Source organism: Micromonospora ferruginea, from assembly GCF_013694245.2.
In the GTDB taxonomy this organism is placed as follows: domain Bacteria; phylum Actinomycetota; class Actinomycetes; order Mycobacteriales; family Micromonosporaceae; genus Micromonospora; species Micromonospora robiginosa.
Genome location: NZ_CP059322.2, coordinates 2,574,764 through 2,632,434, shown reverse-complemented (window position 1 = coordinate 2,632,434; position 57,671 = coordinate 2,574,764). Strand labels below are relative to the sequence as shown.

The window sequence follows — 57,671 nt, the reverse complement described above, 5'->3', positions numbered from 1 at the left end:
CCGCGTCACCTTCTGAATCCGGTGCATCCACCGGGGACGGTCCGGGCGAAGCATGGGTCGTGACGACAGTCACGGACCCGTTCGCTCGACGAAAGGCTCCCCGATGAACATCGCTCGTCTCGCCGCCCGGCTGGCCGTGGGCGCCACCGCCGCCGCGGTCGCCACCACCGCGGTCGCCGTTCCGGCCCAGGCCGGCGCGAAGCAGCCCGGCACCCGGTCGCTGGCCGCCGTGCTCACCGCCGACAAGAGTGGCTTCGACCGCAACGCGCGGGACTTCGACGTGCTCACCAAGGCGGTCCTGACGGTGCTCCAGGCCAAGCCGGACTCGCCGGTGAAGGTGCTCACCGACGGCACGGTCGCGCTGACCGCGTTCGTGCCGAACGACTACGCGTTCCGCGAGCTGGTCCGCGACATCACCCACGCGCGGCAGCTTCCGGGCGAGAAAGCGGCGTTCGACGCGGTCGCCGGTCTCGGCGTGGACACCGTCGAGGACGTGCTGCTCTACCACGTGGTGCCCGGCGCGACGATCGACCGCAAGGCGGCCCTGAAGGCCGACGGCGCGGAGCTGTCCACCGCGCTCGGCGCCACCGTCGAGGTGGACGTGAAGCACTGCTGGTACGGCCGGCAGGTGCGCCTGGTCGACGCGGACACCAACGACCGCGACGCGCGGGTGGTCCGCTTCGACATCAACAAGGGCAACAAGCAGATCGCGCACGCGGTGGACCGGGTGCTGCGCCCGATCGACCTGCCCTGACCCGCTTCCTCCGACGGCGCCCGGCTCCCCGGCCGGGCGCCGTCGGCGTGTGGGCGTCTCCCCTGGTGGGCCGCGCCGCCCGTGCCGTACGGTGCTCGCCGTGACCGCGCACGATCATGCCCCGCCCGGCCCCGTCGCCGTGCTCGCGAACCCGACCGCCGGCCGGGGATGCCACCGCGGCCTGCTGCCGGAGATCCTGAGCCGTCTCGGTCGCGCCGGCCGTCCGGTCGAGCTGCTGCGCGCGCGTACCCCGCTGGAGGCGGAGGCGGCGTGCCACGCCGCGGTGGCCGGCGGCGCCGGGGCGCTGGTCGCGGTCGGCGGCGACGGCACCGTGCACCGCGCGATGCAGGCGGTGGCCGGCACCGCCGTGCCGTTCGGTCCGGTGCCGGCGGGCACCGGCAACGACTTCGCGGTGGAGACCGGCTTCCCGGCCGACCCCCGCGCGGCCGTCGACGTGATCGCCGAGGCGCTGGCCGCCGGGCGCAGCCGCCCGGTCGACCTGGCCCGGATGTCCGGCCCGGACGGCACCGACCGCTGGTACGGCGCGGTGCTCGCCGCCGGGTTCGACGCGATCGTCAACGAGCGGGCCAACCGGATGCGCTGGCCGCGCGGCCCGCGCCGGTACGACCTGGCGATCCTGGTGGAGCTGGCCCGGCTGCGGCCGCGCCGCTACCGGCTCACCCTCGACGGGGTGCCGCAGGAGGTGGACGCGGTGCTGGTCGCGGTCGGCAACGCGGCCAGCTACGGCGGCGGCATGCGGATCTGCCCGGACGCCGACCCGACCGACGGGCTCCTGGACGTGGTGGTGGGCGGTCGCTTCGACCGGCGCACGCTGATGCGGGTCAAGCCGCGCATCTACCGGGGCACCCACGTGACGCACCCGCTGGTGCGCGCCTACCGGGCCCGGACCGTCGAGCTGGCCGCCGAGGGCATCACCACCTACGCCGACGGCGAGCGCGCGTACGACCTGCCGGTGACCGTCACCGCCGTGCCGGCGGCGCTGCGGCTGCTTCGCTGACCGGCGACGGGGCCGGCGGCGGCGCGGCGGCGCGGACCGCGCCCGCGCTCGCGGCCACCACCAGCGCGACGGCGAGCACCTCGACCGGGTGCAGCGCCTGGCCGAGCACCAGCCAGCCGGCCAGCGCGGCGATCGCCGGCCCGAGGCTCATCAGCACCGCGAACGTCGCGGTGGGCAGCCGTCGCAGGGCGGCCAGCTCCAGGCTGTAGGGCAGCACCGAGGCGAGCAGCGCCAGCGCGGCCCCGAGCCCCAGCACCGCCGGGTCGGCCAGCCGGCCGCCGGCGTCGGCCAGCCCGATCGGCAGGGTGACCAGCGCGGCCACCGCGAGGGCCAGGGCCAGCCCGTCGGCCCGGGGGAACCGCGCGCCGACCCGCGCCGAGCAGACGATGTACGCCGCCCACATGGCGCCCGCGACCAGCGCCAGCACGGCGCCGAGCGGATCGAGCCGGTCGAACCCGCCCTGCCCGAGCAGGGCCACCCCGGCCAGCGCCAGCCCGGCCCAGCACCAGGCCGCCACCCGGCGCGCGCCGACCACCGACAGCGCCAGCGGGCCGAGCACCTCCAGCGTGACGGCCGGGCCGAGCGGGATCCGCTCGATCGCCTGGTAGAAGATCGAGTTCATGCCGGCCAGGGCCAGCCCGAAGGCGACCACGGCCGTCCAGTCGGCCCGCCCGTGCCCGCGCAGCCGGGGTCGGCACACCACGAGCATCAGCAGCGCGCCGAGGGTCAGCCGCAGCGTGACCGCCCCGGCCACCCCGGTCCGCGGGAACAGCAGCGCGGCCAGCGCGGAACCGAACTGCACCGACAGCGCCCCGCCGAGCACCAGCGCGACCCCGCCGAGCCGGCCCGGCGCGCGCGGCGGAAAGGGGCGGTCGACGGTCACGCCCCTGACCCTAGCCGGGGCGCCCGCTCAGCCGACGCCGGCCAGGTCGAGCACCGCGCCCAGCCCGTTCGGCCGGCCGGCGTCGGCGGCGGGCAGCACCAGCACCCCGCAGCCGGCCGCCACCGCGCCGGCGTCGGCCGGGGTGTCGCCCACCATCAGCGTGTGCTCCGGGTCGACGCCGAGCATCCCGCAGGCCCGCAGGAAGATGCCCGGGTCCGGCTTGCACCGCCCCACCTCGTACGACAGCGCGTACGCGTCGACCAGCGCGTCGAGACCCCAGGCGGCGAAGAGCGGGCGCAGGTCGAAGCCGATGTTGCTGACCACCGCCACCTTCACCCCGCCGGCGCGCAGCGCGCCGAGCACCGGGGCGGTGTCCGGGTAGGGCAACCAGCCCTCGGGCACCAGCACCCGCTCGTAGAGCGCGTCGGCGAACCCGTCGATGCCGGTGTCGACGGTCTCGGCCAGCCCGGTGTAGGCGCCCCGGTGGGCGTGCGGGTAGAGGTCGCGGTCGGCCCACAGCTCGGCCAGCCGGGGCGGGACCCGCGCCGGCAGCGGCCCACCCGCCCGGCCGGCGGTGAGCAGGCGGTCGGCGAGCGAGGTGGCCCGGATCCGGTCCAGCTCCACCCCGCAGGCGGACGCGGCGGCGAGCACCCAGGCCAGCGGCTCCTCCACCTGAGCGAGGGTGCCGTGGAAGTCGAAGAGCACCGCCTCCACGGGCCGGCGGGACGGGCTCGGGCGGACGGCGTCGTCGGCGCCGCTCGAGGCGTGGGGCAGTTCGGTACGGTCCGGCACGTCGTGCACCCTACCGACCGCTCCGACCGCCCTGCCGGATGGCCTTGACCGGTGGTCGTCGGCGGTACCGATTAATCTTGGATGCATGTCGAGCCCCGCCGAGCGGTACGCCGCGGCGCGCCGCCGGGCCGCGCAGGCCTCCGCCTTCCCGGCCCTGGACGAATTCTCCCGCGATCTCGGGTTCGACCTCGACGACTTCCAGCGCGAGGCGTGCGAGGCCCTGGAACGGGGCAGCGGGGTGCTGGTCTGCGCGCCCACCGGCGCCGGCAAGACCGTGGTGGGCGAGTTCGCGGTGCACCTGGCGCTGCGCGAGGCGCCCGGCGGCGACGGGCCGGCCGTGCGGCGCAAGTGCTTCTACACCACGCCGATCAAGGCGCTGTCCAACCAGAAGTACCACGACCTGGTCGACCGCCACGGCGCGGAGCAGGTCGGCCTGCTCACCGGCGACAACGCCATCAACGGCGACGCGCCCGTGGTGGTGATGACCACCGAGGTGCTGCGCAACATGCTCTACGCCGGCTCGGCCACCCTGGAGGGCCTGGCCTACGTGGTGATGGACGAGGTCCACTACCTGGCCGACCGGTTCCGCGGCGGGGTCTGGGAAGAGGTGATCATCCACCTGCCGGAGTCGGTCACCCTGGTCTCGCTGTCGGCCACCGTCTCCAACGCCGAGGAGTTCGCCGACTGGCTGGTCACCGTGCGCGGCGAGACCACGGTGGTGGTCTCCGAGCACCGGCCGGTGCCGCTCTGGCAGCACATGCTGGTCGGCAAGCGGATGTTCGACCTGTTCCACGACGCCGACGCGGCCCGCAAGCACGACGTGCACCCCGAGCTGCTGCGCTACACCCGGGACACGGTGCGCCGGCTGGAGTTGGGCGAGGGGCGCAGCGCCGGCCCCGGCGGCGGGCGTCGCGGCCCCCGCTGGCGGGGCCCGATGCGCCCGGACATCGTCGACCGGCTCGACCGGGAGGGGCTGCTCCCGGCGATCCTGTTCATCTTCAGCCGGGCCGGCTGCCAGGCCGCCGTCCAGCAGTGCCTCGCCGCCGGGCTGCGCCTGACCTCACCCGAGGAGCGCGCCGAGATCCGGGCGGTGGTCGAGTCGAGGATCACCGCGATCCCCGGCGAGGACCTGACCGTGCTGGGCTACTGGGAGTGGCTCGACGGGCTGGAGCGCGGGCTGGCCGCGCACCACGCCGGCATGCTCCCGGCGTTCAAGGAGGTCGTCGAGGAGCTGTTCGTCCGGGGCCTGGTCAAGGCGGTGTTCGCCACCGAGACGCTGGCCCTGGGCATCAACATGCCGGCCCGCTGCGTGGTGCTGGAGCGGCTGGTCAAATTCAACGGCGAGGCCCACGTCGACCTCACCCCGGGCGAATACACCCAGCTCACCGGCCGAGCCGGCCGGCGGGGCATCGACGTCGAGGGCCACGCGGTGGTGGTCTGGTCACCGGAGACCGACCCCCGGCACGTCGCCGGCCTCGCCTCCACCCGCACCTATCCGCTGCGCTCCAGCTTCCGGCCGTCCTACAACATGGCGGTCAACCTCGTCGGCAGCGTCGGCGCGGAGCCGGCCCGGGCGCTGCTGGAGTCCTCCTTCGCGCAGTTCCAGGCCGACCGGTCGGTGGTCGGCCTGGCCCGGCAGGTGCAGCGCAACACCGAGACGATCGAGGCGTACGGCGCGGAGGCCGCCTGCCACCAGGGCGACTTCGACGAGTACTTCGCGCTGCGGGTGGCGATCGCCGACCGGGAGCGGGCCATCGCCCGGCAGGGGCAGACCCAGCGCAAGGCGGCGGCGGTGGAGTCGCTGGAGCGGCTGCGGGTCGGTGACGTGATCCGGGTGCCGTCGGGGCGGCGGGCCGGCCTGGCCGTGGTGCTCGACCCGGCCACCGGCGGCTTCGGCGAGCCCCGCCCGCTGGTGCTCACCCAGGACCGGTGGGCCGGCCGGGTCACCCCGGGCGACTTCACCAGCCCGGCCGAGGTGCTCACCCGCATCCGGGTGCCGAAGCACTTCAACCACCGGTCGCCGGCGGCCCGGCGCGACCTGGCCGCCGCGGTCAGCGGCACCGGGCTGGACCGGCACGGCGGCCGGCGGGGCGGGCGTTCCCGCCAGGCGGTGGGGGAGGACCACCGGCTCAGCCAGCTCCGGGTCGAGTTGCGCGCGCACCCCTGCCACGCCTGCCCGGATCGGGAGGAGCACGCCCGCTGGGCGGAGCGGAGCCGCCGGCTGGAACGCGACACCGAGGAGCTGCGCCAGCGGGTCAGTGGGCGGACCGGTTCGCTGGCGCGTACCTTCGACCGGATCGTCGCGCTGCTGACCGCGCGCGGCTACCTCGCGCCCGACGGTGAGGTCACCGACGCGGGCCGGATGCTGGCCCGGATCTGGACCGAGGCGGACCTGCTGGTCGCCGAGTGCCTGCGCCGCCGGGTGTGGGACGGGCTCTCCCCGGCCGAACTGGCCGCCGCCGTGTCGGTGGTGGTCTTCGAGGCGCGGCGCGACCTCGACGAGCGGGCGTCGCTGCCGCGCGGCGCGGTCGGCGACGCGGTCGACGAGACACTCAAGCTGTGGGGCGACATCGAGGCGGACGAGGCGGCGCGCGGCCTGACGGTGACCCGCGAGCCGGATCTCGGCTTCGCCTGGCCGATCTACCGCTGGGCGCGCGGCGAGGCGCTGGCCAAGGTGCTCGCCAGTGGGCACCAGATCGACGGCGAGATGCCGGCCGGCGACTTCGTCCGGTGGGCGCGGCAGGTGGTCGACCTGCTCGGCCAGATCGCCGACTCCGGGGGCGCCTCGACCGAGCTGCGGGCCACCGCGCGGCAGGCGATCTCGGCCGTGAACCGGGGCGTGCTGGCCTACCACGCCTCGGCCTGACGATCACTTTCGGTCACCTCGGCCGGAAATCGACGCATCGCTGCGTCATCACGACACCACCCCCCGAAACCCCCGGGGGGCGGTGTCGTGCCTGGTCAGGCCCTGCCGGATCATTGCCCAGGCGCGGCGTTCACGCGCCGGTAGCGGATCGGGGGAAGGTCACCGTGGGCGAGATCAATCACTTTGAGTACGGGTGGATCACACCCGCGCTCAGCTACGCGCTGTCCGTGCTGGGCTCGGCGCTCGGCCTGGTCTGCGCCGGCCGGATCCGGACCGCCACCGGGGCCGGCCAGCGCGCCTGGTGGGGTCTGCTCGCGGCCTGGGCGCTGGGCGGCACCGCCATCTGGGCGATGCACTTCATGGCCATGCTCGGCTTCGCCGTCAGCGGCACCCGCATCCGCTACGACGTGCCGCTGACCGCGGCCAGCACCGCGATCGCGGTCGGTGCCGTCGGCATCGGCCTGGCCATCGTGGGCACCGGCCGGCTCGGCGCGACCCGGCTGCTCGCCGGCGGCTTCTTCACCGGCGCCGGGGTGGCCGCCATGCACTACACCGGCATGGCGGCGATGCGGCTGGACGGCTCGCTCGGCTACGACCCGCTGCGGGTCGCGCTCTCCGTCGTCATCGCGCTGGTGGCCGCCACGGTGGCGCTCTGGCTGGCGATGACCGTCCGGCGCGGGCTGGCCATCATCGCCTCCGCGCTGGTCATGGGCGTCGCCGTGAACGGCATGCACTTCACCGGCATGAGCGCGCTGTCGGTGCACCTGCACGAGACCCGCGGCGGAACCAGCGGCACCGAGGTCAGCGGACTGCTGGTGCCGATCGTGCTGGCCGTGGTCTTCGGCGTGGTCGGGCTGGTCTACGCGCTGCTCGCCGCGCCCTCCGACGACGACCGGGCCGGGGCCGCGTACGTGTCCGCCCGGCTCGACGGCGCGACCCCGCCGGCCGAGGCCGGGCCGGCGCCGGACCCGGTGGGCCTGCGGGCCCGCTCCGCGCCGGAGCAGTCCGCGCCGGACCCGGTGGGCCTGCGCGCCCGTTCGACGCTGGCGCAGCCCGGCGCCCAGTTCCCGTCCCGCCGCAGCACCGACCCCCGGCGCTGACCCGCCCCGCTCCAGCGCCTCCGCCCCCGCTTCCACTCGCCGATCTTGGACTTGTGGCGCCTCGGATGTCCGTCATGCGCGTTTTGTCGACGACCACAAGTCCAAGATCGGCGAACCGGGACGTGAGGAGCCGCGTCGGGGCGGGAGGGGCGGGACGGGTGCGGCGGCGGATCTTGCCGTGGTCGTTCATTCCGGTTGGTGGGCAGGTCGGCGGCTGAGCGTGATCCAGTAGCGGCGGACCCGGACCTGCCCGGTGTCGAGGATTCCCTGGAACACGCCGCCCTGGCTCTCGATGGTGCGCGCCGAGGCGAGGTTGTCCTCCAGGCAGGGAATGAGCACCCGGTGCAGACCCAGCACGGTGCGGGCCTCGCGGAGCATCTCGCCCAGGGCCCAGCTCGCCAGGCCGCGGCGGCGCGCGGAGGGGCGTACGCCGTAGCCGATCTGGCCCAGGTCGTCGTCCTGCCAGTGCCGCATCGCGATACCCCCGAGCACCTGCCCGTCCTCGACGATCCAGCGGCAGGAGGCGTGCCGCTCGTCGGGGCATGGCGCCCCGGCCCCGTGGTCGAGCCGGACACGTCGCCGCACCCAGTCCGCGAAGCCGTCGGGCGAGTCCAGGTCGTCTTCGGGGTCGATGCCGAAGCCGTCCTCGTGCAGACCGGGTCCCCAGTCTTCGCGGCAGTCCTGGAAGGCGACATACAGCCTGGTGGTGGGCGATATCAGAGTTGGCATGCGAGCCACCGTAGCCACGGCCCAGGCCTCCGGCGATCCCCTCGGATCCACCGTGGATCATGGCCACAGGCCGCCGCTGCCTCCGGCGAGGCCGTGTGCTTGGGGAGAGTACGTGTGTGCTCGCCCGGGCGGCCCCCGGGAGTCTCAGGGTGGGTGAGTGGCCACTGGGGAGGCAGGGCACCCCGGCTCGCGAAGGCTGAGCATGGGCGAGGCGAGTGATCTGCGTCACAAAATGGTCGTGGCACCGACCGCGACGCCAAGATCGTGGACTTTTCTCCGTGCCTGGCAGACGCCCCGGTCGACGCCGCACGTGACGCCTACCGCCGGTCGCGCTGAGAGGTCAGGGGTGCGGCGTGGCCAGGGCGTCCACCAGGCGGCGGCAGGAGCCGGCCAGGTTCCAGCGCTGGGCCAGCTCCAGCAGGCGGTCCGGGTCGGCGGGGGCCGTCGGCAGCGTCGCGTCCAGGTCGGGCAGCGGCACGTCGGTGGCGACCCGGACCACCTTCGGCGCCACCGCCAGGTAGTCGCGCGCGCCGTCGAGCTTGCCACGCAGCCCCGGCGCGAAGCCCGAGCCGGGGTCGTCCAGCGCGGCCAGGATGCCGTCGAGCCCGCCGTAGCGGTCGATCAGCCGGGCGGCGGTCTTCTCGCCCACCCCGGGCACCCCGGGCAGGCCGTCGCTCGGGTCGCCGCGCAGCGCGGCGAAGTCGGCGTACCGGTCGGCGGGCACGCCGTAGCGGGCGCGGACCGCGGCGTCGTCGCAGTCGTCCAGCTTGGCCACGCCCCGGCCGACGTAGAGCAGGCGGGTCGGGTGGGCGTCGTCGACGAGCTGGAACAGGTCGCGGTCGCCGGAGACCACCTCGACCGGGCCGGGCTGGGTGACCGAGAGCGTGCCCAGCACGTCATCGGCCTCGTAGCCGGTGGCGCCGACCGCCGGGATGCCGAGCGCGTCGAGGACCTCCAGGATTATCGGCACCTGCGGGGACAGCGTGTCCGGCACGACCTCGCCGCCCTCCGGCGCGACCCGGTGCGCCTTGTACGACGGCAGCAGCTCCACCCGCCAGGCCGGCCGCCAGTCGTGGTCCATCGCGCAGATCATCCGGTCCGGCCGCCGGGTGCGCACCAACTGGGCGAGCATGTCGAGGAAGCCGCGCACCGCGTTGACCGGCTGACCGTCGTCGGTCTTGGCGGCCGACTCCGGGATGCCGAAGTAGGCGCGGAAGTAGAGGCTGGGGGAGTCGATCAGCAGGATCGGGGGTCGGTGTGCCACGCGGACCAGCCTGGCACACCCCTGGGACGAGATGGGGGACGGCGGGTGGGCACACTGGCGGGGTGACGTTCGTACCCGGCCTGGTGCTGGCCCGCCGGTTCCACGACGAGGTGGTGGCCCCGCTGTTGGCCCGCCGGCTGCCCGGCGTGGCGTACTCCGCCGGGCTGCTCGACGGTGGCTCCGAGCTGTTCGGTCTGGACACGCCGCGTTCCACCGACCACGACTGGGGGCCGCGTACCCAGGTCTTCGTGGCGGACGCGGCGGGGGCCCCGGTGGTGCGGGCCGTGCTCGACGCGGAGCTGCCGGCGGAGTTCCTCGGCTGGCCGGCCCGGTTCGCCGGTGGCCCGGCGGTCCGCTTCGGCGTGGTCGCGGCGGACGGTGACCGGCACGGGGTACGCGTCGACGAGCTGGGGTCGTGGCTGCGGGACCGGCTGGGCGTCGACCCGCGCGCCGGCCTGTCGACGGCGGACTGGCTGGCCACCCCGACGCAGCGGCTGGCGGAGTTGACCGGCGGGGCGGTGTTCCACGACGGGCTGGACGGCGCGCTCGCCGACGTGCGGGCCCGGCTGGCGTGGTACCCGGACGACGTGTGGCGGCACGTGCTGGCGGCGTGCTGGCAGCGGGTGTCGCAGGCCGAGCACCTGGCCGGTCGCTGCGCCGAGGTCGGCGACGAGGTGGGCAGCCGGGTGGTCACCGCCGGGCTGGCCGGTGACCTGATGCGCCTCGGCCTGCTGCTGCACCGCCGCTGGCCGCCGTACCCGAAGTGGTTGGGTTCGGTCTTCGCCGGCCTGCCGGCGGCCGGGCCGGTGGTGGACGCGCTGGCCGTGGCGCTCGGCGGCGGTGACTGGGCGGCCCGGCAGGCCGGCCTGGTGCGGGCGTTGGAGACGGTCGCCGGCTGGACGAACGACGCCGGGCTGGCCGCGCCGGTGGATCCGACGGCGCGACCGTTCCACCACCGGCCGTTCCTGGTGCTCGACGCCGGGCGGTTCGTGGCGGCGCTGCGCGCGGCGATCAGCGACCCGGAGCTGCGTGACCGGGCGGCGGTCGGCGCGGTGGACCAGTACGTGGACAACGTCGACGTGCTCACCCACCCGGACCGGATACGCCGGGTGGCGGCGGCGGTGCTGCCGGACTGACCGCGGAGGGCGCAGCGCCCGGGGGTTGCTTAGTTCCGGACTTTTCACAAGGCGCGAAAAAAGCCCCTCCACGGGCTTCCGGGAATTGACATGCGCCACTGCGTACGGGGATGGTCCAGACGCTTCACACCCCCGACCCGCACTCCACCCGTCCCGGAGATGCCCATGTCACCTCTCCCGTCCCGACGACGCCGACCGCTGCTCGCCGCGCTGACCGCCCTGCTCGCCGCCGTGGCGTTGGTCGCGCCGCCCGGACCCGCCCGGGCCGCCGACCCGCTGCTGTCCCAGGGCCGCCCCACCACCGCCTCCTCCACCGAGAACGCCGGCACCCCGGCGTCCAACGCCACCGACGGCAACGCCGGCACCCGTTGGTCGAGCGCGTTCGCCGATCCCCAGTGGATCCAGGTCGACCTCGGCGCCACCGCCACCGTCTCCCGGGTCAGCCTCGCCTGGGAGGGCGCGTACGCGCGGGCGTACCAGGTGCAGACCTCGACCGACGGCGCCACCTGGACCACCGTGTTCAGCACCACCAGCGGCGACGGCGGCACCGACGACCTGACGGTCAGCGGCACCGGCCGCTACGTCCGGGTGAACGGCACCGCCCGGGCCACCGCCTACGGCTACTCGCTCTGGGAGTTCCAGGTCTACGGCACGACCGGCGGCGGCAGCGGCTGCGACACCGCGACCAACGCGGCGCAGGGCCGGCCGGCCACCGCCTCGTCCACCGAGAACGCCGGCACCCCCGCCTCCGCCGCGGTCGACGGCGACCCGGGCACCCGATGGGCCAGCGCCGCCGCCGACCCGCAGTGGCTCCGGATCGACCTGGGCAGCGTCCGCACCGTCTGCCGGGTGGTGCTGAGCTGGGAGGCCGCCTACGCGCGGGCGTACCAGATCCAGACCTCCACCGACGGCGCCACCTGGACCACCGGGTACGCCACCACCACCGGCGACGGCGGCACCGACACGGTGACCGTCAGCGGGTCCGGTCGCTACCTGCGGGTGTACGGCACCGCGCGGGCCACCGGCTACGGCTACTCGCTCTGGGAGGTCGCGGTGAACACCACCGGCGGCGGCACGATCCCGGGCGGTGGATCGCTCGGGCCCAACGTGCTCACCTTCGACCCGTCGATGTCCGCCGCCACCATCCAGGGCCAGCTCGACACCGTCTTCCGCACCCAGGAGTCCAACCAGTTCGGCACCCAGCGGTACGCGCTGATGTTCAAGCCGGGCGACTACTCCGGCATCAACGCGCAGATCGGCTTCTACACCTCGATCATGGGGCTCGGCCGGAACCCCGGCGACGTGCGGATCCACGGCGACGTCACGGTGGACGCCGGCTGGTTCAACGGCAACGCCACCCAGAACTTCTGGCGCTCCGCGTCGAACATGCGGGTCTACCCGTCCGCCGGGTTCACCCGCTGGGCGGTCTCGCAGGCCGCGCCGTTCCGCCGGATGGACATCCAGGGCGACCTCAACCTGGCGCCGAACGGCTACGGCTGGGCCAGCGGCGGCTACATCGCCGACAGCCGGGTGACCGGCGTCGTCCAGCCGTACTCGCAGCAGCAGTGGTACACCCGGGACAGCAACGTCGGCGGCTACCTCAACGCGGTCTGGAACATGACCAACTCCGGTGTGGTCGGCGCGCCCGCCACCAGCTTCCCGAACCCGCCGTACACCACGCTGGCGCAGACCCCGGTCAGCCGGGACGTGCCCTACCTGTACCTCGACGGAGCCGGCGCCTACCAGGTGTTCGTCCCGTCCACCCGGACCAACGCCAGCGGGGCGTCCTGGCTGGGCGGCGCCACCGCGGGCACCTCGATCCCGCTGAGCCAGTTCTACGTCGCCAAGCCCGGCGACTCGGCCGCCACCATCAACGCCGCCCTGGCCCAGGGGCTGAACCTGCTGTTCACCCCCGGCGTCTACACCGTCGACCAGACCATCGCGGTCAACCGGGCCGGCACGGTGGTGCTCGGCATCGGCTACCCGACGCTGGTGCCGCAGAACGGCGTGGTGCCGATGACGGTCGCCGACGTCGACGGCGTACGCCTGGCCGGCCTGCTGTTCGACGCCGGCGCGGTGAACTCGCCGGTGCTGCTCCAGGTCGGTCCGGCCGGCTCGGCGGCGCGCCACACCGCCGACCCCACCTCGATCCAGGACGTGTTCTTCCGCATCGGCGGCGCGCACGCCGGCAAGGCCACCACCAGCCTGGTGGTCAACTCCGACGACGCGCTGATCGACCACATCTGGGCCTGGCGCGGCGACCACGGCACCGGCATCGGCTGGACCGTGAACACCGCCGAAACCGGCCTGATCGTCAACGGCGACAACGTCACCGCGCTCGGGCTCTTCGTCGAGCACTACCAGAAACACGAGGTGATCTGGAACGGCGAGAACGGGCGGACCATCTTCTTCCAGAACGAACTGCCGTACGACCCGCCCAACGCGGCCGCCTGGACGAACGGCTCACGGGTCGGGTACGCGGCGTTCAAGGTCGCCGACAGCGTCACCTCGTTCGAGGGCTGGGGGATGGGCAGCTACTGCTACTTCAACGTGGACCCGACCATCGCCGCCTACCACGCCTTCGAGGCGCCGACGCGGTCCGGCGTGCGGTTCCACGACCTGCTCACCGTCTCACTGGGCGGCAACGGGTCGATCACCCACGTCATCAACGACACCGGCGCCACCGCGCAGGGCACCGCCACCGTTCCGGTCAACGTGGTCAGCTATCCCTGACCCGGCCCGCCGCCGCCCGGGGGTGAGCACCCGGGCGGCGGCGTAGCCGACCAGCGGCCGGTAGATCCGCACCGAGTCGGCCAGCGCCGAAAAGTGCGACCCCGCGTTACCGGCGTGGTAGCGGGTGGCGATGTCGACCTGCTCGATCGGCAACCCGGCCCGGGCCGACTCCAGCAGCACGTTCATCTCGTACTCGAACCGGTCGCCGGGGATGGTGGCGAGCCAGCGCAGCAGCCCGGCCGGGTAGGCGCGCAGGCCGGTCTGGGTGTCGCGCACGTCGCGGCCGGTGGCCAGCCGGAACGCCGCCCGGGTCGCCGCGTTGCCGAACCGGCTGCGCGCCGGCACCTCCCCGTCGAAGCGGCGCACGCCCAGCGCCTGCGCGCCGCTGTCGCGCATCCGCTCGGCCACCCGGACCACGTCGGACACCTCGTGCTGGCCGTCGGCGTCCACACACACCACGCCGTCGCCGGGGCGATGCGTCGTCGCGTACCGGAAACCGGTGCGCAGCACCACGCCCTTGCCCCGGTTGATCCGCCGGCGCAGCACGGTGGCGCCCCGGGCGCGGGCCGCGTCCAGCACCGCGGCGGCGGACGGGCCGCTGCCGTCGTCCACGACCAGCACGGACGCGCCGGGCAGCGCGGCGACGAGGTCGGTGACGAGCGGCGGCAGCTTGTCACCCGGCCGGTACACCGGCACCAGCACGATCACGGAACCTCCCGGAGTTCGCTCGCCCGCCGGCACGGTCCGCCGGGTCGATCGCGCACCGTCGTACCCCCGGCGCCGGTCCGCGAATCCACCGTGGTCAACGACCGCCGAGGAGCCGTTCCACCCGGTGCGCGGCGCGGGTCAGCCCGCGCTCGCGCCGCAACAGCGCCTCCGGGGTACGCAGACCGAGATAGCCGAGCCGGCAGGCGACCCGCGCCGCCCGCTCCCGCCGGGCCGGCACCGGGTCCGGGCCGGTCACCGGCACGTCCAGCAGGGCCGCGCCGCGTAGCCCGAGGACGCGGCCGGCGAGCAGCCGGATCCGGGGCAGGTGCCACGGATGGGAGACCAGGCCGAGCGGGTGTGCGGGGGTGAACCGGGCCGCGCCGAGCAGTCCGTCCTGGACGGTGAGCGCGAGGTTCTGCAACGTGGTGCGGGAGCGGGTCTCGGCGTCCAGCCGGGCGTACGCGTCGAGGCCGGCCTCGCGGGCGAGGGCGCGCATCAGTTCGCCCTCGCGGTATTCCGCGGGCGGGTCCGGCGCGCCGGCCGGCCCGTGCGGCCAGCCGCCGGTGAACACCACGCGCGCGTCGGTCGCGGCCCGGAACCCGGCCTCGTGCGCGTGGACGTACGCGACGGCGGCGTGGGTGCGGGCGACGCTCTCGGCGGTGAGCCGGTAGCCCCCGTCGTCACCCACCACCCCCCGCCCGAACACGAGCAGCACAGTGGCGGTCATGATCCAAGAGTAAGGCGGGGGCCTTTTAACAGACGTCTGTTAAAAAGGGCCCCCGCCTTACACCCAGGGCGGGGGGCCGACGCCGGTGATCCGTACGCCGCCCCACGGGTCGACCTCGGTGAGCCGGGCGCGGGCGACCCGCTCGCCGACCCGGATCTCGACGTCGCGCCGGCCGGCACGCAGCAGCCGCGCCACCCGGGGCTCCGGCTCGATCCGCCCGGCCCAGTGGTAGCGGCCGTCGACCGGCTCCCACCGGCCGGCGGCGTGCAGCCGCACCGGCGTGCCGGCCACCTCGGCCGGGCCCTGCCAGCTCACGGCTCGATCCGTTCGTGCGCCCGGGTCAGCTCCGGCGGCAGGTCGGCGCCGCGCCGGACCCCCTCGATGCCGCTCCACAGCAGCGTGGTCAGGTAGTCGGTGAGCGCCTCCCGGCGGATCGGCTGCCCGTGCGTGGTCCACCAGTCGCCGACCGCCTGCACGAAACCCACCAGCCCGTACGCCCACGGCTCGGCCGGGCCGGCGTCGAGGCCGAGCGCCCGCAGCCGGTCGCCGATCACCCGGGCCAGCCCGGTGGCGACCTGCCGGCTGGTGCCGGTGACCACCTGCTGGATGCCGGGGTGGCCGGCCTCGTGCACGAGGAAGCGGTAGAGCGACGGCTCGGACTCGATCACGCTCAGGTACGCGTCGATGGTCGCCTCGACCAGTGCCCGTTCCTCGCGGACCTGCGCCACGGCGGGCGCGATGGCGTCCACCACGCGGGCCGCGACCACCTCGCTGACCGCCAGCCAGAGCTGCGCCTTGTCGGCGAAGTAGCGGTAGAGCACCGGCTTGCTCACCCCGGCCGTGGCCGCGACCTGGTCCATGTCGACGGCCGGGCCGTGTCGCAGCAGCGCCTGCACGGCGGCGCCGATCAGCTCCTGCCGGCGCTGCTCGCGGTGGCCGGCCCAGCGGTCGCGCCGGCCGGTGCGCGGTGGGTCCGGCGTGCCGTCGGAGGCATTGACATCGGTGGAGGTGCGTCGCATGCTACCACTCGTAACAGTTACCGGAAGTTACGTCAACTGGAGGGGTCATGGAGCGGACGCCGGCCGGGTTCCCCCGCGAGGCGGTCGCCGACCGCCTCCTCGCCGCCTCGGTGCGGACCAGCTACGAACCGCTTGTGGACCTCGACTGGTCGGCGCCCCCGGTGCCGGGCGCCTACTGGATGCCGGCCCGACGCAGCAGCCTCTACGGCACCTCGCTCTGGGCGGAGATGACCGAGGACCAGCGGATCGAGCTGACCAAGCACGAGGTGGCCGGCGCGGCCAGCGCCGGGCTGTGGTTCGAGACGATCCTCATGCAGATGCTGATCCGGCACTACTACGACGCGGACCCGACCAGCCGGCACGCCCAGTACGCGCTCACCGAGGTCGCCGACGAGTGCCGGCACTCCATCATGTTCGGTCGGCTGATCGAGGCGATGGGCTGCCCGGTCTACCGCGCCGACCCGGTCGACCACCTGCTCGGGCGCTGGCTCAAGGCCACCGCCACCGGCCCGCAGATGTACGCGTCCATCCTCATCGCCGAGGAGATCCTCGACTCGTTCCAGCGCGAGGCGATGGCCGACGAGTCGGTGCAGCCGCTGATCCGCATGGTGTCCCGGATCCACGTGGTGGAGGAGGCCCGACACGTCCGCTTCGCCCGCGACGAGCTGGCCCGCCAGGTCGAGGCCGCCGGGCCGGTCGCGCTCGCCTACGCGCGCCTGGTGATCGGCCGGGCCGCGCACTCGATCAGCCGGCGGCTGGTCAACCCCCGGGCGTACGCGGCGGTCGGCGTCGACCCGGCGGTCGGCCTGGCCGCGGCCCGGAGCAACCCGCACTGGCGGGCCACCCTGCGCTGGTCCGCCCAGCGGATCGCCGAACACCTGGACGGCCTCGGGCTGATCGCCGGCCCGGGCCGCGCGCTGTGGCGACGCTCCGGCCTGATCGCGCCCTGAGCGGGGGCGGGCCGGCGGCGACCCGAAGGGGGGAGGGTCGCCGCCGGCCGCCCGGTCAGGAGGTGGGGAAGGTGTCGGGGGTGCGGATCCGGTCCCGCATGTACGCGCCGGACTCGGTGAGCACCGACGGGCCGGTGAAGGTGCCCGCCGCGCAGGTGCCCGGACGCAGCGCCGCGCTGCCCTCGGCGGCGTCGGAGAACGTCCAGTTGGCGTAGCTGATCTTCAGCCGGTCGAGCAGGTCGAGCCAGGCGTTGCTGCTGGCCACGTCGACCGCGCCGTCACCGGTGTAGGTCACCGTGCCGAACTCGGTGACGAACAGCGGCAGCCGGGAGGCGGCCCGCTGCACCTCGTTGCGGTAGTTGTCCTTGTGCGACGCGGCGTAGAAGTGGAACGTGTACATGATGTTGTCCGCCCGGACCGGGTTGTTGACGATCTCGTCGGAGTTGCCGCCCTCGGAGACGCCCAGCGACGACCAGCCCCGGGTGCCGACGATGACCACCGCGTCCGGGTCGGCCGCCCGGATCACCGGGATGACCTGCTCGGCGTAGGAGCGGATGGTCGACCAGCTCACCCCGTTGGGCTCGTTGGTGATCTCGTAGATGACGTTCTTCTTGGCGGCGTTGCGCGACGCCACGTTGGCGAAGAACGTCTTGGCCCGCTCCAGGTTGTACATCGGGTCGCCGGGGGTCAGCGTGTGGAAGTCGATCAGCGCGTACATGCCCCGGGCCTCGGCCTTGTCGACGAGCGTGTTCACCTGGTTGGTGAAGGCCGTCGGGTTGGTCTCGTAGCCCTTCTCCTGCACGTACATCGAGATGCGCAGCAGGTCGGCCCGCCAGTCGTCGGCCAGCGCGGTGAGCGAGGTGTCGGTGTAGCAGTTGGCGAACCACTGCAACCCGTGGGTGCTCATGCCGCGGAGCTGGATCGGGCGGCCGTACTGGTTGCAGAGGTTGACCCCGCAGACCCGTAGCTGCCCGTTGATCGCCACCGGCGTGGTGCCGGTCGGCGGCGGGGTCGTCGGGGGTGGGGTGGTGGGCGGGGAGTGGTCGGCGGGGGCGTGCTCGGCGGCGGGGTGCCGGTGCCGCCGGTGCAGACCGTGCCGTTGAGCGTGAACGAGGTGGGGTTCGGGTTCGACCCGGTCCACGACCCGTTAAAGCCGACGGTGGTGCTGGCGCCGGTGCCGAGCGACCCGTTGTAGTCCAGGCTGCGGCCGGTCACCGCGGATCCGCTCTGCTGCCAGGTGGCCGACCAGCCCTGCACCACGCGCTGGCCGCCGTCGGGGAAGGTGAAGCCCAGCGTCCAGTTGCTCATCGGATCGCCGAGGTTCTTGATCGTCAGGTTGGCGGTGAAGCCGCCCTGCCAGGAGTTGGTGGTGTAGGTGACGGCGCAGCCGGTCGCCGCCATCGCGTTCGTGGCCGGCAGGACGGCGGTCGCCGCCAGGGCGAGAGCGCCGACCGCGCCGCCGACGAGCAGGTGCCGCCGGGACGGACGGGGGATCGAGAACATGCGGGAAGGTCCCATCTGGTGGGGGGTGTTCGGACGGTGCCCGTCGTGAACCTGCCCGGAAAGCCCGACGTGGCGCCCTGGGGAGCGCTCCCACGCAGAGGGTAGAGGTGGACGCCGATGCGTGCAACCGCCGTCGGCGAGGTCAGCGCCGGGAGCGGCGACCGCCGTAGAGCCGCAGCGCGTTGCACACGTCGAACACGCCCGGCACGTCCCAGGCCAGCTCGGCGGCGACCCGCCGGGTCTCCGGGTCGGCGACCAGCCCGGCCAGGATCACCACCCGGTTCTGCACGGTCACCGTGATCTGCTGCCGCCGGGTGGTCCAGTCGGCGCTCAGCCGCTGGGCGACCAGTGACGAGAGCCGCACGTCCGGGTCGTCGGGCTCCGGCCCGCCGGTGAACGGGAACTCGGGGTACGGCCAGGGCATCATCACTGCGGAGGCTCCTTCTTCTTCGATCATGACCGCCCGCCGGGCGCGGCGCCCGACGTCGGGGCGCGGTCGTCGACGACGCCGAAGACGCCGTCGAGCCGCATGGTGTGCAGCACCGTGAGCACGAACCGCGACGGCGCCACCAGGCAGAGCTGCCGGCCGTCGCGCCGTGCCTCCTGGTGCGCGCGGACCAGCAGGCCGAGGCCGGCGGAGTCGATCACCTCCAGGTCGGCGAGGTCGACCAGCACCCGGTCACCCCGGACAAACCGGTCGGCCAGCGCCCGTCGTACCCCCTCGGCGGAGGCCTCCTCGGGCGCGGCCCGCGGGCCCCCGACCTGCTCCAGGTCGTCCATGCCCAGGCCGTCGTCGGCGACCGCCGCGCGGACGCTGCACCGGGGGCAGTGGTGCGGCCCGGAGGCGAACGGCGAGCCGACCCAGTCGTGCTCGAACACCAGTGTCCACACCACCTCGGCGTCCGGCAGCGTGGTGCCGGGGCCGGTGACGGTATCGCCGCAGCCGTCGCAGATGAGCATCATCAGGTGTTCCGCCGGTACGACCGTCACACCTCCTCCTTCCGCCGGGCGCCCCGGTCGCGGGGCGTCCGAGGTCCCGCCGTCGACCGCCCGGCGGCGAGCACCGCCAGGATGACCGCCACCGCGGCGAAGCCCGACTGCACCAGCAGCGGCAGCAGCGGTGAGCGCGCCGGCCGGTGGTCGACCAGCCCGGTCACGATCGCGCCGAGCAGGGCGGCGGCCACCCCGAGCGCGAGGGTCAGCCAGACCGGCGCGGCCGTGCGCCCCGGGATCACCAGGCGGCCCACCCCGCCGACCGCGAGCCCGACGACGAGCGCCCCGACGAGCGTGCCGATGGTCACCACGCCTCCTCAGCGCCGGTCGGACGTGACCCGGGCCCGGCCGCGCGCGGCCGGGCGGGGCGAGTCGACGATGGGTACGGTCGCGCCGACCCCGGCGGTGGCCAGGATGCGCCGGATCCGGGGATGGGGGTTGCTGAGCACGAGAGCCCCGTCACGCCGGCTCAGCCGACGGTGCACGTCCAGCAGCAGGGCGATGGCGGCGGCGTCCACGTGGCGACACTCGGCGAGGTCGATCGTCACCTCCCGGGGCCCCAGCGCGAGGATCTGGTCGAGAACGTGCGCGACCTCGGGCAACCCGGCGAGGTCCAGCTCGTCGGTGATCTCCACCCGCACGTGCGGCACGGTGGGGTCCGGCGGGGAGGACGGCAGGGTGCTGGTCATCGGGTCGCTTCCGTGAGAGGGCCAGGGCGCTTCCCACTCTCGGCGGCGACCGTGGAGGTCCCCGGACGGTTGGATGACGGTTCGATGACAAAAACCGTGAGCGGCCGACGCGATTGGGCGACCCGTGCTGGGCCGGTCATGATGCCCATATGACGGCCGTACTGGTGATCGAGGACGACGACCGCATCCGGCTCGCGCTACAGCTCGCCCTGGAGGAGGAGGGCTACGACGCCGACGGGGCGGCGACCGCGGAGGAGGGGCTGCGCCGGCAGCGGGAGAACCCGGCCGACTACGTGCTGGTCGACCTGATGCTGCCCGGGATGAACGGTTTCGACTGCATCCGCCAGCTCCGCCGCGACGACGACGTCCCGGTCGTGGTGATCAGCGCCCGCGACGACACCCACGACATCGTCGCCGCGCTGGAGGCCGGCGCCGACGACTACGTGGTCAAGCCGGTCGCGATCAAGGAGCTGTCCGCCCGGCTGCGGGCCCTGCGCCGACGGGTCCGCACCGTAGCCGGCCCCGCGCCCGCCCAGTTCTTCGGCGACCTGGAGATCAGCGCCGAGGCCGGCGAGGTCCGCCGCTCGGGCGAACCGGTGCCGGTGACCCGCACCGAGTTCCGCCTGCTCTGCGAGCTGGCCGAGCACGCCGGCCGGGTGCTGTCCCGCCAGCAGTTGCTGAGCCGGGTGTGGGGCTACGAGACCGGCGACGAGCGGCTGGTCGACGTGCACGTGGGGCGGCTGCGTCAGAAGATCGAGTCGGACCCGGCCAACCCCCGTCACCTGGTCACCCTGCGTGGCCTCGGTTACAAGCTGCAACGATGAGCCGACCGGGACTACGGGCCAGGGTCACCGCCGCGTTCGCCGTCGGGGCGCTCCTGCTGGCCGCGCTGATGGCCCTCTTCTCGTACGACCTGACCCGCCGCTCGCTGCTCGACGAGCGTGAGCGCGCCGCGGTCCGGGCCGCCTACTACGACGCCGCCGTGGTCCGTTCCGGCCTGGACACCGGCACCCCGGACGTGGTGGCCGTGCTGCGCTCGCTGGACACCGGCAGCGCCCGGCGTCCGCTGCTGCACCTGCGCACCGGCTGGTACGCCCGCACCGCCGACGTGGGCGCCAGCTCGGTGCCGGTGGAGCTGCAGCGGGTGGTGGCCGAGGGGCAGCCCGCCGTGCAGCGGATCCGCCTCGACGGGCAGCCGACGCTGCTGGTCGGCGTGCCGCTCCCGGGTGAGCTGGGCTACTACGAGCTGACCTCGCTGCGCGAGGTGGAGGACACGTTCCAGGTGGTCGGGCTGGCGCTCACCGCGGTCGCGATCATGGTGGCCGGCGCCGGCGCGGCGCTGGGCTGGTACGCCACCCGTAACAGCCTCCGGCCGCTCACCGCGGTGGCCGACGCCGCCGAGCGGATCGCGGCCGGCGACTTCGCGACCCGGCTCGACCCGACCACCGACCCCGACCTGACCCGGCTGTCCACCTCGTTCAACGAGATGGTGGACAAGCTGGTGCAGCGGATCGACCGGGACCGCCGCTTCGCCGCCGACGTCAGCCACGAGCTGCGCTCCCCGCTGCAGACGCTTGCGGCGGCCGCCAGCGTGCTGAACCGCCGCAAGGAGCACCAGGACGAGCGCACCGCCACCGCGGCGGGCCTGGTCGCCGACGAGGTGGCCCGCTTCCAGCGCCTGGTCGACGACCTGATCCAGCTCGCCCGCACCGAGCAGCCCGCGCACCGCGAGACGGTGGACGTGGCCGAGCTGGCGCGGGCCGCCTGCCGGGAGCGGTCACTGCCGGAGAGCCTGGTGCGGGTCGGCGACGGGGTCCCGCACGAGTGGTGGGTCGACCGGCGTCGGTTGGCCCAGATCCTGCTGAACCTGCTGGAGAACGCGGAGCGCTACGGCGGCGGCCCGGTCGCCGTCCGCCTCGACGTGGTGGACGGTGCGGGTGTGCTGGCGGTCGACGACGAGGGGCCGGGCGTGCCGGCGGCGGACCGGGAGGCGATCTTCGATCGGTTCGTCCGGGGCCGGGCGGCGCACGCCCGGGCCGGCACCGACGGCACCGGCCTGGGGCTCGCCCTGGTGGCCCAGCACGCGGCGGCGCACGGCGGCACGGCCGCCGTGCGGGACCGCAACCCGGGCGCGCGCTTCCGGGTCGAACTGCCGGGGGCGCTGCGGTGACGGCGCGGCGGCTGCTCCCGGCGTTGCTCGCGGCCGTCCTGCTGGCCGGGTGCGGCGTCCCGGTCGACGACGAGCCACGGTTGGTGCGGGAGCCGCCCGGCCGGTTCCCGACGCCGGCGGGCACCTCGACCGCCGACCCGGACGGGCGGGTGGGTGAGCCGTTCTGCTTCGTCCGGGACGAGGGGCTGGCGGTGGTCAACCGCCGGGTCGACGGCCTGCCGGGGGTGGACGCCCACCTGCAGCACCTGCTGGCCGGGCCGGACAGCGCGGAGCGGCGCAGCGGGCTGGCCACCGCGCTGCCGGGCACCGTGGTGGTGGCCGGGGCGACGCTGACCGGCGGCGTCGCCACCGTCGACGTGCGGCAGGCCGGGCAGGAGGCCGGCCGTAACGACGAGGTGCTCGCCTTCGGCCAGATCGTGTGCAGCCTCACCCAGCGGCCGGACGTGGACAGCGTGGCGTTCCGGCGCGACGGGCAGCCGTTGGAGGTGCCGCGCGCGGACGGCAGCGTCTCGGCGCTGCCGCTCACCGCCGCCGACTATCGGCCGTTGATGCCCCGCTGACCGCCATCTCCGGTCTGTCCCGGTGCTATGTCCGGATAAGAGGTTAAACATCCATCGGCCGTTCGGTTGATTTGACGGTGAACTTTGGTCTAGTGTGGCTGGCACGACCGGTGTGGGAGTCCACCCCGTTCTCCGAGGACAGGAAGGGCAGCATGACCACGATGACCATGGCACCGTCCGTCACCGAGGTGCACCGCGCGCCGCAGACCGGTGCGGAGAACCGTGCCGGCGAGCTGATCGCGGCGCTCGCCGAACTGCCGGCGGACCACCCGCGGCGGGCCGCCCTGCGTAACCAGGTCATCGAGGCGTGGCTGCCGCTGGCCAACCACCTGGCCGCCCGCTACAGCGGTCGCGGCGAGCCGGCCGGCGACCTCGCGCAGACCGCGGCGCTGGGCCTCATCAAGGCGGTGGACCGGTTCGACGCCTCGCGCGGCGTCGACTTCGCCGGCTTCGCCATCCCGACCATCCTCGGCGAGATCAAGCGCCACTTCCGCGACCGCACCTGGAACATCCGGGTGCCGCGTCGCCTCCAGGAGCTGCGGCTGCGCATCTCCGAGGCGAACAGTTCGCTGACCCAGACGCTCAACCGGGCGCCCACCGTCGCCGACATCGCCGCCCACCTCGACGTCACCGAGGAAGAGGTGCTGGAGGGCCTGGAGGGTGCCCGCGCCTACAACGCGGTCTCGCTCTCCACCCCGATCGGCGACGGCGACAGCGCCACCGAGCTGGGCGACACGCTCGGCACCGAGGACAACGAGTACGAGCTGGCCGACCTGCGCGCCTCGCTGGGCCCGGCGCTGGCCACGCTCGACGAGCGGGAGCAGAAGATCCTCACGCTCCGCTTCTACGGCAACCTGACCCAGAGCGAGATCGCCACCCGGGTCGGCGTCTCCCAGATGCACGTGTCGCGGCTGCTCGCCCGCGCGCTCACCAAGCTCCGCGGCCAGCTCACCGAGGCCTGAGAAGTAAGGAAGGGCCCCCGCTTAACGCCTCCGGTATAGGCGGGGCCCCTTTCTAACACCCCTGCTCGCACCGCGACCGCCACCGGCTCCGCCGGTGGCGGTCGCGTCATGCGGTCACCAGGTGGACGGCGGGGGTGGCGGCACCACCGGCGGACGGTCGTCGCAGGTGATGGTGTTGGGCAACAGCCACGGGGCCAGCCAGCCGCCGTCGTTGCCGCCGAGGTCGGTCAGCCGGAACTCCGACCCGGCCGGGGTGAAGTGGAACGAACCGCAGTTGTTGACCCCGACCGCGCCCACGTTGCGCGCGTCGACGTCGGCGAAGCTCGCCCCGCCGGCGGTCCGGGCGCTGACCACCGACGTGCCGGTCCCGTCCACCCGGACGTCGCGGAAGGCGACACCGTCGATGCGGACGCTGTCCTTCACCGGCCAGTCACTGACCAGCATGATCGCGTTGTAGGTGCTGTCCAGGTAGGCGTCACCGACCACCTGGATGTCGGCGTCGATGCTGCGGTCCAGGGCGTAGAACCAGATCGCGCCGAGGCCGATGTTCCAGTTCAGGTCGTACGTGCCGGCCCGGACCGTGGTGTTGCCGGTGACCCGGATCCGGCCGGCGAACGGCTCCGCGCCGAAGCGGGCGCCCAGGTGGATGGCGCTGCCCTCGCGGACCGGATCGGCGATCAGGTTGTGTGCGACGGTCAGCCCGGCGCCGCCGTAGAGCGCGATGCCGTTGGCCAGCACCGGTGACTGCACGGTGTTGTACGCGAACGTGTTGGACGCGTTCGCGGTGCCCTCCGACCACATGGCCAGCGCGTCGTCGCCGCTGTTGCGCACCACCGTGTCGGTGACCGAGGAGTGCGTGACGCCGGTGTGGAAGTTGAGCCCGTCGGCGATCTGGTCGGCGATCACCGTGTCGGTGACGCGCAACCCGGTCATCGGGCCGTCGAACCACATGCCGACCTTCGTGTGGTGCAGGTAGAGGCCGTCGATCGTGCTGTGGCTGAGCGCGCCGCCGACGCCGTTGACCTGGTCGGTGTCGATCCGTTCGCGGACGTCACCCTCGATCGCGAAGCCGGAGAGGTGCACGTCGCGGCTGCCGCCGTCGGCGGCGTCACGGCCGTAGAAGCCGACGCCGGTGTGCCGGGAGCCGTCGGGCGCGGGCGGGTCCAGGGCCACCTCGCGTCCCTTCACCACGGTGTACCAGCTACCGGCGCCGGCGATGGTCACGTCGTCCACGACGATGTGCCGGTTGACCTGGTAGGTGCCCGGCGGCAGGTAGAGCGGGCGGTGCGCCCGCCGGGCGTGGGCCACGGCCCGGTCGAACGCGTCGGCGGACTCCCGCCGGCCGGTCGGGTCGGCGCCGAAGGCGAGCACGTTCACCGCGCGGGGGATCGTCCGGGGCGGTGCGACCAGGTGCGTGTCCAGCAGGTCGATCACGGTCCAGGCGGCGGCCGTGCCGGTGGGCGCGGTCAGCCGGACCACCTCGCCGGCCCGGTGGGTCCGGCCGAGCAGCATCCGCTGTTCGTCGTAGAAGTGGTGCGGCCGGAACGGCTTGCCGATGACCGGTGCGGGCGTGGTGGCCGCCGGCACGCAGGAGCACTCGGTGATCCACCAGTCCGGGTGCAGCAGGTCGGCGTCGGGGTCGTTGGTGAACGGGTACTGGTTGTAGAGCCAGGCGTACTGCGAGGTGAGCGTCATGGTGCGCGCGGGCGCGCGGCCGACGGCCACCCGCAGCGGCGCGGTGATGCCGCCGCCGCCCGGCGCGTCCGGGATGCTGTAGCGCACGGTGAGCGCGTTGGTGGCGCGGGGCAGCGTGAACTCGACGTGCTGCCCGGGGAGCAGGCGCACGGCGCGCCGCCCGGACGCCTCGCCGGCCAGGGTGTAGGCCGAGCGGTCGGGGCCGATGACGGTGCCGGTGGTCCGGGCGTGCTCGGCCTCCTGCTCCAGGTAGTCGACCCGGGCGCCACGCCCGGCGACCAGCGCCGGGTCGAGCGCGGCCCGGGTCGTCACGACGGCGGGGCCGCCCGGCGCGGGCGATGCCGCGGCGGCGCCGGGCGGGACGACCAGGGCGGCGGCCGTGGCCACGGCGGCGAGGAGTTTCGGTACGGACGGACGGCCCGCCGGGCCGGGAACGCTCCGCTGCATCGGAGCACCCACTTTCTCGGGGGAGTGGACGGTGGCGGCCATGTTATTCCTGAACTCTGTCGTCATTCAAGCATCAATATGCCCAGATCTTTCGAGCAGCAGACGCGTCGGCATGACCGAAACCGGACCGAGCCGCTGTTCATTTCTTGCAAGAATCTGACGTACGATTGCCGCCGTGACGAAGCGCTTGACCGAGGTGGCCCGCAAGGCGGGCGTCAGCGAGGCGACCGTGAGCCGAGTGCTCAACGGCCGGGGCGGGGTGTCCGAGGCGACCCGCACGGCGGTGCTGACGGCGCTCGACGTGCTCGGCTACGAGCGCCCGACGAAGCTGCGCGGGGAGCGGGCCCGGCTGGTCGGCCTGGTGTTGCCGGAGCTGCAGAACCCGATCTTCCCGGCGCTGGCCGAGGTGGTCACCGGCTCCCTCGCCCAACGGGGCTTCACCCCGGCGCTCTGCGCCCGCACCATCGGCGGCGTGCCCGAGTCCGGTTACGTGGAGATGCTGCTCGACCACCAGGTCAGCGGCGTCATCTTCGCCGGCGGCTCGTACGCGCTGGCCGACGCGTCGCACGAGCACTACCGGCGGCTGACCGACCGGGGCCTGCCCGTCGTGCTGGTCAACGCCGGCGTCGAGGAGCTGGGCTTCCCGCGGGTGTCCACCGACGACGCGGTCGCGGTCGAGCAGGCGTACGGGCACCTGCGCTCGCTCGGGCACGAGACGATCGGCATGGTGCTCGGCCCGGAGGACCACGTGCCGTCGCGACGCAAGCTGGACGCCATGGTCCGGGCCGCCGACTGGGGCGAGGACCGCGGCTACGTCGAGCGCTCCAGCTTCTCCATGGAGGGCGCCCGGGTGGCCGCGACGAAGCTGCTCGAACGCGGCGTGACCGGCATCGTCTGCGCCAGCGACGTGCTGGCGCTGGGCACCATCCGGGCCGCCCGGCGGCTCGGTCGCGCGGTCCCGGCCGACGTGTCGGTGGTGGGCTTCGACGACTCGGCGTTCATGACCTGCACCGACCCGCCGCTGACCACGGTACGGCAGCCGATCGAGACGATGGGCCAGGCCGCGGTCGACCTGCTGGTCACCCAGATCGAGGGGGCCGGCGTACTGCACGACGAGCTGCTCTTCGAACCCGAGCTGGTGGTACGCGGCTCCACCGCCCCCGCACCCCGTACCTGATCCCGCGCGCCACCCGGCCGTCGACCGCTCCCGCGGTCGACGGCCTTTTCGTGCGCTCGGTGGCGACCGTCGCGATCAGCCGTTGCAAAGTCGTGTTCTTTCGTCATCAGGTCGAAACCTTGCTGTGAAGAGTCGGCGTCGCTACATTGACTCCACCCACCAGCGGTTCCCGCACCTCAGTGAAATCCATCGATATACCCGTTCCCGAAGGGATGGACAGATGTCCGTACCGCAGTATCGGAAGGTCGCGGCCGCGGCGCTCGCGGCCGGCCTCGGGCTCAGCCTCGCGGCGTGTTCCACCAAGAGCGACGACTCCGCCGACGCAGGCGGCAAGGTCACCATCACGGTCGACTGCCAGCCGGTCGGCGCGCAGAAGGAACTGCTGAAGAACTGGAACGACGACGTCGCCGAGTTCCAGCGGCAGAACCCGAACATCGTGGTCAAGAGCGTCAGCGTCGGCGAGCAGTGCAACAACCCGCCGGACTTCACCGCCCGCCTCGCCGGCGGCACCGTCACCGACGTCTTCTACGGCTACATGACCGACCTCCAGCAGGTGCTGGACTCCGGTCAGGCGATGGACATCACCGACCACGTCGGCAAGGACAGCGTCCCCACCTGGGACAGCGTCGACCCGGCGCTCAAGGAGGTCTTCACCGACGGCGGCAAGCTCTACGGCGTACCGGTGAAGAACTACTCGATGGGCCTGATCTACAACAAGGCGCTGTTCCAGCGCGCCGGGCTCGACGCGGCCAACCCGCCGAAGACGTGGGCCGAGGTGCGGACCGCGGCGAAGAAGATCTCCGCGCTCGGCGGCGGCGTCGCCGGCTACTCCGAGTACAGCGCCGGCAACACCGGCGGCTGGCACTTCACCTCACTGCTCTACTCGCAGGGCGGCCAGGTGCTCAGCGCCGACGGCAAGAAGGCCGACTTCAACAACCCGATGGGCAAGCAGGTCCTGCAGAACCTCAAGGACATGCGCTACGGCGACAACAGCATGGGCAGCCGCCAGCTCCTGCAGTGGGGTGACCTGCTGACCAACGCCGGCGCCGGCAAGGTCGGCATGTTCATCGGCGCGCCCGACGCCACCCAGGCGATCGTCAGCCAGTTCCAGGGCAAGTACCAGGACTGGGCGATGGGCCCGCTGCCCGGCCAGGACGGGCCGGCCAAGGCGACGCTCGGCGGCGGCGAGGGCTACTTCTTCAAGAAGGGTCTGTCGCCCGAGCAGGTCAAGGCCGGTCTCAAGTGGATCGCCTACCAGAAGCTCACCCCCGGCAAGGGCCAGTTCGACTACGTCCGGGCCAAGCCGCAGAACTACCCGGTGGGCCTGCCCCAGCCGCTGCTGTTCACCAACGGCAGCGACGCGCAGAAGCAGGAGCTGGACCTGCGCAAGGCCAACGCCAACGTGGACACCACCAACTTCACGGCCTTCGAGGCCAACCCGGTGCCGATCAAGGGTGAGCCGCGCAACGCCCAGGCCATCTACGCGGTGCTCGACGCCGCGATGTCCGGGGTGTTGACGAACCCGAACGCGAACGTCGACGCCCTGCTCAAGACCGCCGAGGACAAGGTCAACCAGCTCCTGGCCGCCGGAAGCTGACCCGACCGGGTGGGGGCCGGCCCCGACCGGCCCCCACCCCCTACCGCAGGAGTCGCCTTGGCGCTCACCACCGCCCCGGGTGCCACCCGCCGGCCCGGCCGTCCCGCACCGCCGCCGCGGCAGATCGCCGCGCGTCGGGCCGGGCTCGGCCGGAAGGTACGGGACAACCTCACCGGGCACACGTTCCTCATCGGCGCGGTCGCGTGCTTCGCCGTCTTCTCCTGGTATCCGATGGTCCGCGGCGTGGTGATGAGCTTCCAGCGCACCCGGCGCGGCGAGACCACCTGGGTCGGCTGGGACAACTACGCCCGGATCGTCGCCGACCCGAGCTTCTGGACGGCCTGGAAGAACACGTTCGTCTTCACCGGGCTGGCGCTCGTGCTCGGCTACGCCGTGCCGTTCTTCGTGGCGATCCTGCTCAACGAGCTGCGCCACGCCAAGGGCTACCTGCGGGTGCTGGTCTACCTGCCGGTGATGCTGCCGCCGGCGTCCGCGCTGTTCCTGTTCAAGTTCTACGCGTACGACCCGAGTGAGGCGGGACTGTTCAACGCGGTGCTCACCGCGCTGGGTCTGCCCACGTCGGAGTGGATGCAGTCGCCGACCATGACGATGCCGGCCATGGTGCTGGCGTCGACCTGGATGAACATGGGCGGCGCCGTGCTGATCTACCTGGCCGCCCTGCAGAACATCCCCGGCGAGCTGTACGAGGCCGCCGAGATCGACGGCGCGGGCGTGTGGCGGCGGATCGTGCACGTGACGATCCCGCAGACCCGGCTGATCCTGGCGCTGCTGGCGATGCTCCAGATCGTGGCCACCATGCAGGTGTTCACCGAGCCGCTGATCCTCGCCAACGGCGCCGGCACGCAGGACTCGGCGACCTCGGTGGCGTATCTGATCTACCAGCACGGGTTCTTCCAGAACGACCTCAACGGCGCCGCCGCGCTCGGCGTGATCATGCTGGTGGTGCTGGCCGGGTTCTCCGCCGTCTACGTGCGACTGACCGCGAGGCAGGACTAGGACATGGCCGTCGACTCCACCACCCGTACCCTCATCTCTCCGGCCCAACTGCGGCGCGGACGTGGCCGGGTCCTCTACTGGGCCGTGCTCGCCGTCGTGGTGGCGGCGTTCACGCTGGTCTTCCTCGGCCCGCTCTACTGGATGGTCACCGGCGCGCTCAAGAGCGGCCAGGAGATCGCGCAGACACCGCCGTCGCTGTTCCCGCGTGATCCGCAGCCGCAGAACTACGTCGACGCCTGGAACAACCTCGCCCTGGCGAAGCTGCTGTTCAACACGTTCTACTACGCGATGGGCGCGGTGCTGTTCCAGTTGGTGTTCGACACCGCCGCCGCGTACGCGTTGTCGAAGCTGCGCCCGGTGCTCGGCGGGCTGATCCTCGGCATGATGCTGGCGACGCTGATGATCCCGGCGATGGTGCTGATCGTCCCGCAGTACGTGACCGTGCTCGACCTGCCGATCGTGCACGTCAACCTGCTCGACTCGCCGTTCGCGATCTGGCTGCCGCTGGTCGCCAACGCGTTCAACATCTTCCTGCTCAAGCGCTTCTTCGACTCGATCCCCGAGGACCTGATGTCGGCCGCGGTGATGGACGGCGCCTCGCCGCTGCGCACCCTCTGGTCGATCGTCCTGCCGATGTCCCGCCCGATCCTCGGCGTGGTGGCGATCTTCGCGGTGACCGCGGTCTGGAAGGACTTCCTCTGGCCGAAGCTGGTCATGCCGTCACCGGAGACGCGCACGGTCAGCGTCGGCATCTACACCTTCGCCGGCGGCACCCCGATGAACGTGGTGATCGCCGCCTCGGTCATCGCCGCGGTCCCCACCGTCGTGCTGTTCCTGATCTTCCAACGGAACATCATGTCCGGCCTGACCACCGGCGGCCTCAAGGGCTGACCGGCTGCCGCCGCCCGCCGCATCAGAACCGACCCGCAGAAAGCAGGTGCCCGTGTCCATCGTCGACAGCAGCCCGTGGTGGCGCTCAGCGGTGATCTACCAGGTCTACCCGCGCAGCTTCGCCGACGGCAACGGCGACGGGATCGGCGACGTCGCCGGCATCCGGTCCCGCCTCGACCACCTCGCCGCGCTCGGCGTCGACGCGATCTGGTTCAGCCCCTGGTACCCGTCGCCGATGGCCGACGCCGGCTACGACGTGTCCGACTACCGCGACATCGACCCGGTCTTCGGCACGCTCGGCGAGGTCGAGGCGCTGATCACCGAGGCGCACGCGTCCGGCATCCGGACCATCGTCGACGTGGTGCCCAACCACTGCTCGGACGCGCACCCGTGGTTCCGGGCGGCGCTGGCCGGCGGCCCGGACGCGCCGGAGCGGGAGCTGTTCTGGTTCCGCGCCGGGCGTGGCCCGGGCGGCGACCTCCCGCCCACCGACTGGACCGGCGAGTTCGGCGGCCCCACCTGGACCCGCACCACCGACCCGGACGGCACCCCCGGCGACTGGTACCTGCACCTGTTCGCCCCGCAGCAGCCCGACTTCAACTGGGACCACCCCCGGGTGCGCGCGGAGTTCGAGGACGTCCTGCGGTTCTGGTTCGACCGGGGCGTGGACGGCATCCGCATCGACTCGGCCGGCCTGCTGGTCAAGGACGGCACGCTGCCCGAGGTCCACCCGGACCGCCCGCACCCGTTCCGCGACCAGGACGGCGTGCACGACGTCTACCGCGCCTGGCGGCGGATCGCCGACAGCTACCCGGGGGAGCGGGCGCTGGTCGGCGAGGTGTGGCTACCGGACCGGCAGCGCTTCGCGAACTACCTGCGGCCGGACGAGCTGCACACCGCGTTCAACTTCGACTTCCTCGGCTGCGCCTGGGACGCCACGGCGCTGCGGGAGAGCATCGACGGCACGCTCGCCGCGCACGCCCCGGTCGGCGCGCCGGCCACCTGGGTGCTGTCCAACCACGACGTCACCCGGCACGTCACCCGCTACGGCCGGGCCGACACCCGGTTCAGCTTCGCGGCCAAGCGTGAGGGCACCCCCACCGACCTGGAGTTGGGCACCCGCCGGGCCCGGGCCGCCGCGCTGCTCTGCCTGGCGCTGCCCGGCGCCGCCTACGTCTACCAGGGCGAGGAACTGGGGCTGTGGGAGGTCGAGGACATCCCGTACGCGCTGCGCCAGGACCCGATGTGGGAACGCTCCGGGCGGGTCGACCCGGGCCGCGACGGCTGCCGGGTGCCGCTGCCCTGGCAGGGCGACGACCCGCCGTTCGGGTTCAGTCCCGAGGGCGCATCCGCCGCGCCGTGGCTGCCGCAGCCGGCGGACTGGAAGGACCGCACGGTTCGCGTCCAGACCGGCGACCCGCACTCGATGCTGGAGCTGTACCGGGCCGCGCTGGCGTGCCGCCGGACCGAGCCGGCGCTCGGTGACGGCGCGCTGACCTGGCTGCCCGCCCCCGGCCGGGTGCTCGCGTTCGCCCGCGAACCCGGGTTCACCTGCCTGGTCAACCTCGGCGACGAGGCGGTGCCGCTGCCCGCGCACGAGAGCCTGCTGCTGGCCAGCGGGCCACTCGACGACGACCGGTTGCCTCCGGACACCGCGGTCTGGCTGCGTACCGGATCGCGCTGAACCGCGGCGACGCCGGCGGCTCCGTCCCGCCGCCGGCGTCACCGCGCCGCACCAACGACCGGCGGCCCGTCCCGGCCGCCGCCGGAACACCTGGGGAGGAAAGGAGACAGGAGCACCGCCACGAACGGGGGACCTGGCCACCGACGAAAGGGAGCACACCCCGCATGGCCGAGCACCGCACCCCGCACCGCCACCGCCGTACCGGACTGGCGGCCCTGGCCGCCGCCGCGCTCGCCGCCTCGACACTGACCGTCGTGGCGTTGACCTCCACCGCCACCCCGGCGCACGCCGCCGGGCTGTCCCCCTTCGACATCGCCGGCCGCGGCGCCACCGTCCCGTTCCGGGAGCAGGAGGCGGAGCAGGTCGCGCACACCGGCACGAAGATCGGCCCGGACCGGCGCTACGGCACGCTGCCGTCGGAGGCGTCCGGCCGGGAGGCGGTCACCCTCGACGCGGTCGGGGAGTACGTCGAGTTCACGCTCGCCGCTCCCGCGAACGCGGTCACGTTCCGCTACAGCCTGCCGGACAACGCCGCCGGCACCGGCCGGGACGCCAGCATCGACCTGCGCGCGAACGGCACCCTGGTCAAGGCCGTGCCGGTCACCTCCCGGTACGGCTGGTACTACGGCGGCTACCCGTTCAACAACAACCCGGGCGACACCAACCCGCACCACTTCTACGACGAGACCCGGGCGATGTTCGGCACCACCTACCCGGCCGGCACGAAGATCCGCCTCCAGGTCTCCTCGACCGCGCAGTCGCCCACGTTCACCATCGACCTGGCCGACTTCGAGCTGGTCGCCGCGCCGATCAGCAAGCCGTCCGGCGTGTTGGACGTGGTCACCGACTTCGGTGCGGACCCGACCGGCGCCAGCGACTCCACCGCGAAGTTCCAGGCCGCGGTGGACGCCGGCAAGGCGCAGGGGAAGGCGGTGTGGATCCCGTCCGGCACGTTCACGCTCTGGGACCACGTGGTGGTCGACGGCGTGACGCTGCGCGGCGCCGGGCCGTGGTACTCGGTGCTCGGCGGCCGGCACCCCACCGACCGCAAGCGGGCCGCCGGCATCTACGGCAAGTACGTCCCCGGCGGCGGCTACTCCGGGGAGATCCGCTCGCACGAGGCTGGCGGGCCCAGCCGCAACGTCACGCTGCGGGACTTCGCCATCATCGGCGACATCCGTGAGCGGATCGACGACGACCAGGTCAACGCGCTCGGCGGCGCGATGTCGAACTCGGTGGTGGACAACCTGTGGTTGCAGCACACCAAGGTCGGCGCCTGGATGGACGGGCCGATGGACAACTTCACCATCCGCAACAGCCGCATCCTCGACCAGACCGCCGACGGGGTGAACTTCCACTGGGGCGTCACCAACTCCACGGTGACGAACACGTTCGTCCGTAACACCGGCGACGACGCGCTGGCCATGTGGGCGCAGAGCGTGCCGAACGTCGGCAACTCGTTCACCCACAACACCATCGGCGTGACGATCCTGGCGAACCACCTGGTCACGTACGGCGGGCGGAACATCACCATCGCCGACAACGTGACCGCCGACTCGGTGACCAACGGCGGCGGCATCCACGTCGCGAACCGCTATCCCGGGGTGACCGGGCCGACGGCGGTGGCCGGCACCATCACGGTGGCCCGCAACACGCTGATCCGCAACGGCAACTCCGACTACAACTGGCAGTTCGGGGTGGGCGCGATCTGGTTCTCCGCGCTCAACGAGCCGATCCAGGGCGCGGCCATCAACGTCACCGACACCGACATCCTGGACAGCTCGTACGCGGCGCTGCACTGGATCGAGGGGCAGACCAGCGGCATCTCGTTCACCAATGTCCGCATCGACGGCGCGGGCACGTACGCGCTCCAGGTGCAGGCGCCCAGCCAGGTCAGCTTCACGAACGTGCGGGCCACCAACATCGCGCAGGCCAACCCGATGCACAACTGCGTGGGCAGCGGCTTCCAGATCACCCAGGGCACCGGCAACTCCGGCTGGTACACGGCCACCCCGTACTGCGGGCCGTGGCCGGAGCCGCAGTGGGGCAACGGCCCGTCCAGCCCGCCGTCCACAAGCGTGCCGCCGACCACCGCGCCGCCGACCACGGCCCCGCCGACCACCGCGCCGCCGACCACGCCGCCGCCGACCGGCGGGAACCTGGCCCTCGGCCGGCCGGCGACCGCGACGAGCGTCAACCAGACGTACGCGGCCGGCAACGCGGTCGACGGTAACGCGGGCAGCTACTGGGAGAGCGCCAACAACGCGTTCCCGCAGTCGGTGACCGTCGACCTCGGCGCGTCCCGCACGGTCGACCGGGTGGTGCTCAAGCTCCCGGCCGGCTGGGAACGCCGTACCGAGACGCTGTCCGTGCTCGGCTCCACCGACGGCTCCTCGTTCAGCACGCTCGCCTCGTCGGCGGGCCGGGTGTTCGACCCGGCGGCCGGCAACAGCGTCTCGATCGCGCTGCCGTCCGGCGCCCGCCGGTACGTCCGGGTCACCGTCACCGGCAACACCGGCTGGCCGGCGGCCCAGCTCTCCGAGCTGGAGGTGTACGGCGGCGGCACGACCACCCCGCCGCCCACCACCACCCCGCCGCCGTCGACCCCGCCGCCGACCACCGCGCCGCCGACCGGCAACCTGGCCGCCGGCCGGCCGGTCGCGGAGACCAGCCACGCCGACGTCTACGGCGCCGGCAACACGGTCGACGGCAACGCCAACACCTACTGGGAGAGCGCCAACAACGCGTTCCCGCAGTCGGTGACCGTCGACCTGGGCAGCGCCCGGCCGGTGGCCCGGGTGGTGCTCAAGCTGCCGCCGTCGGCGGCCTGGCAGAGCCGGACCCAGACGGTGGCCGTGCTCGGCTCCACCGACGGCTCGTCGTTCACCACGCTCAAGTCGGCGGCCGGTTACACGTTCGACCCGGCGTCCGGCAACAGCGTGTCGATCGCACTGCCCTCCGGTGACCGCCGCTTCGTGCGGCTGACGTTCACCGGCAACACCGGCTGGCCGGCCGGCCAGCTCTCCGAGTTCGAGGTCTACGCCTCCTGACCCGGCGCGGCGGGGACCCGCCCGGGTCCCCGCCGCACCACATCCCCCACCCCCGTCAACGCCTCTCCACGTCCCCCGGAAGAAGGTGTCCGTTCACCATGTCCAGACTCCGTACCAGAATGGTCGCGGTGCTCGCCGCGGTCGGCCTGGCCGTCACCGCGGCGCCGGCCCCACCGGCCCTGGCCGCCGGCGGCCCGAACCTCGCCGCCGGCCGGCCCGCCAGCGCCAGCAGCGTCAACGGCTCGTTCGTGGCCGCCAACCTCACCGACGGCAACCAGGGCAGCTACTGGGAGAGCAGCGGCGCGCTGCCCCAGTGGGCCCAGGTCGACCTCGGCACCAGCCGCGCCGTCGACCAGGTGGTGCTCAAGCTCCCCGCCGCCTGGGAGGCCCGCAACCAGACGCTGTCCGTGCAGGCCAGCGCCGACGGCAGCGGCTTCACCACGGTCGTCGCGTCCGCCGCCCGCTCGTTCAGCCCGGCCGCCGGTAACGCGGTGTCGCTCGGCTTCAGCGCCACCAACGCCCGCTACCTGCGCGTCGTCGTCACCGCGAACACCGGCTGGGCCGCCGCCCAGCTCGCCGAGCTGGAGGTCTACGGCACCGCCAGCTCCTCGACCAACCTGGCGCTCGGCAAGACGATGGCCGAGAGCGGCCACTCCGACGTGTACGGGGCCGGCAACGCCAACGACGGTAACGCGGGCACCTACTGGGAGAGCCCGAACAACGCGTTCCCGCAGTGGATCCAGGCCGACCTGGGCGCTGCCACCAGCCTCAACCGGCTGGTGCTGCGGCTGCCCGGCGGCTGGGGCGCACGCAACCAGACGCTGACCGTGCAGGGCAGCACCAACGGCTCCTCGTTCAGCACGCTCGTCGCGTCCGCGTCGTACGCGTTCGACCCGGCCGGCGGCAACACGGTCACCGTCACCGTGCCCACCGCGTCCACCCGCTACCTGCGGCTGCTGTTCACCGCGAACAGCGCCTGGCCCGCCGGGCAGCTCTCCGAGCTGGAGATCTACGGCCCGGCCACCGGCGACACCCAGGCGCCGAGCGCGCCGGGCAACCTGGCGTTCACCGAGCCGGCCACCGACCAGGTCCGGCTGACCTGGGCCGCGTCCACCGACAACGTCGGCGTCACCGGTTACGACATCTACGCCAACGGCGTGCTCCGCACCAGCGTCGGCGGCACCACGCTGACGTACACCGACACCCAGCCCGCCGGCAGCACCGTCGCCTACTACGTGCGGGCCCGCGACGCCGCCGGCAACGTGTCCGGCAACAGCAACACGGTCACCCGTACCGGCAACACCGGGGACACCACCGCGCCGACCGCGCCCGGCAACCTCGCCTGGACCCAGCCGGCGAGCGGCCAGATCCGGCTGACCTGGACCGCGTCCACCGACAACGTCGGCGTCACCGGCTACGAGGTGTGGGCCAACGGCACGCTGCGCACCACCGTCGGCGGCTCCACGCTGACGTACACCGACAGCCAGCCGGACAGCGCCACCGTCTCCTACCAGGTGCGCGCCCGCGACGCCGCCGGCAACGTGTCCGCCAACAGCAACACGGTCACCCGCACCGGCACCACCACCGGCGGCACCAACCTGGCCGTCGGCAAGCCGGCCACCGCGTCCTCGGTGGTGCACGTGTTCAACGCCGCCAACGCGGTCGACAACGACGTCACCACCTACTGGGAGGGCGCGCCCGGCGCGTACCCGAGCACGCTGACCGTGGCGCTGGGCGCGAACGCCAGCATCAGCGCGGTGGTGGTGAAGCTCAACCCGGACCCGGCGTGGGGCGCGCGCACCCAGACGTTCCAGGTGCTCGGGCGGGAGCAGTCCGCCTCCGGGTTCACCAGCCTGGTCGGCTCCGCGACGTACTCCTTCAACCCGACCACCAGCAACACGGTGACCGTCCCGGTCTCCGCGACCGCCGCGGACGTCCGGTTGCAGTTCACCGCGAACTCCGGCTCGTCCAACGGCCAGGTCGCGGAGTTCCAGGTCATCGGCGTGCCGGCGCCCAACCCGGACCTCACCGTCACCGCCGTCACCGCCTCGCCCACCGCACCGGTCGAGACCGACGCGATCACGCTGTCCGCCGCCGTGCGCAACGCCGGCACCGCGGCGTCCGCCGCCACGAACGTCAACCTCTACCTGGGTACGACGAAGGTCGGCACCGCCGCCGTCGGCGCGCTCGCGGCCGGCGCGTCGAGCACCGTCTCGGCGAGCATCGGCGTGCGCAACGCCGGCAGCTACCAGCTCACCGCCAAGGTCGACGAGTCGAACACGGTGATCGAGCAGAACGAGGCGAACAACTCCTACACCAGCCCGACCGCGTTGACGGTCAGCCCGGTGGCCAGCAGTGACCTGGTGGCCTCCGCGGTGACCTGGTCGCCGGGCACGCCGGCCGCCGGCGCCACGGTCAGCTTCGCGGTGACGCTGCGCAACCAGGGCACGGTCGCCTCGGCGAGCGGGTCGCACGGCATCACGCTCACCGTGCTCAACGACTCCGGTTCCGTGGTCCGCACGCTGACCGGCGCGTACTCCGGCACGATCGCCGCCGGGGCCACCGCCGGCCCGGTGTCGCTCGGCACCTGGACCGCCGCCAACGGCAAGTACACCGTCCGGGTGGTGCTCGCCGACGACGCCAACGAGCTGCCGGTGAAGCGGCAGAACAACACCAGCGACCGGCCGCTGTTCGTCGGTCGGGGCGCCAACCTGGGCTACGACGCGTACGAGGCCGAGGACGGCTCGGTCGGCGGCGGCGCGCAGGTGATCGGCCCGAACCGCACCATCGGCGACCTGGCCGGCGAGGCGTCCGGCCGGCGCGCGGTCACCCTCAACACCACCGGCGCGTACGTCGAGTGGACCACCAAGTCGGCCGCGAACGCCCTGGTCACCCGCTTCTCCATCCCGGACGCTCCGGGCGGCGGCGGGATCGACTCGACGCTCAACGTCTACGTCAACGGGGTGCTGCACAAGCCGATCAGCCTCACCTCGAAGCACATCTGGCTCTACGGCGCGGAGGCCGGACCCAGCGACTCGCCCAGCGCGGGCGCGCCCCGGCACCTCTACGACGAGGCGAACGTGCTGCTGAACTCCACCGTCCCGGCGGGCAGCCGGATCCGGCTCCAGAAGGATCCGGCGAACAGCACCACGTACGCGATCGACTTCGTCAACACCGAGCTGGTGTCGCCGCGGGCCAACCCGGACCCGACCCGGTACAAGGTGCCCACCGGCTTCAGTCACCAGGACGTGCAGAACGCGCTGGACGCGGTGCGGATGGACACCACCGGCACGCTTGTCGGCGTCTACCTTCCCGCCGGCACCTACGAGACCGCGCAGAAGCTCCAGGTGTACGGCAAGGCGGTGAAGGTCGTCGGCGCGGGTATGTGGTACACCCGCTTCCAGACCCCGACGAACCAGCAGAACACCGACGCCGGGTTCCGGGTCGAGTCCTCGGCCAGCGGGTCGACCTTCGCCCACCTGGCGTTCTTCGGCAACTACACCAACCGGATCGACGGTCCGGGCAAGGTGTGGGGCGAGCTGAAGGACGTCGACAACCTGACGCTGGACAGCGTCTGGGTGGAGCACACCGTCTGCGCCTACTGGGGGGTGAGCGTGGACGGGCTGACCATCCGGGACAGCCGGTTCCGCAACACCTTCGCCGATGGGGTGAACATGACCAACGGCAGCACCAACGCGCTGGTCACCAACACGGAGGGCCGGTCCAACGGCGACGACGCGTTCGCGTTGTTCTCCGCCACCGACGCCGGTGCCTCCGGCGGCAACCACGGCAACGTGTTCGAGAACCTGACCGCCACGCTGACCTGGCGGGCCGCCGGCCTCGCCGTGTACGGCGGCTACGACAACATCTTCCGCAACCTCTACATCGCCGACCAGTTGACGTACTCGGGCATCACCATCAGCTCGCTGGACTTCGGCTACCCGTTCGTCGGGTTCGGCGCGAGCCCGCCCACCCGGTTCGAGAACATCTCGCTGATCCGCTCCGGCGGGCACTTCTGGGGCGCGCAGACGTTCCCGGCGATGTGGCTGTTCTCCGCGTCCAAGGAGTTCCGCGGCATCCGGGTCAGCGACGTGGACATCGTGGACCCGACGTACTCGGGGATCATGTTCCAGACCAAGTACACCGGCAGCCAGCCGGAGAACCCGATCACCGACACGGTGCTCACCAACGTCTCGATCTCGGGGGCGCGGCGCAGCGGTGACGCGTTCGACGCGAAGTCCGGCATCGGCATCTGGGTCAACGAGATGCCGGAGGCGGGGCAGGGGCCGGCGGTCGGCTCGGCCACGTTCACCAACCTGCGGCTGAGCGACAACGCGCAGGACATCCGCAACACCACCAGCACGTTCACCATCACCCGCAACTGATGTAAGGCGGGGCCCCTTCTTAACGCCTACGGTAGAGAAGGGGCCCCTCTCACAACTGGCCAGGGTATGCGCCTGTTGTCGCCGGGTTCGGGCTTGCGGCGGCCGGTCATGCTGAGGTACGCGGGCTGGTGGACGGGGGGATTGTCGTGACGTGGTTCTGGATCGTCGGTGGTGGCACAGCGCTGCTGCTTGCCGCGACGTCAGCCGTCGTCCTCCTGCGGCGACGTCGGATGGACCGCGCTGAACCGGGGCGTGACGCCGTGATGAGACGGGCGCGGCGAGCGATGGTGGACATGGACGACCGGCACCGAAGGGCCGGTAAGGGCACGATCCGAGGTAAGGGCGGCGGGGGGAACGCGGGAACGATGTACGACGCCGCGTACGGCTCGGACACCTCCGCCGGCGCGTAGTGGGCCAGCTCTCGCCGCGCTTGAGTGTGCGGCGGGCACACCATGGACGTGCACCACAACTCCACGATCGGTGAGGGCGGGCGCGAGTCGGGTCAGGCCCGATGTGCGGGGAGGGAACGGGTCAGGGCCGGGATCATCACGGCGGCCGGGATCAGGTGCAGGATGAGCAGGGTAAGGGTGGTGGTGGGGGCGGCACCGACCAGGAACGGCGGGACCAGCGAGATCGCGGCCAGCGTCACCGCCGTCCAGAGGAACCGCCGGGCGGGGTGGGCGCTCCAGCGCAGCAGGCCGGCGGCGATCGTCACACCCACGAGTGAGAAGAACCCGGTCACCACGGCGAAGCCGGACAGCGGGATGACCTCGCCCCCGTCGGGAATCGCGAAGTCGACGCCGGCGGCGTGGGCGAGCGCGGCGGCCAGGGTGGTGGCCACCACCGCGACAGGAGTGGCGATCACCCCGGTGCCGGCGAGCCGGCGGAACCCCGGCGCTGTCTCGGTGGCCTCGGTGGTGCTGGTCATGTCTGTCCTCCGTGGTTCGGGGTGGGAGTGAGGGTACGGACGCGCCGCCACGCGGCGTGAGGGCCGCCGGGGCTACTCGGCGCCGTCCGCGGGCAGGTGCTCCGGCAATCCGAGCCCGGCGAACCGGTCGGCGTGGAAGGTGAAGATCTCGGTGATCGCCCCGCCGGTGACGCGCAGCACGTCGAGCGTCAGCGGCAGGTACGCGCCGTCGCGCCCCCGCCGGTGGTAGAACGCGACGGCCGGCTGCCGGTTCACGAAGGTGGGCACGCCGCGCAGACCGGTCATGCCCTCGAAGCCGTCGTCGACCCAGTCCTTGGCCACCGCGTCGCGGCCGACGCGCAGGCCGGGGGTAGGCGGCATGCCGCACCGGACGTCGTCGCGCAGCAGCGCGGTGAGCGCGGGGATGTCGGTGGCCACGCTGGCGTCGGTGAAGCGGCGGACCAGCTCGCGGGTCCCGGCGTCGCCCTCGCCGCCGGTCCAGTCCTGCCGCTCGGCGGGCAGGTGCTCGCGCATGCCGGCGCGGGCCCGTTGCAGCGCGCTGTTCACCGAGTTGACGGAGTCGCCGAGCAGCTCCGCGACGTCCTTCGCCGGCCAGCCGAGCACGTCGCGCAGGATCAGCACGGCCCGGGGGCGCGGCGCGAGGTGCTGCACCGCCACCACGTACGCCAGCTCGATCGTCTCCCGCGCCACGGCGGCGGTCTCCGGCGCGTCCGCGTCGGCCGCCGGCAGCTCGTCCAGGAGCCGGTCCGGGTACGGCTGGAGCCACCGCACCTCGCCGCCGGCCGCCGGGTCCGGTCGGCACCGGGCGAGCAGGTCCAGGCAGGCGTTGGTGGCGATCCGGTAGAGCCAGGCCCGGAACGTGGACCGTCCCTGGAACGTCTCCCGTCGCCGCCAGGCCCGCAGGAACGTCTCCTGCACGGTGTCCTCGGCGTCCTCGAACGAGCCGAGCATCCGGTAGCAGTGCACGTGCAGCTCCCGCCGGTGGCGCTCGGCCAGCCCGGAGAATCCCGACTCGTCGATCTCACCCATCCGGTCATCCTTCCGCCTCGTGGTGTCCCGTCGTAGGTATGACTGCCGAGGGCCGGAGAACTCATCACCGTCCGCTCCGCGACTGGTCAACCGGTGTTCGTGAATTCAAACTCCGCTCTTGTCACGACTTCGGGGTGTGGAACTCACCGCCGCGTCATGACTCATCGCACTGGGCCGGCGCCTCCGCCGTCCGCAGGATTGACGTCAACCGATCAGCCGGTGGAGGCACCCGACATGGACGAACGGTACGACTCGTACTGCGCGGTCGATCCGCTCTTCTACGACTCGCTGGCCGGCGCCACGGCCGAGGCGGACGCCTACTCGACCGGCCCGGTGCCGGAGGGCTGGGAGTGCGAGGTCAAGGACGACTGGATGATCCACGGGCCGGTCGGCGGCTCGCTCCCCGCGCAGGGCTGGAAGATCCACGTGTCGGCCCGGCTGGACAACGCGGAGCGGGTGCTGGCCCGGGTGGTGGACTACTGCCGGCCCCGGGGCATCCCGTTCAAGCACCTGCGCGGCGCGCGCCTGCTGCTCATGCGCAACAGCAAGTACGCCCGGCGCGCCGCCAGCGGCAAGTTCGTCACCGTCTACCCGCGCGACGACGCCGAGCTGGAGCTGGCGGCGAAGGAACTCGCCGGGCTGCTCGACGGCGAGCCGGGTCCGTACATTTTGAGCGACCTGCGCTACGGCGACGGCCCGGTGCACCTGCGCTACGGCGGTTTCGCCGCCCGCTACTGCGTCGCCGCCGACGGACAGACGGTCCCGGCGATCGAGGACGCGGACGGCGTCCTGGTGCCCGACCGGCGGGACCCGGTGTTCCACGTGCCGGAGTGGGTGACCCTGCCCGACTTCCTCGCCCCGCACCTGGCCGCCCGGAACGCGGCGACGACCACCGACCTGCCGTACCGGATCGAGAAGGTGATCCACTTCTCCAACGGCGGCGGCCTGTACGAGGCCCGCGACACCCGCACCGACCAGCGGGTGGTGCTCAAGGAGGCGCGCCCGCACGCCGGGCTGGACGCCACTGGCGTCGACGCGGTGACCCGGCTGCGCCGCGAGGCGGCCACCCTGCGCCGGCTGGCCGACGTGCCGCACCTGGTGCGGGTGCACGACGAGTTCAGCTTCGGCGGGCACGAGTTCCTCGCCCTGGCCTTCGTCGAGGGCCGGCCGCTCAACCAGGTGGTGGTGGAGCGGTACCCGCTGGTGCACGCCGACGCCGACGCCGACCGGGCCGACTACACCCGTTGGGCGCTCGACGTGCACCGCCAGGTCGCGGAGGCGGTCGCCGCCATCCACGCGCACGGGGTCGTCTACGGCGACCTGCACATGTTCAACGTCATGGTGGGCGACGACGGCGCGGTGACCCTGGTCGACTTCGAGGTCGCCGCGGACGTCGCCGAGGCGACCCGGCCCGCGCTGCGCAACCAGGCGTTTGCCGCGCCGCGCGACCGCACCGGCGTCGAGGTCGACAGGTACGCGCTGGCCTGCCTGCGGCTGGCCCTGTTCCTGCCGCTGACCGCGATGCTGCGGCTGGCGCCGGCCAAGGCCGCGCACCTGGCCGACGTGGTCGCCGAGCACTTCCCGGTGCCGCGCGAGCTGCTGGACGAGGCGGTCGAGGTGATCGTCGGCGGCCGCCCGGCCGACCTGCGCCGCACCGTCATGATCGACCCGGACGACTGGCCCGGCCTGCGCGACCGGCTCGCCGAGGCGATCACCGCCAGCGCCACCCCGGACCGCGACGACCGGCTCTTCCCCGGCGACATCCGCCAGTTCGCCGGCGCCGACGGCGGGCTCAACCTGGCGTACGGCGCGGCCGGCGTGCTCTGGGCGCTGCACGCCGGGGGCGCCGGCACCGACCCCGCGCACGAGCGGTGGCTGATCGAGCGGGCCCGCCGACCCGCCTCCGGCAGCCGGCTCGGTCTCTACGACGGGCTGCACGGCATCGCGTACGTGCTGGACCTGCTCGGCCACACCGACGAGGCGATGCGCCTGCTCGACCTCTGCCTCGACCAGCCCTGGACCGAGCTGCGCGACGACCTGACCGGCGGCCTGTCCGGGATCGCGCTGAACCTGGCCCACTTCGCCGCGCGCACCGGCGAGCGGCGGTACGCCGACGCCGCCCGGCGGGCCGTCGACGTGGTGGTCGGCCGGCTCGGCGACGTCGACTCGGTCGCCGAGATCAGCGGCGGGCGGCACCCGTACGCCGGTCTGATGCGCGGCGGGTCCGGTGTGGCGCTGATGCTGCTGCGGACGTACGAGCGCGACGGCGACGACGCCCTGCTCGACCACGCGCGCACCGCGCTGCGTCAGGACCTGCGCCGCTGCGTCCGGCGCGACGCCGGGCACCTGGAGGTCAACGAGGGCTGGCGGACCATGCCCTACCTGGCCGAGGGGAGCGTCGGCGTCGGGCTGGTGCTCGACCAGTACCTGGGCCACCGGCCCGACGACGAGCTGCGCGACGAGGCGACCGCGATCCGCCGTGCCGCCGACTCCCCGTTCTACGCGCAGTCCGGGCTGTTCGCCGGGCGCGCCGGGATCGTCGCGTACCTCGCCGAGCGCGGCGACCGGGACGCGGCCCGGCAGCAGGCCCGGCTGCTCGGCTGGCACGCCCTGCCGTACGCCGACCGGCCCGCCTTCCCCGGCGACCAGCTCCTGCGCCTCTCCATGGACCTGGCCACCGGCACCGCCGGGGTGCTCGCCGCGCTCGCCGCGACCCGGCCGGACGCCCCGCTCCACCTGCCGTTCCTGACGCCGCCGGCCGACGCGACGACCGTCGCCGGCGCCGCGGCCACCGACCCCCCGGTTTCCCCGGGGCGATCCCGCACCGACGTGACCGGAAGGAGGTGAATCGACATGGCCCTGCTCGACCTCCAGGGGATGGAGCTGCCGGCCGCCGAGCGTACCGGCGGTGGCAGCCGCGCCAGCCTGCTGCTCTGCGGCGACAGCTCGCTGAGCGTCACCACGTGCAACTGATCCGTCCGACGACCGACGTCAACGTCACACGACAGAAGTGAGGGAACGACATGGCTCTGCTCGACCTCCAGGGGATGGAGCTGCCGGCCGCCGAGCGTACCGGCGGTGGCAGCCGCGCCAGCCTGCTGCTCTGCGGCGACAGCTCGCTGAGCGTCACCACCTGCAACTGACGTTCAGTCGCTTGGCCCCGGACCGGCGCCCGCCGGCCCGGGGCCCGCGCCCGTGGGAGGCTCGATGACCCCCGCCGACCGGCTCGCACTGCGCGCCGTGGCCTTCGCCGGCTGGTGGACCCCGACGTTGGGGGTGCTCGCCGTGGTCGAGACGGCGGCCGAGCTGGCGTTGCCCGCCGTCCTGGGCCGCGCGGTGGACGCCCTGGTCGGCGCGGCGCCGCGGTCGTCGTCCGACCGGTGGATCGCGGTGGTCGCCGTGCTGGTGCTGGTGCTGATCGGCACCCGGGCCGCGCAGGACTACGGCGGGGGCGCGGCCGGCGCCCGCTCGGTGGCCGCGCTGCGCCACACGCTGATCCGGCACCTCTTCGCGCTCGATCCGCGCGCCGCGGCCCGTCGGCCGGTGGGTGACCTGGTCGGCCGGTTGGTCGGGCAGGTCGCCGACGCCGGGCGGGCCGCCCCGACCGTCGTCCTGGCCGGCAGCGTGCTGCTGCCACCGCTGGGCAGCCTGGTCGCGCTCACCCTGATCGACCCGTGGCTCGGCCTGACGTTCGTGGCCGGGCTGCTGCTCCTGGCCGTGCTGCTGCGCCGCTTCGTCAGCGAGGCGTCGGAAGCGGTCGCCGGCTACCAGCGGGCGCAGGGGGACCTGGCCGGTCGGCTCGTCGAGGCGCTCGCCGGCGCGCGGACGATCGCCGCCGCCGGCACCGCCGAGCGGGAGGTCGCACGGGTGCTCACCCCGCTGCCGGAGCTGCGCCGGCACGGCGTACGCACCTGGCGGGTGCTCGCCGGGGCGTCCGCCCGGGGCGCGCTGCTGAACCCGTTGCTGCAACTGGCGGTCGTGGCGGTCGGCGGGTGGTCGCTGTCGGCCGGCCGGCTGACCCCGGGGGAACTGCTCGCCGCCCTCCAGTACGCGGCGATCGGCGCCGGACTGGGCGCCGCGATCTCCGCCGTCAACACCGCCGTGCGGGTACGCGCCGGCTGCGCCCGGGCCGCCGAGGTCCTCGACGAGCCGGTCCGGCGGTACGGCGATCGGGAGCTGCCGCCCGGACCGGGCCGGTTGGACCTGCGCGGGGTGGGCATCCGCGGTGACGACGGCCGGCCGCTGCTCGACCGGGTCGACCTGCGGGTGCCGGGCGGGACGCTGCTCGCCGTCGTCGGGCCGTCCGGTGCGGGCAAGTCCCTGCTGGCGGCCGTGGCGGGCCGGCTGCGTGACCCGGACACCGGGGAGGTCACCCTGGACGGTGTGCCGCTGCGCGGGTTGTCCCCGGCGGCGCTCGGCCGCGCGGTCGGCTACGGCTTCGAGCGGCCGGTGCTGGTGGGGGAGACCGTCGGCGCCGCGGTCGGCGTCGACGCCGACCCGGTCCCGCTGGCCCGCGCGGCGCAGGTCCACGACGTGGTACGGCTGCTGCCGGAGCGCTATGGCACCCCACTGGCCGACCTGGCCCTGTCCGGCGGTGAGCGGCAGCGCCTCGGCCTGGCCCGTGCGCTGCGGGCCGAGCGGCTGCTCGTCCTCGACGACGCCACGTCCAGCCTGGACACGGTCACCGAGCACCGGGTGGTGGACGCGCTCACCGGCCCGCACGACAGGCGTACCCGGGTGGTGGTGAGCCACCGCGTCGGCACCGCGGCCCGCGCCGACCTGGTGGCCTGGATGGACGGTGGCCGGGTGCGGGCGGTGGCCCCGCACCGGGTGCTCTGGCGGGATCCGGCCTACCGGGCGGTGTTCCGGCCGTGACCACGGTGGGCGCGACGGTCCGCGCGGCGCTGTCGGCGCGGCGCGGCCCGCTGCTGCGCCTGGCCGGCTGGTCGCTGGCCGAGGCGCTGCCGGCGGCGTTGACCGGCCTGCTGACCGCGCGGGCGGTGGACGACGGGTTCCTGGCCGGCCGGCCGGGCGTCGGACTGCTCTGGCTGGGTCTGCTGGCGCTCGCCGTGCTGGTCGGCGCGCTCGGCACCCGGCAGGCGTACGGGCTGCTGGGCGCGGTGGTGGAGCCGTTCCGGGACGACCTGCTGCGCCGGGTGGTGGCCGGCGCGCTGGCCGGCGCGACCGACGGTCGGGGCGACGACGCGGCGGTGACCCGGCTGACCCACCAGGTGGAGATCGTCCGGGACACCTGGGCCGGGCTGCTGATGGTGGTCCGGGGTTTCGTGTTCGCCGCCGGGGCCGCCGTGGTCGGCCTCTGCTCCCTGGCCGCCCCGGTCGCGTTGCTGGTCGCCGTGCCGGTGCTCGCCGGTCTCCTGCTCTTCGCGGCGGCGTTGCCGGCGATGGTGGCCCGGCAGCGCGAGTACGTCCGTTGCGGGGAACGGCTCGGCCGGGACGCGGTCGTGGCGGTGGCCGGGCACCGGGACGTCACGGTCAGCGGGGCGGGGGACCGGGTCGTCGGCTGGCTCGGCGGCCACGTCGACGCGCAGGCCCGGGTGGAGCGACGGCTGGCCACGATGGCCGCGGCGCGCAGCCTGAGCCTGGCCGTCGGCGGGTGGCTCCCGGTGCCTCTGCTGCTGCTGGCCGGCCCGTGGCTGCTGGACCGGGGCCTCGGGCCGGGCGCGCTGCTCGGCGCGCTGGTCTACGTGGTGCGCGGCATCCAGCCGGCGTTGCACACGCTGTTCCAGGGGGTCGCGGCCGGTGGCCTGCGCTTCGTGGTCACCCTCGACCGGCTGCTGCGCACGTGCGTACCCCCGGAGGCGCCGGGCGGCGCGGTGACCCCGTCGCCGGAGGCGCCCGCGCTGTCGCTGCGGGCGGTGACGTTCCGGTACGGGCCGCACGCCGAGCCGGTGCTTGACGGTTTCGACCTGACCGTGCCGGCCGGCGACCACCTGGCCGTCGTCGGCGCGAGCGGCATCGGCAAGTCCACCCTGGCCGGGTTGATGGCCGGGATGCTGCGGCCGGGGTCCGGCACGGTCCACGTCGCCGGGACGTCGACCGTCGTGGCGGGCGCGGCCGACCTGGCGGCCCACCGGGTGCTGATCCCGCAGGAGGCGTACGTGTTCACCGGCACGGTCCGGGACAACCTGCGCTACCTGCGACCCGGCCTCGACGACGCGGCCGTGCGGCGGGCGGTGGACCGGCTGGGGCTGGCCGGCCTGGTGGCCCGCCTCGGCGGCCTCGACGCCACGCTGCGGGTGGCCGACGTCTCCGCCGGGGAACGCCAGCAGGTGGCCCTGCTGCGGGCCTGGCTGTCGCCGGCGCGGCTGGTCATCCTGGACGAGGCGACCTGTCATGTGGACCCGGCCACCGAGGCGCGCCTGGAGTCGGCGTTCGCCGCCCGGCCCGGCACCCTCGTGGTGATCGCGCACCGGATCAGTTCGGCCGTGCGCGCCCGCCGGGTGCTGCTGCTCGACGGCGGGCACGCGTGCCTGGACAGCCACCGGGGACTGCTGGCCACCTCGGCGGCCTACCGGGAGCTGGTGGGCCACTGGGCGGGCGGCGGGTCAGATCCAGCAGGACTCCCGGGCGATCCGGACGGCTTCCAGGCGGGTCCGCGCCCCGGTCTTCGCCATGACGTGGGACAGGTGGTTGCGGACCGTCCCGGCTGAGACGCCCAGCTTCCGGGCGATCTCCCGGACCGGCATGCCGTCGGCCGCCACGTCGAGGACCTCCCGCTCGCGTGGGGTCAGCGGATTGTCCGCCACCTCCAGCGCGGCGACGACCAGGTCCGGGTCGAGCACCGGCTGACCGTCGGCAACCTGCCGGACCTCCTCGGCGATCCGCTCCGGCGGCACGTCGCGGTCGAGGAAGCCGATCCACCCGTGGTGCTCGGCGAGCACCGCGCGCAGCCGGCCGGCCCGACGCCTGTCGACCAGCACCAGCACCCGGCCGCCGTGGTTGCCGTCGGCCACGGCGGCGAGCCGGGCCAACCGCTCCACCGGTACGACGTCGACGTCGACGACGGCGACGTCCGGCCGCTCGTCCAGGAGCGCGGCGTGGACGGCGTCGACGGTGTCCGCCTCAGCGACGACATCGATGTCGTCCTCGGCGCACAGCAGGTGGGCGAGCGCCCCCCGGACCAGCCGTCCCTCGAGCGCGAGCAGCGTGCGGACCATGTCGACTCCCAGCCATGACCCCCGCCTTCCTGACCTGTCGTGAACGGACGATGACCGACCGTTGCGAATCTTATGTAAGTCACTGCCCGGGCGACAGCCGCGTCCGCGTGTCGTCAGATCCAGCCGGCGTCCTGGGCGCGCTGCACCGCCTCCCACCGGTTCCGGCCGCCGGTCTTGCGCAGCAGGCTGGACAGGTGGTTGCGGACCGTGCCCGGAGCGAGGTGCAGCAGCGCGGCGACCTCCCGGCTCGGCAGGCCCTCCGCCGCGGCGGCGGCCACCTCGCGTTCCCGCTCGGTGAGCGGGTTGACCACGGTGTCGAGCGCGGCGAGCGCGGTCACCGGGTCGGTGGTGCGACGTCCCTCGGCGACCGCCCGCAGCCGGGCGAGCATCTCCTCGGGCGGCACCTCCTTGGCCACCACCGCGCGGGCGCGCAGGCGCAGCGCCGACCGCAGCACCCGGGCCGTCGGCCGGTCGGTCAGCAGCACGACCGCGCAGTCCGGCAGCGCGGCGCGCAGCGCCGGCACCACGGTGGACATCTCGGCCTCCGCGGCGAGGTCGACCAGGACGACGTCGGGCCGGGAACCGGCGAGCCGGCACATGTCGTCCGGGTCGGCGTCGCACTCGCGGACCACCTCGAAGCCGGCCGCCGCCGCGACCACGCCGGCCACGAGCGTGCGACACAGCCCCGGTTCGCCGAGCACAGCAACCCGAACCGCCGCCGCGGAGTCACCTGGAGTATCACTCACGGGACCACTGTGCCCGACGGGCCGTCACCGGTAACCTCACGCGGCGGCACGTTTCCGCTGGTCCCGCGATGTGGGCCGGTTCCGGAGGTGACGCCCGGCGCGTCAGCGCCCGAGCGCGACGGCCAGCCGGCGGACCGCCTCGTCCATCGCCTCCGGCGGGGCGGCGGCATAGGTGAGGCGCAGGTGCGGCGCCGGCGGTTCGGCCGCGTACCAGGGGCGGCCGGGGAAGACGGTGACGCCCGCGGTGGCCGCCGCCGCGGTCACCGCGACGTCGTCCGCGCCGTCCGGCAGCCGCACCCACAGGTGCAGCCCGCCCCGGGGCACGTCGCGTGGCACGAGCGCCGGCAGGTGCCGGTCCAGCGCCGCGAGCAGCGCCTCCCGGCGGGCCCGCAGCTCCCGGCGGAGCGTACGGCGGTGCCGCTCCCAGGCCGGCGCGGTGAGGAACTCCAGCGCGGCCTGTTGCAGCGGACCGGCGACGTAGAAGTCGTCGAGCAGCCGGGCGGCGCGCAGCCGGGCGCCGGCCGGACCCCGTGCGCCGAGCGCGGCGATCCGCAGGCCCGGTGCGGCCGGCTTGGTCAGCGAACGCAGGTAGACGACGTGCCCGTCCGGGTCGTCGGCGGCCAGCGGCGGCGGCGCCTCACCGTCGACGGTGAGGTCCCGGGCGTAGTCGTCCTCGATCAGGAACGCCCCCGCGTCGCGGACCGCCTCGGCGACGTCGGCGCGGCGGGCCGGGGCGAGCGTCGCGCCGTGCGGGTTGGCGTGCAGCGGCTGGCAGTAGAACAGCCGGGCGCCGGTGCGCGCGAACGCGGCGGCGAGCTGGTCGGGGCGTACCCCGTGGGGGTCGGCGGGCACCGGCACGACCCGCAGCCCGGCCGCCCGCGCGGCGGCCAGCGCGCCCAGGTAGGTGGGGGACTCGACCAGCAGCGTGTCGCCCGGCGTGCCGAGCGCCCGCAGCGTGGAGGCCAGCGCCGCCTGCCCGCCCGGGCAGATCACGACGTCCTCGGCGCGCAGGCCGCCGCCGGCCTCGCGGGCGAACCAGGCTCGCAGGTCCGCGCGTCCCTCCACCGGCCCGCGATGCCAGGTGGCCGGCTGTCGGGCCGCGCGGGCGAGCGCGGCGCCGAGCGCGGCGGCCGGCTGGAGGTCGGGGTCCAGGTATCCACCGGAGAGCGGGATGGCCCCGGCGGGCGGTAGCGCCAGTAGCGCCTGCATCTGCTCCTCGCCGTCGCGCCGGGGGCCCAGCGCGACGGTCTGCCACGACAGGTCCCGGCCGGGTCGCTCGTCCCGCCGGGCGGCCACGAACGCGCCGCGACCCGACCGCGTCTCGACCAGGCCCTGGGCGACGAGGCGGCGGGTCGCCTCGGCGACGGTCACCGGGGAGACGTGGTGGTGGGCGGTCAGCTCGCGCACCGACGGCAGCCGCGTCCCCGGTGCCGCGGTCGACACCAGCGCCCCCAGATGGTGGACGATTCGATCCACGGCGCTACCATCATTCATGACGGATCAGCGTAGCGCTACTGACATCAGAGCGGTAACGGCCATCGCCCTCGGCGCACTCGGTGTGCTCGCCTTCAGCATGTCGCTGCCGATGACCCGCCTCGCGGTCCAGGCGTTGGACCCGTGGTTCGTCGCGTTCGGACGGGCCGTCGGCGCGGCGCTGCTCGCGGGGGCCTACCTGCGACTCACCGACGCGCCGCGCCCCACCCGCGCGCAGTGGCGGCGGCTGGCCGTGGTGGCGCTCGGCGTCGTGGTCGGCTTCCCGCTGTTCACCTCGCTCGCGCTCACCACCCAGACGTCCGCACACGGCGCGGTGGTGGTCACCGTGCTGCCGGCGACGACCGCGGTGTTCGCCGTGCTGCGCGCCGGCGAACGGCCGCCGGCGCTGTTCTGGCTGGCCAGCGCCGCCGGGCTGGCGCTGGTGCTCGCGTTCCTCGCCACCGGCGGCGCGATCCGCGGCGCGCTGTCGCCGGCCGACGTGTTCCTGCTCGCCGCCGTCGCGCTGTGCGGCCTCGGCTACGCCGAGGGCGGCGTGCTGGCCCGGGAACTCGGCGGCGCCCGGACGATCTGCTGGGCGTTGCTGCTCTCGCTGCCGGTCACCGTGCCGGTCACGGCGGTCGCCGCGCTCGCGTACCCGCCCCGGGCCGGCGCCGCCGGGTGGACCGCGTTCGGCTACCTCACCGTGGTCTCCATGTTCCTCGGCTTCTTCGCCTGGTACGCCGGCCTGGCCCGGGGCGGCATCGCCAGGGTCGGCCAGATCCAGCTCGCCCAGCCGGTGCTCACGCTGATCTGGTCGGCGCTGTTGCTCGGCGAGGCGGTCACCCCGGCCACCGTCGCGGTGGCGGCGGCGGTGCTGGCCTGCGTCGTGCTCATCCAGCGCGTCCGCGGCGGCAGCGCGCGCCCGCGCGGGTACGCCGAGGCCCGCCCCGGACCGGTCGCCCGGCGGTGGTGATCCCACCGCCCTGGAACATTGTGGGGCCCGCCCGGGCCGGTGCCGGGTCGCCTGCTCGGTGGGACGCCCGTGCTTGACCCGACTTGCGCCGGAATCTAAACTAACGAGCTGTTAGCGCTAACAGCGGCGTCAGTCGATGAGGGCCGACGGGTCATTGACGCCGGGGTCAAGGGCAGTCCCCAGGGCGACGCTGGAGGGGCGGTGCCGACCGGTCCGGAACCGGACCGCGGCATGCGCGGATCACCACCACCAGCCAGGAGGACGCAGAATGACGCACGACCAGAACGGGCCGGCCGGCGGCGCGCGGCGATTGCTGAGCCGGAGAGCCGTCCTGATGACGATGGGGGCGGTGCCGGTCTCGGCAGCGGCCACCACGCTGCTGGGAGCCACGGGAGCCTCGGCCGCGCCGGCCACCGTCAACCTGTCGGCGCAGCGGCAGACGATCAAGGGCTACGGCGCCATGGCCCATGCGGCCTGGATCGGCGACCTGACGGCAGCCCAGCGGGAGACGGCATTCGGCACCGGCGAGGGGCGGCTGGGCTTCTCCATCCTGCGGATTCCCGTCGGCGAGAGCTCGGCTGACTTCGGTCGTGACCTCGCGACGGCGAAGCGCGCGGCCGAGCTCGGGGTGACCGTCTTCGCCTCACCGTGGAACCCGCCCGCCAGCATGATCGAGACCTTCACCCGCGGCAGCCAGACCAACGCGAAGCGGCTCCGCTACAGCTCGTACGCCGCCTATGCGCAGCACCTCAACGACTTCACCACGTACATGCGCAACAACGGGGTGCCCCTCTACAGCATCTCCGTGCAGAACGAGCCCGACTACGCACACGACTGGACGTGGTGGACCTCCGCCGAGATGGTCCGGTTCCTGCGGGAGAACGCCGGCTCGATCAGCACCCGGGTCATGGCGCCCGAGTCGTTCCAGTACGTCAAGTCCATGTCCGACCCGATTCTCAACGACCCCACGGCACTGGCCAACGTGGACATCATCGGGGCCCACCTCTACGGGACGTCGTACTCGAACTTCCCGTACCCCCTCTTCAAGCAGAAGGGTGCGGGCAAAGAGCTGTGGATGACCGAGGTCTACTACCCGAACAGCAACACCAACTCGGGCGACGCCTGGCCCGAGGCGCTCGACGTGGGTGAGCACATCCATCGCGCCATGGTGGACGCCGAGTTCCAGGCGTACGTCTGGTGGTACCTGCGGCGCAGCTACGGCCCCATGCGGGAGGACGGCCAGGTCAGCAAGCGTGGTGCCATGATGGCGCATTTCGCCCGGTTCGTTCGGCCCGGCTACACCCGGGTCGACGCGACGGCGAACCCGGCGTCGAACGTCTACGTCTCGGCGTACCGGGGCGGCGACACCGTCGTCATCGTCGCCGTCAACAAGAACACCTCCTCGGTGAGTCAGCAGTTCACCCTGTCAGGCGCCACCGCCTCCGGCAGCGTCTCGAACTGGCTGACCGACGCGAGCCGGACGGTCGCACCCCAGGGCGCGCTCACCATGTCGAACGGCTCCCTCACCGTCACCCTGCCCGCCCGAAGCATCATGACCTTCGTGGCCGGCGTGAACGGCACCCCGCCGCCGAGCCCGACCCCCACGCCCACCCCCACGCCCACCGTCACCCCGACCCCGGGTGGGGGCACGGGTCCCCGGGTCGCCTACACGATGAACTCCTGGGGCTCCGGCTTCACGGCCAGCATCGACATCACCAACACCGGCACCTCGGCGATCAACGGCTGGACGTTGGCCTTCAACCTGCCCTCGGGTCAGTCGATCACCTCGGGCTGGGGTGCCACCTACTCGCCGTCCAGCGGCCAGGTGAGTGCCCGCAACGTCGACTACAACGCCGCGATCGCCCCCGGGGCCACCATCAACATCGGCTTCCAGGCCAACACCAGCGGCAACACCGCTGAGCCGACTGCCTTCACCCTCAACGGCGTCGCCTGCACGGTGGTCTGATCGTCACGACGTAGGGTCGCCCCCCTCAAGACCGACCAGAACCGGCTGCGGCCCCTCCGACGACGGAGGGGCCGCAGCCTTCGTGGGCGTCCATCTACCAGTCCGGCGAGGCCAGGTCTCTGCAAAAAACCTGCAAACGCCAACCCTTGCCCTGAGCGAAAGCGCTTTCTTACGATTGCGTGACATCGATGTTTCATTTGCGGGCCGGGTACCGCGAATGGACGAACGCCGCTGGCGGCGCGCCTGATCGCGTCGCGGCAATTCACCTTTTCCGTTCGGCGGCAGCCGGTCGATCCGGCGTGCGCGAAAACGAAACGAGGCGTCAATGAGACGAACAGTCGTGCTGCGACTTCAGGCCACGTTGGCCACGGCGGTGGTGGGGGTCGCGGTCGCCGTGGCCATGCCGACGCCGCAGGCGTCGGCGGCGGCCGGGACCGCCACCGGCTACGCGACCCAGAACGGCGGGACCACCGGCGGTGCGGGCGGGCAGACGGTACGCGCCACCACCGGGACCGCGATCCACACGGCACTGTGCAACCGGGCCAGCAGCAGCACCCCGATCATCATCGAGGTCTCCGGGACCATCAACCACGGGAACACCGCCAAGGTGTCCGGTTCGAGCTGCAACACCGCGGCGGGCGTGATCGAGCTGAAGCAGATCAGCAACGTCACCATCATCGGGGTGGGCGGCGGCGCGGTCTTCGACCAACTCGGCATCCACATCCGCGACTCGCGCAACATCATCATCCAGAACGTCACGGTGCGGAACGTGAAGAAGTCGGGCTCGCCCACCTCCAACGGCGGCGACGCCATCGGCATGGAGAGCACCGTCCGCAACATCTGGGTCGACCACGTCACGCTGGAGGCGTCCGGTGGCGAGGCGGAGGGCTTCGACGGCCTGTTCGACATGAAGGACGACACCCAGTACGTGACGTTGTCCTACAGCATCCTGCGCAACTCCGGCCGGGGCGGTCTGATCGGCTCCAGCGAGAGCGACCGCTCGAACGGCTTCGTCACGTTCGACCACAACCTCTACGAGAACATCGACTCCCGTACGCCGCTGCTGCGCGGCGGCGTCGCCCACATGTACAACAACCACTACACCGGCCTGCACGAGTCCGGCATCAACTCCCGCGCCGGCGCCCGGGCCAAGGTGGAGAACAACTACTTCCGTAACTCCAAGGACGTGCTCGGCACGTTCTACACCAACGAGCGCGGCACCTGGCAGGTCGCCGGCAACATCTTCGACAACGTGACCTGGTCGGCCGCCGGCAACGAGAACTACCCGGCCGGGCCGAACCCGACGTCCACCACCACGGTCAGCATCCCCTACTCGTACCGGCTGGACGGCGCGAGCTGCGTACCGGACATCGTCCGGCAGACGGCGGGCGCCAACACCGGGCTGCGGGTGTCGGACGGCAACTGCACGCCGCAGTCCCCGCCGCCCACCACGCCCGCGCCGACCACCCCCGCGCCGACCACCCCGCCGCCGACGACCACCAGCCCGCCGCCGCCCAGCGGCACCAACCTGAGCCTCGCCTCCGGCGCCGGCGCCGACGGTTCCAGCAAGGCTGACGGCACCAGCTACGGCAACGTGCGCGACGGCAACCTGGGCACGTACTGGTCACCGTCCGGGGCCACCGGCACTATCTCGATCAAGTGGGGTTCGGCCACCACGGTCTCGCGGGTGGTCATCCGCGAGCCGTCCGGCACCCAGGGCTCGATCGGCTCGTGGCAGCTCGTCAACAACGACACCGGGGCCGTGCTGGCCTCCGGGACCGGGGCGGGCGCCGTCAGTTTCGCGGCCACCTCACTGAAGAAGATCAACTTCAAGATCAACAGCTCGAACGGTACGCCCAAGGTCGGCGAGTTCGAGACGTACAGCGGCTGACCGGCGCGAACGGGCGGGGGCGGCCGTTTCGGCTGCCCCCGCCCGCGTTCCGCGAGACTCGGCCCTGGTGACGTGCTGCGGCGAAGCCGTCAGCGCTGGAGGGTCAGCAGGCCCGGACGGTAGGGCAGCAGGCCGTAGTCGCCGCCGGAGTTGGTGGCGCGGCCCTGGTAGAGCAGTTGCAGGTTGCAGGGGTCCACGGTCATGGTCTGGTCGGCCGTGCTGCGGATCAGATCGCCGTGGCTGATGTCGTTGGTCCAGGTGGCGCCGCTGTTGGCCTTGCCGGCGAACGGGTTGCTCTCGGTCGCCGCGTTCGGCGTCCACGAGCCGCTCAGGCTGGTGGCGGTGAACGACCGGAAGTAGCGACCCTGGGCGCCCATCGCCTCGACGATCATCAGGTAGCGGGTCTGGCCCTGGAGCTTGTAGACCTGTACCGCCTCGAACAGGTTCGCCTGCGTGTCGCTCATGATGGTGGTGTAGGTCGAGCCGAAGCTGCCGGGGAAGTTGCCGATCGGCATGCTGGCCCGGTAGATCTTGCCGTTGTCGCCGGCGAAGAACAGATACATGTTCTGGTCGTCACCGATGATCGTCTGGTCGATCGGACCGGTGCCGGAGCCGGAGATGCTGCCGGTGAACAGCGGCTGCGCCGACGACCACCCGTTGGGGTTGGTCGGGTCGGACGAGGTCTTGTAGGAGAACGCCGTGCCGCCCCACTGGTAGGTCAGCACCCAGATGTTGCGCGGGGCGAAGTAGAACAGCGTCGGCGCGACGGTGCCCTGGTTCATGCCGTTCTGGCTGGCCGACGCCATGTCCGACCAGTTGGTGAACGGGCTGAAGTTCATCGAGCCCCAGGACGAGCCGAAGTCGTGCGTGGTGGCGTACACCAGGTGCCGGCCGTTGTACGGCGCGACGGTGAAGTCCTTCAGCGACGCCCAGCCCGACTTGGGCTGCGCCAGCGGGCCGGTCGACGACCACCGGTACGACGACGGCAGATTGCACGTGCCGGTCGGCGGCGGCGTGGTCGGCGGGGGCGTGGAGGGCGGCGGCGCGGTCGTCGGTGAGCCGGTCGGGGTGGTGGTCCCGCCGGTGCAGGTGACCCCGTTGAGCGCGAAGCTGGTCGGGGCGGGGTTGCTGCTGGTCCAGGCGCCGTTGAAGCCGAACGACGTGGTGCCGTTGGTGGGGACGGACCCGTTGTAGCTCACGTTCTTGGCGGTGACGGCCGCCCCGCTCTGGGTGACGGTCGCGTTCCACGCCTGGGTGACGGTCTGGCCGGCGCCGTAGGACCAGGTGAGCGTCCAGCTCGACAGCGGGTCGCCGAGGTTCGTGATGGCGACCTCGGCGCCGAAGCCGCCGCCCCACTGCGACGACACGGTGTACTTGACCGAACAGCCCGCGGCGGCGGCGCCGGCCGGCAGCGCCGCGACGACCCCGGCCGACGCGAGCAGCGCGACGCCGGCCGACACCAGACCGACATTGGCGGCCCTGGATCTAGACATAACGATTCCTCCTGTGGTGGTGGCGGCCATGCATTCGTCACTCTGATCATTTTGTGAACGTTAACAGCCGCGACAGGCATGTTACGGGAGCGCTCCCATGCACTCAACGGGAGAAAGTGAGCAAAGACCAACCCCGATCCCCCGACCGCACCGTCGATCATGAAGTTGACGTTGGACAAAGGGGCGGCGCGTGCCGCCAACTTCATGATCGACGAGGCGGGGGTGGGGGTGGGGGTGGGGGTGGGGTGGGTCAGGGGTGGTGCAGGGGTGCCGTCGGCGGCGCAGGACTCGGGGGCGTCGTGCAGGGGTCCGGGTCGCGGACGTCGAAGCGGATGGTGGTCGAGCCGTCGGGCGGCAGCGCGTCACCGGTGAACGTGAGCACCGAACCGTCCTGCGCCACCTCGGCCCCGGCCACCGAGCCCACCGTGGCGCCGTCGCCGATCGTCACGGTCACCGTCCACTGGGCGCGGGCCGCCGGGCCGGGGTTACGCAGCA

The 57,671-nt window shown here is 73.3% G+C and carries 48 protein-coding genes and 1 pseudogene (3 of these 49 only partly in view); 27 read left to right on the top strand and 22 right to left on the bottom strand.

Annotation, left to right across the window (positions count from 1 at the left end; all coding sequences use genetic code 11):
• From H1D33_RS11005 to H1D33_RS10995, 3 genes are all read left to right on the top strand, one after another.
• Positions 1 to 16, top strand: partial view of a zinc-dependent alcohol dehydrogenase family protein gene (locus H1D33_RS11005; protein ID WP_181568160.1) — the 3' end only. It extends 1,028 nt beyond the left edge of the window; only the last 16 of its 1,044 coding nucleotides appear in the window; the start codon falls outside the window, past its left edge; the stop codon is at positions 14 to 16.
• 87 nt (positions 17 to 103) lie between these two features.
• The gene (locus tag H1D33_RS11000; protein ID WP_181568161.1) at positions 104 to 754 is read left to right on the top strand and encodes a fasciclin domain-containing protein; all 651 of its coding nucleotides are present in this window, start codon (positions 104 to 106) and stop codon (positions 752 to 754) included.
• A 91-nt stretch (positions 755 to 845) separates the two neighbouring features.
• Positions 846 to 1,772, top strand: coding sequence for a diacylglycerol kinase (locus H1D33_RS10995; RefSeq protein ID WP_181568162.1), 927 nt, complete (start codon positions 846 to 848; stop codon positions 1,770 to 1,772).
• Here H1D33_RS10995 and H1D33_RS10990 read toward each other — a convergent pair.
• Entirely contained in the window at positions 1,735 to 2,655 is a 921-nt protein-coding gene (locus H1D33_RS10990) for an EamA family transporter (RefSeq protein WP_181568163.1), read from the bottom strand. The genes H1D33_RS10995 and H1D33_RS10990 overlap by 38 nt on opposite strands.
• A gap of 27 nt (positions 2,656 to 2,682) precedes the next feature.
• Positions 2,683 to 3,447, bottom strand: a complete 765-nt coding sequence (locus H1D33_RS10985) for an HAD family hydrolase (protein ID WP_246411444.1) — start codon at positions 3,445 to 3,447, stop codon at positions 2,683 to 2,685.
• A gap of 85 nt (positions 3,448 to 3,532) precedes the next feature.
• Between H1D33_RS10985 and H1D33_RS10980 the strand changes: the two genes are divergently transcribed.
• Both H1D33_RS10980 and H1D33_RS10975 read left to right on the top strand, forming a co-directional pair.
• Positions 3,533 to 6,313, top strand: a complete 2,781-nt coding sequence (locus H1D33_RS10980; protein ID WP_181568164.1) for a DEAD/DEAH box helicase — start codon at positions 3,533 to 3,535, stop codon at positions 6,311 to 6,313.
• Positions 6,314 to 6,477: 164 nt separating this feature from the next.
• Entirely contained in the window at positions 6,478 to 7,413 is a 936-nt protein-coding gene (locus H1D33_RS10975; protein WP_181568165.1) for an MHYT domain-containing protein, read from the top strand.
• Between the two features lie 186 nt (positions 7,414 to 7,599).
• Here the strand turns inward: H1D33_RS10975 and H1D33_RS10970 are convergent, their stop codons facing one another.
• Complete coding sequence (locus H1D33_RS10970) at positions 7,600 to 8,142, bottom strand: GNAT family N-acetyltransferase (protein ID WP_181568166.1); 543 nt, start codon at positions 8,140 to 8,142, stop codon at positions 7,600 to 7,602.
• Positions 8,143 to 8,482: 340 nt separating this feature from the next.
• Positions 8,483 to 9,406 (bottom strand): 5'-3' exonuclease, encoded by a 924-nt coding sequence (locus tag H1D33_RS10965; RefSeq protein ID WP_181568167.1) that lies wholly within the window; start codon positions 9,404 to 9,406, stop codon positions 8,483 to 8,485.
• 62 nt (positions 9,407 to 9,468) lie between these two features.
• Here H1D33_RS10965 and H1D33_RS10960 point away from each other — a divergent pair, with 62 nt between their 5' ends.
• On the top strand, positions 9,469 to 10,542 hold the full coding sequence (locus tag H1D33_RS10960; RefSeq protein WP_181568168.1) for a DUF4037 domain-containing protein: 1,074 nt from the start codon (positions 9,469 to 9,471) through the stop codon (positions 10,540 to 10,542).
• A gap of 165 nt (positions 10,543 to 10,707) precedes the next feature.
• Positions 10,708 to 13,275: a discoidin domain-containing protein gene (locus tag H1D33_RS10955; protein ID WP_246411446.1), complete on the top strand. Its 2,568-nt coding sequence runs from the start codon at positions 10,708 to 10,710 to the stop codon at positions 13,273 to 13,275.
• Here H1D33_RS10955 and H1D33_RS10950 read toward each other — a convergent pair.
• From H1D33_RS10950 to H1D33_RS10935, 4 genes are all read right to left on the bottom strand, one after another.
• A complete protein-coding gene (locus H1D33_RS10950) occupies positions 13,174 to 13,983 on the bottom strand; it encodes a glycosyltransferase family 2 protein (RefSeq protein ID WP_181568170.1) in 810 nt (269 codons plus the stop codon). The two genes, H1D33_RS10955 and H1D33_RS10950, sit on opposite strands and share 102 nt — an antisense overlap.
• A gap of 94 nt (positions 13,984 to 14,077) precedes the next feature.
• Positions 14,078 to 14,710: an ElyC/SanA/YdcF family protein gene (locus tag H1D33_RS10945; RefSeq protein ID WP_181568171.1), complete on the bottom strand. Its 633-nt coding sequence runs from the start codon at positions 14,708 to 14,710 to the stop codon at positions 14,078 to 14,080.
• Between the two features lie 57 nt (positions 14,711 to 14,767).
• A complete protein-coding gene (locus H1D33_RS10940; protein ID WP_181568172.1) occupies positions 14,768 to 15,025 on the bottom strand; it encodes a DUF4873 domain-containing protein in 258 nt (85 codons plus the stop codon).
• Entirely contained in the window at positions 15,022 to 15,729 is a 708-nt protein-coding gene (locus H1D33_RS10935; RefSeq protein WP_181568173.1) for a TetR family transcriptional regulator, read from the bottom strand. The genes H1D33_RS10940 and H1D33_RS10935 overlap by 4 nt, the downstream gene beginning before the upstream one ends.
• A gap of 47 nt (positions 15,730 to 15,776) precedes the next feature.
• Here H1D33_RS10935 and H1D33_RS10930 point away from each other — a divergent pair, with 47 nt between their 5' ends.
• Positions 15,777 to 16,679 carry an AurF N-oxygenase family protein gene (locus H1D33_RS10930; RefSeq protein WP_181568174.1) on the top strand — a complete coding sequence of 301 codons (903 nt, stop codon included), beginning with the start codon at positions 15,777 to 15,779 and terminating at the stop codon, positions 16,677 to 16,679.
• Between the two features lie 55 nt (positions 16,680 to 16,734).
• Here H1D33_RS10930 and H1D33_RS10925 read toward each other — a convergent pair.
• From H1D33_RS10925 to H1D33_RS10905, 5 genes and pseudogenes are all read right to left on the bottom strand, one after another.
• Positions 16,735 to 18,182 (bottom strand): annotated as a pseudogene (locus H1D33_RS10925) (cellulase family glycosylhydrolase).
• 142 nt (positions 18,183 to 18,324) lie between these two features.
• The gene (locus tag H1D33_RS10920) at positions 18,325 to 18,612 is read right to left on the bottom strand and encodes a BON domain-containing protein (RefSeq protein WP_414685504.1); all 288 of its coding nucleotides are present in this window, start codon (positions 18,610 to 18,612) and stop codon (positions 18,325 to 18,327) included.
• Between the two features lie 23 nt (positions 18,613 to 18,635).
• Positions 18,636 to 19,172 (bottom strand): STAS domain-containing protein, encoded by a 537-nt coding sequence (locus H1D33_RS10915; RefSeq protein ID WP_181568175.1) that lies wholly within the window; start codon positions 19,170 to 19,172, stop codon positions 18,636 to 18,638.
• Positions 19,169 to 19,483: a hypothetical protein gene (locus tag H1D33_RS10910; protein ID WP_181568176.1), complete on the bottom strand. Its 315-nt coding sequence runs from the start codon at positions 19,481 to 19,483 to the stop codon at positions 19,169 to 19,171. Before H1D33_RS10910 ends, H1D33_RS10915 begins: the two co-directional genes overlap by 4 nt.
• A 9-nt stretch (positions 19,484 to 19,492) precedes the next feature.
• Entirely contained in the window at positions 19,493 to 19,864 is a 372-nt protein-coding gene (locus H1D33_RS10905; RefSeq protein WP_181568177.1) for an STAS domain-containing protein, read from the bottom strand.
• A 149-nt stretch (positions 19,865 to 20,013) separates the two neighbouring features.
• Here H1D33_RS10905 and H1D33_RS10900 point away from each other — a divergent pair, with 149 nt between their 5' ends.
• From H1D33_RS10900 to H1D33_RS10885, 4 genes are all read left to right on the top strand, one after another.
• Positions 20,014 to 20,688, top strand: a complete 675-nt coding sequence (locus tag H1D33_RS10900; protein ID WP_181568178.1) for a response regulator transcription factor — start codon at positions 20,014 to 20,016, stop codon at positions 20,686 to 20,688.
• On the top strand, positions 20,685 to 22,034 hold the full coding sequence (locus tag H1D33_RS10895; protein WP_181568179.1) for a sensor histidine kinase: 1,350 nt from the start codon (positions 20,685 to 20,687) through the stop codon (positions 22,032 to 22,034). Before H1D33_RS10900 ends, H1D33_RS10895 begins: the two co-directional genes overlap by 4 nt.
• Positions 22,031 to 22,594 carry a GerMN domain-containing protein gene (locus H1D33_RS10890; protein ID WP_181568180.1) on the top strand — a complete coding sequence of 188 codons (564 nt, stop codon included), beginning with the start codon at positions 22,031 to 22,033 and terminating at the stop codon, positions 22,592 to 22,594. The genes H1D33_RS10895 and H1D33_RS10890 overlap by 4 nt, the downstream gene beginning before the upstream one ends.
• Before the next feature lie 152 nt (positions 22,595 to 22,746).
• Positions 22,747 to 23,556 (top strand): SigB/SigF/SigG family RNA polymerase sigma factor, encoded by an 810-nt coding sequence (locus tag H1D33_RS10885; protein ID WP_181568181.1) that lies wholly within the window; start codon positions 22,747 to 22,749, stop codon positions 23,554 to 23,556.
• A 114-nt stretch (positions 23,557 to 23,670) separates the two neighbouring features.
• Here the strand turns inward: H1D33_RS10885 and H1D33_RS10880 are convergent, their stop codons facing one another.
• On the bottom strand, positions 23,671 to 25,698 hold the full coding sequence (locus H1D33_RS10880; RefSeq protein ID WP_181568182.1) for a glycosyl hydrolase family 28-related protein: 2,028 nt from the start codon (positions 25,696 to 25,698) through the stop codon (positions 23,671 to 23,673).
• Between the two features lie 175 nt (positions 25,699 to 25,873).
• Between H1D33_RS10880 and H1D33_RS10875 the strand changes: the two genes are divergently transcribed.
• The 7 genes from H1D33_RS10875 to H1D33_RS10845 all read left to right on the top strand — a co-directional run bounded on the left by H1D33_RS10875 (position 25,874) and on the right by H1D33_RS10845 (position 39,499).
• The gene (locus H1D33_RS10875) at positions 25,874 to 26,875 is read left to right on the top strand and encodes a LacI family DNA-binding transcriptional regulator (protein ID WP_181568183.1); all 1,002 of its coding nucleotides are present in this window, start codon (positions 25,874 to 25,876) and stop codon (positions 26,873 to 26,875) included.
• 220 nt (positions 26,876 to 27,095) lie between these two features.
• Positions 27,096 to 28,472 (top strand): ABC transporter substrate-binding protein, encoded by a 1,377-nt coding sequence (locus tag H1D33_RS10870; RefSeq protein ID WP_181568184.1) that lies wholly within the window; start codon positions 27,096 to 27,098, stop codon positions 28,470 to 28,472.
• A gap of 57 nt (positions 28,473 to 28,529) precedes the next feature.
• Positions 28,530 to 29,489: a carbohydrate ABC transporter permease gene (locus tag H1D33_RS10865; RefSeq protein WP_181568185.1), complete on the top strand. Its 960-nt coding sequence runs from the start codon at positions 28,530 to 28,532 to the stop codon at positions 29,487 to 29,489.
• A 3-nt stretch (positions 29,490 to 29,492) separates the two neighbouring features.
• A complete protein-coding gene (locus H1D33_RS10860; protein ID WP_181568186.1) occupies positions 29,493 to 30,380 on the top strand; it encodes a carbohydrate ABC transporter permease in 888 nt (295 codons plus the stop codon).
• Positions 30,381 to 30,438: 58 nt separating this feature from the next.
• The gene (locus H1D33_RS10855; RefSeq protein ID WP_181572794.1) at positions 30,439 to 32,064 is read left to right on the top strand and encodes a glycoside hydrolase family 13 protein; all 1,626 of its coding nucleotides are present in this window, start codon (positions 30,439 to 30,441) and stop codon (positions 32,062 to 32,064) included.
• Positions 32,065 to 32,228: 164 nt separating this feature from the next.
• Positions 32,229 to 35,114: a galactose-binding domain-containing protein gene (locus tag H1D33_RS10850; RefSeq protein WP_181568187.1), complete on the top strand. Its 2,886-nt coding sequence runs from the start codon at positions 32,229 to 32,231 to the stop codon at positions 35,112 to 35,114.
• A gap of 98 nt (positions 35,115 to 35,212) precedes the next feature.
• On the top strand, positions 35,213 to 39,499 hold the full coding sequence (locus H1D33_RS10845) for a discoidin domain-containing protein (RefSeq protein ID WP_181568188.1): 4,287 nt from the start codon (positions 35,213 to 35,215) through the stop codon (positions 39,497 to 39,499).
• 502 nt (positions 39,500 to 40,001) lie between these two features.
• Here H1D33_RS10845 and H1D33_RS10840 read toward each other — a convergent pair.
• Positions 40,002 to 40,427 carry a DUF6069 family protein gene (locus H1D33_RS10840; protein WP_181568189.1) on the bottom strand — a complete coding sequence of 142 codons (426 nt, stop codon included), beginning with the start codon at positions 40,425 to 40,427 and terminating at the stop codon, positions 40,002 to 40,004.
• Positions 40,428 to 40,499: 72 nt separating this feature from the next.
• Positions 40,500 to 41,456 (bottom strand): RNA polymerase subunit sigma-70, encoded by a 957-nt coding sequence (locus tag H1D33_RS10835; RefSeq protein ID WP_181568190.1) that lies wholly within the window; start codon positions 41,454 to 41,456, stop codon positions 40,500 to 40,502.
• 234 nt (positions 41,457 to 41,690) lie between these two features.
• Between H1D33_RS10835 and lanKC the strand changes: the two genes are divergently transcribed.
• From lanKC to H1D33_RS10810, 5 genes are all read left to right on the top strand, one after another.
• Positions 41,691 to 44,303, top strand: a complete 2,613-nt coding sequence (lanKC, locus tag H1D33_RS10830; RefSeq protein ID WP_181568191.1) for a class III lanthionine synthetase LanKC — start codon at positions 41,691 to 41,693, stop codon at positions 44,301 to 44,303.
• Between the two features lie 6 nt (positions 44,304 to 44,309).
• Entirely contained in the window at positions 44,310 to 44,429 is a 120-nt protein-coding gene (locus tag H1D33_RS10825) for a SapB/AmfS family lanthipeptide (RefSeq protein ID WP_088647629.1), read from the top strand.
• A 50-nt stretch (positions 44,430 to 44,479) separates the two neighbouring features.
• A complete protein-coding gene (locus tag H1D33_RS10820) occupies positions 44,480 to 44,599 on the top strand; it encodes a SapB/AmfS family lanthipeptide (protein ID WP_088647629.1) in 120 nt (39 codons plus the stop codon).
• Positions 44,600 to 44,663: 64 nt separating this feature from the next.
• Positions 44,664 to 46,331, top strand: coding sequence for an ABC transporter ATP-binding protein (locus H1D33_RS10815; protein ID WP_181568192.1), 1,668 nt, complete (start codon positions 44,664 to 44,666; stop codon positions 46,329 to 46,331).
• Positions 46,328 to 48,127 carry an ATP-binding cassette domain-containing protein gene (locus tag H1D33_RS10810; protein ID WP_246412240.1) on the top strand — a complete coding sequence of 600 codons (1,800 nt, stop codon included), beginning with the start codon at positions 46,328 to 46,330 and terminating at the stop codon, positions 48,125 to 48,127. The genes H1D33_RS10815 and H1D33_RS10810 overlap by 4 nt, the downstream gene beginning before the upstream one ends.
• Here the strand turns inward: H1D33_RS10810 and H1D33_RS10805 are convergent.
• The 3 genes from H1D33_RS10805 to H1D33_RS10795 form a co-directional block, all read right to left on the bottom strand.
• Positions 48,023 to 48,634 (bottom strand): response regulator transcription factor, encoded by a 612-nt coding sequence (locus H1D33_RS10805; protein WP_181568193.1) that lies wholly within the window; start codon positions 48,632 to 48,634, stop codon positions 48,023 to 48,025. The genes H1D33_RS10810 and H1D33_RS10805 overlap by 105 nt on opposite strands.
• Positions 48,635 to 48,747: 113 nt before the next feature.
• On the bottom strand, positions 48,748 to 49,380 hold the full coding sequence (locus H1D33_RS10800; protein ID WP_181568194.1) for a response regulator transcription factor: 633 nt from the start codon (positions 49,378 to 49,380) through the stop codon (positions 48,748 to 48,750).
• A 102-nt stretch (positions 49,381 to 49,482) separates the two neighbouring features.
• Positions 49,483 to 50,874, bottom strand: a complete 1,392-nt coding sequence (locus H1D33_RS10795) for an aminotransferase-like domain-containing protein (RefSeq protein ID WP_181568195.1) — start codon at positions 50,872 to 50,874, stop codon at positions 49,483 to 49,485.
• A gap of 91 nt (positions 50,875 to 50,965) precedes the next feature.
• Here H1D33_RS10795 and H1D33_RS10790 point away from each other — a divergent pair, with 91 nt between their 5' ends.
• From H1D33_RS10790 to H1D33_RS10780, 3 genes are all read left to right on the top strand, one after another.
• A complete protein-coding gene (locus H1D33_RS10790; protein ID WP_246411448.1) occupies positions 50,966 to 51,826 on the top strand; it encodes a DMT family transporter in 861 nt (286 codons plus the stop codon).
• 268 nt (positions 51,827 to 52,094) lie between these two features.
• Positions 52,095 to 53,792 (top strand): glucuronoarabinoxylan endo-1,4-beta-xylanase XynC, encoded by a 1,698-nt coding sequence (gene xynC, locus H1D33_RS10785; RefSeq protein WP_181568197.1) that lies wholly within the window; start codon positions 52,095 to 52,097, stop codon positions 53,790 to 53,792.
• A 325-nt stretch (positions 53,793 to 54,117) separates the two neighbouring features.
• On the top strand, positions 54,118 to 55,683 hold the full coding sequence (locus H1D33_RS10780; protein WP_181568198.1) for a pectate lyase family protein: 1,566 nt from the start codon (positions 54,118 to 54,120) through the stop codon (positions 55,681 to 55,683).
• A gap of 89 nt (positions 55,684 to 55,772) precedes the next feature.
• On the opposite strand, the gene H1D33_RS10775 is transcribed toward H1D33_RS10780, so the two are convergent.
• Complete coding sequence (locus tag H1D33_RS10775) at positions 55,773 to 57,176, bottom strand: non-reducing end alpha-L-arabinofuranosidase family hydrolase (protein WP_181568199.1); 1,404 nt, start codon at positions 57,174 to 57,176, stop codon at positions 55,773 to 55,775.
• Positions 57,177 to 57,426: 250 nt separating this feature from the next.
• A protein-coding gene (locus H1D33_RS10770) for a hypothetical protein (protein ID WP_307755390.1) crosses the window boundary here: on the bottom strand, positions 57,427 to 57,671 show its 3' portion. Its footprint extends 4 nt past the window's final position; the window shows 245 of its 249 coding nt (coding positions 5-249); its start codon lies beyond the right edge, outside the window; its stop codon occupies positions 57,427 to 57,429.
• Positions 57,662 to 57,671 carry the 3' portion of an SRPBCC family protein gene (locus H1D33_RS10765; protein WP_246411450.1) on the bottom strand. 812 nt of this gene lie beyond the right edge of the window, so the window shows 10 of its 822 coding nt (coding positions 813-822); its start codon lies beyond the right edge, outside the window — the gene reads right to left on this strand; it ends in the stop codon at positions 57,662 to 57,664. The genes H1D33_RS10770 and H1D33_RS10765 overlap by 14 nt, the downstream gene beginning before the upstream one ends.

What these genes read in the sequence shown, in the direction of transcription:
- H1D33_RS10930 (WP_181568174.1), top strand. Translation starts at nt 15,777, where the DNA reads ATGGAGCGGACGCCGGCCGGGTTCCCCCGCGAGGCGGTCGCCGACCGC.
- H1D33_RS10955 (WP_246411446.1), top strand. Translation starts at nt 10,708, where the DNA reads ATGTCACCTCTCCCGTCCCGACGACGCCGACCGCTGCTCGCCGCGCTG.
- H1D33_RS10805 (WP_181568193.1), bottom strand. Translation starts at nt 48,634, where the DNA reads ATGGTCCGCACGCTGCTCGCGCTCGAGGGACGGCTGGTCCGGGGGGCG.
- H1D33_RS10840 (WP_181568189.1), bottom strand. Translation starts at nt 40,427, where the DNA reads ATGACCAGCACCACCGAGGCCACCGAGACAGCGCCGGGGTTCCGCCGG.
- H1D33_RS10795 (WP_181568195.1), bottom strand. Translation starts at nt 50,874, where the DNA reads ATGAATGATGGTAGCGCCGTGGATCGAATCGTCCACCATCTGGGGGCG.
- H1D33_RS10870 (WP_181568184.1), top strand. Translation starts at nt 27,096, where the DNA reads ATGTCCGTACCGCAGTATCGGAAGGTCGCGGCCGCGGCGCTCGCGGCC.
- H1D33_RS10880 (WP_181568182.1), bottom strand. Translation starts at nt 25,698, where the DNA reads ATGCAGCGGAGCGTTCCCGGCCCGGCGGGCCGTCCGTCCGTACCGAAA.
- H1D33_RS10895 (WP_181568179.1), top strand. Translation starts at nt 20,685, where the DNA reads ATGAGCCGACCGGGACTACGGGCCAGGGTCACCGCCGCGTTCGCCGTC.
- H1D33_RS10845 (WP_181568188.1), top strand. Translation starts at nt 35,213, where the DNA reads ATGTCCAGACTCCGTACCAGAATGGTCGCGGTGCTCGCCGCGGTCGGC.
- H1D33_RS10780 (WP_181568198.1), top strand. Translation starts at nt 54,118, where the DNA reads ATGAGACGAACAGTCGTGCTGCGACTTCAGGCCACGTTGGCCACGGCG.
- H1D33_RS10935 (WP_181568173.1), bottom strand. Translation starts at nt 15,729, where the DNA reads ATGCGACGCACCTCCACCGATGTCAATGCCTCCGACGGCACGCCGGAC.
- H1D33_RS10820 (WP_088647629.1), top strand. Translation starts at nt 44,480, where the DNA reads ATGGCTCTGCTCGACCTCCAGGGGATGGAGCTGCCGGCCGCCGAGCGT.
- H1D33_RS10860 (WP_181568186.1), top strand. Translation starts at nt 29,493, where the DNA reads ATGGCCGTCGACTCCACCACCCGTACCCTCATCTCTCCGGCCCAACTG.
- H1D33_RS11000 (WP_181568161.1), top strand. Translation starts at nt 104, where the DNA reads ATGAACATCGCTCGTCTCGCCGCCCGGCTGGCCGTGGGCGCCACCGCC.
- H1D33_RS10900 (WP_181568178.1), top strand. Translation starts at nt 20,014, where the DNA reads ATGACGGCCGTACTGGTGATCGAGGACGACGACCGCATCCGGCTCGCG.
- H1D33_RS10905 (WP_181568177.1), bottom strand. Translation starts at nt 19,864, where the DNA reads ATGACCAGCACCCTGCCGTCCTCCCCGCCGGACCCCACCGTGCCGCAC.
- H1D33_RS10835 (WP_181568190.1), bottom strand. Translation starts at nt 41,456, where the DNA reads ATGGGTGAGATCGACGAGTCGGGATTCTCCGGGCTGGCCGAGCGCCAC.
- H1D33_RS10970 (WP_181568166.1), bottom strand. Translation starts at nt 8,142, where the DNA reads ATGCCAACTCTGATATCGCCCACCACCAGGCTGTATGTCGCCTTCCAG.
- H1D33_RS10790 (WP_246411448.1), top strand. Translation starts at nt 50,966, where the DNA reads ATGACCCGCCTCGCGGTCCAGGCGTTGGACCCGTGGTTCGTCGCGTTC.
- H1D33_RS10825 (WP_088647629.1), top strand. Translation starts at nt 44,310, where the DNA reads ATGGCCCTGCTCGACCTCCAGGGGATGGAGCTGCCGGCCGCCGAGCGT.
- H1D33_RS10980 (WP_181568164.1), top strand. Translation starts at nt 3,533, where the DNA reads ATGTCGAGCCCCGCCGAGCGGTACGCCGCGGCGCGCCGCCGGGCCGCG.
- xynC (WP_181568197.1), top strand. Translation starts at nt 52,095, where the DNA reads ATGACGCACGACCAGAACGGGCCGGCCGGCGGCGCGCGGCGATTGCTG.
- lanKC (WP_181568191.1), top strand. Translation starts at nt 41,691, where the DNA reads ATGGACGAACGGTACGACTCGTACTGCGCGGTCGATCCGCTCTTCTAC.
- H1D33_RS10850 (WP_181568187.1), top strand. Translation starts at nt 32,229, where the DNA reads ATGGCCGAGCACCGCACCCCGCACCGCCACCGCCGTACCGGACTGGCG.
- H1D33_RS10885 (WP_181568181.1), top strand. Translation starts at nt 22,747, where the DNA reads ATGACCACGATGACCATGGCACCGTCCGTCACCGAGGTGCACCGCGCG.
- H1D33_RS10775 (WP_181568199.1), bottom strand. Translation starts at nt 57,176, where the DNA reads ATGTCTAGATCCAGGGCCGCCAATGTCGGTCTGGTGTCGGCCGGCGTC.
- H1D33_RS10815 (WP_181568192.1), top strand. Translation starts at nt 44,664, where the DNA reads ATGACCCCCGCCGACCGGCTCGCACTGCGCGCCGTGGCCTTCGCCGGC.
- H1D33_RS10945 (WP_181568171.1), bottom strand. Translation starts at nt 14,710, where the DNA reads ATGACCGCCACTGTGCTGCTCGTGTTCGGGCGGGGGGTGGTGGGTGAC.